We start from the raw sequence: 57,671 nt of genomic DNA on the forward strand, positions 1-57,671 counted from the left end.
GGGCCGGGGCAGCCACCGCGCGGTGTCAGCAGGCGCAGCTGAACACCTCCGTGCAGTGGTTGGTGGGCGGCGGGTACGCCGCCTTCGGCAGCATCCGCTCGTCACCGAACTGGGCCTCCAGCTGGCCGATCAGCTCGTCCACCTCGGACAGCGTCACGGAGCTCTCGGTCGTGATCTCGACCTTCTCCATTTCGTTCACCTCCTCTCGGCAACTGGTTGCGGCACGCGCCGGACGGCCGGTGAAGGCTCGCCGGTACGCCATCCCGCGACGACGTCGGTGCGCGGGTGATCAGGGTGGCCGGGCGGTGCGCCGGCCAGGGCGGCCGCCGTCGCGGCGGCGAGCACGGCCGGATCGGCCCGGTACGGCAGCCGCAGCAGCAGTTCCGCCGCGACCGGTTCGGTACCGTCGCACACCGGCAGTTCATCGGGTGCCGGCGTGAACTCCTCGAGGATCAGGTCCTGCGGCGTGGACCGGCCCGCCCGGCTCACCACGGACTGCCACACCGCGGGGGCACGGACACTGTCCAGGTCGCACGGCACCGGCCGGCCCCCGGGTCCGGGACACACCATCACCCACCGGGGCAGGTTCAGCCGGTCCCGGAGGCGGGCCAGGTGCAGCAGCCGGGTCAGCAGCGGGTCGGCCGGATCCCACGGCAGCGTGACCCGCCACTGCGCCGGTGAGACCACGACCCGGCGGTGCACGGTGATCCGTGGCAGATGGTCACGGCCGGGCAGCGCGGCGAGCGAGTGCCGCAGCCGCCGGAACCGGGCCGCGATCGGGGTGCGGCCACCCTGGAGAACGCCGAGCAGCAGGTCCCACGGCGGCAACGGCTGCCGGGTGGCGTGGTAGACGATCCGCACCGGTTCGCCGTGCGCCGCGACGTGGAAACGGTCGCCGTCACGGCGTACGGTCAGCGCCGCCAGCGGCAGATACCGGGCGTGCCGGGGACGCGTCCCGCAGTACGCCTCGATCGCCGGGTCCCCGGTGAACGTGCCGGTGTACAGCGGGCGGTGCACGGCGTTGGCGGCGCGTGCCGACAGGGGCGGCGCCAGGAACTCCACCGACGTGACTCCGGTACGGGCGTCGAGCTCCCGGAGGAAGGCGCGGTGCGCGGTCACCTGCGGCGGTTCGCCGTGCAGTTCGCTCAGTTCTCCGGCGAACCGGGCGTCGAGCATCCCGGCCGACGCCACCAGGTCGAGTGCCACCGCGCCGGCGGCATCCGGCCGGACCAGGCAGTCGAGGGGCCACACGTAGTCGGCCGGTGGTGCGCCGAGCTCGTCGAGCAGGGCGTCGTCGAGGTCGAACGGCAGGTCGCCGGGGTGGCTGTCGAGCATGCGCAGGAGCCGCGCGTACCCGGTCGCCGGTCCGGCGGCGACCGGCCAGCCGTCGTTACCGGCGGCCGCCCGTCCCGGTGTGGTGGTCAGGCCGGTGGTGATGTGTGCGGTCAGCAGGTCCAGCACCGGCACCGGGTCGGCACCGATGCCGTCCAGCCAGGGGGCGTGGAACACGTGGTCGGCGCTGATCAGCGCGTTGAGCCGCTGCACCGGGCCGAGCGCGGACTGCACCAGCCGTGCGGTCCGTTCGGGCCAGGTGTCGCCGGTGGCCCGGTAGACGTCCACGAAACCGTCGGCCCGCACCGGGCGTGGTGCGGCCTCGACGGTCCGCCATCCGGTGCGGTGCACCGCGGCCGGTACGGTGAGCCGGCAGATCCCCAGCCCGGCCAGCCGCAGCACGAAGGCGCGGGCCTGCGCGACCGGCAGCCCGGGCAGACGGGCGGCCAGTTCGGTGAGTGGCCGGGCTCCGGCGGACAACGCCTCGCACGCCGCCGCCAGCGCGGGTGTCAGGCGTACGGTCACCGGCCGTAGCGGGGCCTCCACGTCGTCCTGCAGCCACGCGTGCAGGTGGCCGTCGGCGATCCGGTGCAGCGGCGCCAGGGACACCAGCGGATCCGGGTCGTCCGGGGCCGACGCCTGAGCGCCGTGCAGGTTGGCGGTCCAGCGGGTGGCCGCCTCCGCCCGCAGCCGCACCGCGTACCGCGTACCGTCGCCGACTGGAAGCAGGGTGGTGTGCCCGAGCCAGCCGCGTGGGGTGGTCTTCGCGGCGCCGCGGGTGATCATCCGCCACAGGTGGTCGCTGTGCCGGCGCAGCCGTTTCGACTCCCACGTCTCGCCCGCCCGCAGCCGGGCGGCGATGTCGTCCGCCGTGCCGATGGTGCCGTCGGCCAGCGCCTGGCGCCCGGCCGGCAGTTCGTGCAGCAGGTCCCACGGCGCGGCGAGCAGTCGCCGGCTCTCGTCCCGTACCGCCCGGGCGACCGTGTCGCGGTCGGCGCTGAGCAGGCCGCCCAATGCGGCGATGATCCGCAGCCGGGTGGCGAGGCCGGGATGCCCGCAGTGACCGGCGGCGTCCGCAAGTGCACGCAGCGCCTTCTCCGGTACGGGCCGGCCGTGGTGCAGGTGCCGCCGGCACGCCAGCGCATCGCGGCGCTGCGCGGCGCCCAGCCGGTCGTCGGGGATCAGCACATCGCCGATCTCCGGGGCCAGGACGGCCGCGAGTTCGGCGTACCGCTGCTGCGCCTCGGCCAGGCCCCGCACCCGGGCTGCCAGATTCTCGTCGGCGGCGGCCAGCCAGGCCCGGATCGGCAGGCCGGCGGTGCGCAACAGCGCCCGGTCCGTGGTCACGATGCCACTCCCGGCGTACGGGCCGCGAGCGCATGGGTGATCAGCGCCTGCTGGCCGAGCGGCAGGCGGGCCCGGTTCCAGTGGAAGATGACGGTGAACGCGGCCGCGGCGCGCGGGCCGACAGTGGCGGCACCGGTGGCGAAGTACTCGCTGATCCAGTCCGCGGCGATCGCCGGCACCGCGGCCCGCCAGGTGTCCAGAGCGGCGCGAGCCGGAGCCGGGAGCCGCCCGCCGAGCGAGTCAGGGTCGGCCCAGCCGCGGCGCAGCGCGGAGATGAGCCGTACCGCCCGCGGGTCGGTGGCGGCCGCCGGGGCCAGGACACGTCCGCCGTGGCGTTCAATCCGGTCCCAGACGTCGAGGTCCTCCCAGCCCGTCACGCCGAGGGCGTCGAGCAGCGCGCGGATCATCAGCAGCGACATCGCCCACACGGTGGCCGGCGAGTGGGGGCCGGCGGCGTGCACGTCCAGCCAGGCCGCAGTGTCGGCGGTGAACAGCCGGTGCACGTGGCGCATCGACACCGGGCCGCCGAACAGCCGCTGCTCCGGCTCGTACCGCCAGGGGTGGTGATCGCCGATCAGGCCGTCGTCGCGCAGCCAGGCCAGGCTGTCGCCGATCCGGCGGCACAGGGCGGCGGTGTCGCCGGTGGCACGGCAGCGCAGCCGCAGACCGGGCGACTTGTGCATGAGGAAGAAGTCACCGAGCAGACCGCTGTCGCGCAGGCCGGTCACCGCGGCGGCGAGGCCGGCGTACAGCCGGGGGCCCGCGCCGGTCACGGCGACGTCGAACTGCACCCACCGGTCCGTCTCCACCGGGGCGGGCAGGGGGACACCGGTCAGCGCCTCACGCAGCCGGTGCAGGTCACCGGCCTCGGTGGCGCACAGGCCCAGGGCGCTCCCGCACAGGTCGAGGAAGCCGGGCAGGTCCCAGCGGCGGTCACCGACCACCACCTCGACGGGCCGGGCCGTCACGACCGCACCCCGATCTCGGCCGCGGCTTTGGCGATCAGCACGGCGGCGTCCATCGGTGACGGCAGGCACGGCGCCTGCACGGTACGACGCTGCCAGTTCTCGTACACCAGGCCGTCCACCGGTTCGACGACCTGGTGGCCGTCGTCTCGCAACGTCCGCACATGCCGCTGGACGACCGGCCGTTCCCACATGGTCTGGTTCATCGACGGAAAGAACAGCACCGGGCCGGTGGCCGCCAGCAACGCCGTCTGCGCCGGTGACCCGGCCAGCCCGAGAGCGACGGCGGCCATCGTGTGGGCCGTCGCCGGCAGCACCACCAGCAGCCGGGAACGGCGGGCCAGCTCGGTCGGGATCAGGTCGCCGTCATCGCTGGCGTAGGCCTCGTCGGCGAACCACGACGCGGTACGGCGGTGCAGGAACCGGGCGGCGCTGTGCGTCAGCAGCACCCGGATCGGCGATTCGGTCGTGGCGCGCAGCTGCATGGCGTACGACGGCAGGAGCACCGCCGCACTGGCGCCGCACACGACAAGGGTGATCGCGTCGTCGCGCATCGCCGCCTCCTCTCCCCCACCGGCCGTATCCGGTGAACCGGTTGAACGCCTTCGACGCTAGGGATCCGGGGCGGCCGTGCCATCCGTGCCAGCTACGCAAGACCGGCTCCCGGGTACGTAGGCGCCGGGCCCGTGCCGCACTGCCGTACCGCGGCGGTGAACCTGCGTACCGGCCACGGACGCCCCGTCCCGGCCGCCGCACCTAGCGTCGGTTCTCGCAGCGCCGGGCAGCCCGCGCGCCGCGTGGAGGGAGCACCGATGCAGGACACGATCGCGGGACCGACCGGCGTCATCTGGGACATCACCTACGCCTGCCCGCTGCGGTGCACGCACTGCTACTCCGAGTCGGGGCGGCGCCCGTCACGCCAGCTCGGCCTGGCCGACATGCTGCGCGTCGCCGACGCGCTCGCGTCCCTGCGGCCCGAGCTGGTGACTCTCGCCGGCGGCGAACCGACGCTGGTGCCCGGCCTCGACCGGGTGGCGCAGCGATTCACGGCGGCCGGGATCCCGGTCGGGGTCTACACCAGCGGCTGGCGGCTCACCCCGGAGACGGCCGGGTCACTCGCGCGCGCCTTCGACGTGGTCACGGTCAGCGTCGACGGTGCCACCGCGGCCGTCCACGACCGGATCCGCGGCCGTGCCGGCTCGTTCGACCGGGCCCTGGCCGCTGCCGAACTGCTGGACACGATCGCCGGCCGGGAGCGGGCGGCCGGCCCGGCCCGCTTCCGTCTGGGACTCGACTTCGTCGTCACGCGCGGCAACTTCGACCAGCTCGACGACTTCTGCACCGCCGTGGTGCCGCGCCTGCGACACGTGGACACGGTGTCGTTCGCGGCCGTGGTACCGACCGGTCTGGCCAGCCGTCCCGGATTCGCCGCCGCCGAGCTGCTGACCGAGGAACAGATGGCGGCCCTGTCCGACGGCCGGCTGGCGCAGCGGCTGGCATCACTGGTCCCCGCCGGGGTGACGGTCACGGTCGGTGACAATCTGGAACTACGGATGGACCCGGCCGGCCGGGCCGCACACCCGGGCTTCCGCCCGCTCCAGGTGGAGCCCGACGGCGCGGTCCGCGCCATGCCGATCTACGAGGGTACGGTCGGTGATCTGCGCACCGAACCCGCGCAGGAACTGTGGCGCCGCGCCGTCCGGCGCTGGGACGACGACTTCGTGGTCCGTACCCTCGCCCCGGTCCGTACGATGGCCGAGTGGGCCGAGGCCACCCGGCGGCTCGATCGGCACTTCGCCTCCCCGGAGGTCGCGGCGCGTCTCATCCGCCGTCCCGACTTCGTCATCCCAGTGGCCGGCTGACCGCCCGGCACATAGTCGGCGGGCCTGGCCGCGATCGCTGCACGGACCCGTTTACTGCCTGCCCAGCAGGGGTAGCCGGGCGGTCTGTGGTGCGGTGCCGGCGTAGGCATCGCCGAGGATCGGCGTCAAGAAGCGGCGCGGATCCCGGACTCCGGTTCGGAGTGCCGCAGCGATCCGCGCACCACCGTAGTCGTTACCGCACCGGTGGTGCGCCCTTCGAGGGGCGCTAGTCATGGCATACGTCGAGCCGATGACCCGGACGGAGGCGTTCGCCGAGCTCAGCCGCATCCGTCTCGCCGACGTCGACGGCGACACGCTGCTGGAGCAGATCGCGCAGTTGACGAAGCGCTCCATAGCCGGCGTGAGCGAGGTCAGCGTCACCCTGATGCAGGGTGAGCATGCGCGCACGGCCGCGTCCACCGGTGAGCTCGCCCGCGCGCTCGACGAGCGGCAGTATGAATGCGGCCGCGGCCCGTGCCTGGACGCCTGCGCCGATGCCGTGATCCTGTCGATTCCCGACACCACCACCGAGGACCGCTGGCCCGACTGGGTCACCGCGGCCCGGCAGTACGGCGTGCGCAGTTCTCTGTCGGTATGCCTGCCGGGGCTGGACAAGGTGGCCGGCGGGCTGAACATCTACGCCGGCCAAGCACATGCCTTCAACGCCGACGCGATCACTCTGGCGCAAACGTTCGCCGGATTCGCCGCCGTCGGGCTGGCCAACGCCCACCCGCACCGGACACCGGCCGGACGCCCCCGGCCGGCGACGGCGACGCTCGACGCCGCCGCGGTGGTGGAAGCCATGAAGGAGGCGTTCGTCGCGGTGGATCGGCGCGGCGTCGTGGTGGCATTCAATCAGGCAGCGCAGGACCTGCTGGGCTGGCCCGCCGATGAGGTGTGCGGCCGGCACCTTGACGACACGGTGCTGCCCGGTTACGACGGTGAGCCGATCGGCGAGGCGCTCAGCAGGCTGTTCGACGCCGGTGACCGCGCCCGCGCGGTGTCGCGGCGGGTCAGCCTGCGCCACCGTGACGGTCACTGGCTGCCCGCCCAGATGGTGCTGTCCGTGCTCCGCGGCGCCGGAGAGGCGTTGGCCTGCGCGTTCGTCACCGACCTGTCGCAGCAGGCAGCGGCCGAGAACGAGGCCGAGCGGCAACGCCGGTTCCTGGCCGCGTTGCTGGACAATCTCGACGTCGGCGTCGTCGCCCTGGACCTGGACGGTAAGCCGCTGCTGGCCAATCGGGCGCTGCGCCGGATACACGGCATCACCGACGACCGCAGCAACGCGGAGGTGACTCCGGCCGTCGCCGCCACCATCTACGGCCTCGACGGCACACCCCTGCAACTGCCGGAGACACCGTTGGCGCGCGCTCTCCGCGGCGAACATGTGCGCGACGCCGACGTGCTGGTCAGCATGCCTGAAGTCCCGGACCGAATCCTGCTCGTCCACGCACAACCGATCACTACCAGCGACGGGACGCGGCTGGGAGCGGTGGCGGCGTTGCACGACGTGACCTCGGTCCGCCGCGCCGAAGGGTTCCGGGCCTGCGAGCAGCAGGTCGTCAGGATCCTTGCCGCTGCGGCCACCGTCGGTGACGCCGCAGCGGCGGCGCTACGGGCGGTCACTGAGGCGCTGCGCTGGGCGCACGCGGAACTGTGGATCATCGACGCGCTCACCGGCAAGCTGGAGCCGACCGGGCACTGGAGCGTCACCGCCGGACAGTGCGGCGAACTGCACCGCGATCCGGTGACCAAGGGCGCCGGCATCGCCGGCACCGTGTGGGCCACCGGCCAGCCGCTGTGGCTGCCGGACATGACCGACGCCACCGACCCGGCCGCCCAGCGATACCTTGCCGAGGCGCAGGCCTGCACCAGGATCGGGCTCCACACCGCCCTGGCGGTACCCATCCGTGACGGCGACGCCGTCCTGGGCGTGCTGGCCTGCTACAGCGGCACCCGCGAGCATGACCAGGACATGCTCACCGTGCTGCTCAGCGGGGTGGCCGCCCAGTTCGGCATGTTCGTGGCACTGCGCCACACCGCCGATCTGGCCGAACAGCTGGTACGCACCCGCAACGACTTCCTCACCCTGGTCGGCCATGAACTACGCACCCCGCTGACTTCGATTACCAGCTACACCACCGTGCTCGCCGACGACACCGCCATCGATCCCGCCGAGGGCCGGTACATGCTGCAGGTCATCGCCCGCAACGCCGGACGCCTGCGCATCATCGTCGACGACCTGCTGGACCTCTCCGCCCTCGAAGCCGGGCTCCAGCCACTCGCCGTCACCGAGCACGACCTCGCCGCCACCGTCGCCGCCGCGGTGACCGCCGCCGAGCCGGACGCCGCCGCCAACGGCGTGCGCCTGCACACCAGGCTGCCCAAACGGCTTCCCCTGCACGGCGACCCGGCCCGGATCCGGCAGGTTGTGGACAGCCTGCTGTCCAACGCCATCACCTACAGCCCGCACGGCGGCGACGTCCGGATCCGCCTGACCGCACACCCCGACATCGCGGAACTACGGATCACCGATTCCGGCATCGGCATCCCCGCCGGCGAACACCACCACCTCACCGACCGGTTCTACCGGGCCAGCAACGTCGCCCACCACGGCTTTCCCGGCGCCGGTCTCGGGCTCGCCCTCGTACACGCCATCACCGCGCTGCACCACGGCGACATCAGCTTCGACACCAATCCCCACCAGCCCGGCACCACGGTGCTGCTGCGGCTTCCCCGCCACGGCGCGGCCCAACAGCACTGAGCTTGTCGTTCAACCAGTTCGGCGGGGCTTGGTGCCCTTCTTGTGATGGGCCGGTCGCTGGTGTGCCTGGCCGGTGACCAGGACGAGCCCTACGTCGTAGCGGGTAGCGGCGTGCCGGTTGCGGGAGCCGGACGGGCGTCCGGGACCGGGTCGGCTTGGTTTAGCTGCACGCGCTGGCGAGGCGCTGGTCGCGCGCAGGTTCCAAAACCCCCGCCGCACCCGGGCCGGAGTGAGCCGCTCCGGCGCCACCGGGCGTTCCCACGGTCGGCGCAAATCTTGGGCGAAGGGCCGGGCCAGGCGCAGCTGAGTATGCGCGGCCAGTATCAGCCACGTCCAGCGGTCGGCGGCGGCCGGGTCGCGCAGCTGCGGAGCGGTCCAGCCGAGTGTCTGTTTGAGCAGGCGAAAGGTGTGCTCGATGTCGAAGCGGCGCAGGAACGCCTACCAACTCCGGTCGATATCGGTTTTGGTGGCGTCGACCTTGGACCACCACAGCCAGACTGGTTTCGGCCCGCCGCGGCTGGGCAGGTGGTCGACGGCGAGCCGGATCACGGTCCCGGCGATGATCGGCAATGCCTCGTTGTGGTCGACCCAGGCCGCCCGCCGGGTCAGTCGCGGGTGCAGACGGTCCCAGGCCTGCGCCCGGACCTGGCCGTAAAGCCTGGTGTCGGTGTGCGTGACCGCGTGCTCGGGCCCCCAGGTGGCGGGGTTGCCGAAGACGAACTCGCTGCCGTGCTTGGCGGGCCGACCGCCCTCGGGGTGGTAGCCGCGTGGCGGGGATCATGCGGTGTTCGTCCTTGCCGCGGCCGTAGGTGTGGCAGAACGAGCGTTGCGGGCTGCAGTTACCGTCCGGGCGCAGCCACGGTGAGACGTCCACCGCGAGGACCAGACGGCCGTCCGCCGCCCGCAACGGCAAGCCGACCAACTGCCGGCGCAGCAAGTCGACGTCGATACGGCCGTGGTTCAGCGCGTCGTACACGGCGCCATGGCCACGCCGGTACTCCGGGCGCCGGCGACAACCCGACCAGCGTCTTGACCGGCCCGTCGGTGCACAACAGGGCCTCCGTCAGCTCGAACAAGGCGTCCGCCCGCCTGGTCATGCACTGGTAGAGCCGCTCGCGGAAACCCGCCAACACCTCGATCGCTTCCGCCCTGTCCGTCACGACCGCCACAACGAGCATCGATAGGTGCTAGATGCGCCCCATCTTCACCGGATGACGCTCCGTCACCGCCGGCCAGACCGAAGACGGATCCGACGAATGCGCGGATCTGCCGAATTGAAGGACGTTGCCACGCCCCGAAGACCCGTCAGACCTGCTGCCGACGCGTGAACCTCAGTCGGCCCTGCTGCCCATCAGGCAACCGCTTGCCCTCATAGGTGCGGACGAGATCTTCACCCAGGCGATCACACCTGGCGATCACCTGCTCTCCAACGTTCGCCAAAACCACGCCGAAGCCGGTCCCGGGTGTTGTCCCGACACCGAGATCGCCGTTCGTGCCCTCGCCTGTCTGGTCCATGACAACCACATCCAAGCAGGTCAGCGGCTCGGAGGTGCGCTGAGCGATCTCCGCGAGTGCCCACGCCTGCTCCACGGGGCTGTCGAACCCGTACCAATACACGAGCACCGACCCGGATTCGGCCACCTGCCCTGCCAGTTGAACTGCGGACAGGCCGCCTGGTTGAGCAGCGAACGGGTCGAACGGGTCGATGTGGACGACACAACGACTACCGGCGCAAGTGTCGAGCCACTCGGCTACCACGGTCATGCCGTCGCGCTCGACGACCTGACACCGCGACAGCTCGAGGTTCCGCCCCCAGAGTCGTAAGTCGTCCGCGCTTACCGGGTCCACGTCACAGAACAGATACTCGGAGGTATCGCCGAGCAACGTCATCGCCTGGAGCGCTGACCCGGGGTAACGGGCTCGTCCGGTCGAGGTAAACCTGCGCAACGCCTGGGCGTATGCGGATGCGCCAAGTGTTTCGACTACCGAGGACACCTCGAGAAAGTGACCCACACCGTAGTTCCGCTCATCGTCGTGCACGAGGTCGTAGGCGCCGCTGCCCGCATGGCTCTCGGCATAGTGCGTCGGTTCGAGAGCTGCAAGCACCTCACACAACATGAGGTGCTTCCACACGTCTCCTGCCTTGCCGAAGTGTCGGTTAGCCATCCCGCGACAATGCCAGGCACATCCCGCGCTCACCACCTCGTTCTCGGTGAGGCCGAGGTGAAGCGACTGTCAAGCCGAACGGCCGCTCATGCCGTAGAGGACCCGCGCTGGTCCCGCCGATGCCCGCACCCAGCGCGCACCGTAGTCACCCTTGATGACGCAGGAGCGATCTCGTCCGCAGTGACGTCGGGGTGAAGTGGGAGGTTGAACGGCAAGCTGAGCCGGCCCGCCCTGCGGCACCTCGCCGACAGGCGTCGCTCGGGCGGGGCCCGCCGGCGGTGGCTGGCAGAATCCCGGACGTGAATCGGACCGAGGATGTGCTGCATCGTCTCGGGTCGGCTTTCGTGGCCGGTCTCCGGCAGCCCGGCTACCAGTTGATCACCGCCCACGGGCACGGCTATCAGGCGCAGGCCTACACGCGGGAAGGCGAGCCGGCGCTGATCGGCCACTGGCCCGGCCGGGACCTCGACGAGGCCCTGTCGGCGCTGAAGGAGATCGCCGACGGCGTGCTCGTCATCGAGGTGGTCGGTGAACCGGAGGGCCGCTACGTCATCCACTGGACGCACGACCCTGCGCCCGCACGCATCGTCCTCGACGAGGACTACCGCTTTCCCGGTCACGAACGGCCGCCGGTACGGCAGCCCGGCGCCCCGGACCAGCGGCCGACGGACCCGGAGGTGCTGGCCGGCATGCGGGAGCTGGTGGCGGAGTTCGTCCGGAGGCATCACCAGGACGGCTACGCACCGGGATACCGCGAGGACGAGATCCGCGCCGCCGAGCACCGGCTGGGCACCCGGCTGCCGGAGGATCTGCGCGCTCTGTACCGGATCGTGCATGACGACCGCGAGGAGTCCGGGCTTCCGGACCCAGCGGTGGTTCAGGCGGTCGACGTGCTCGAGGCTCCCGGGGTCAGCTTCGCGGACCTGTCCGGGCTGCCCCATCTGAGATCGATCGTGGTGCACGCCGCCACCGGCCCGGTCGACATGACCATCCCTCCGGGCCTGCCGGTGGAGAAGGTGCACGTGGTCGCGGCCGGCTTCGATCCGGCCCTCCTCGCCGGCGCCCGACCCCCGAACGGTTCACCGGGCCTGCGCTTCCTGACGCTGGCCGGCAACACCGCGCCGGTGTCGATCGCCGCTCTGGCCGCGCTGCCCGGCCTGCTGCGCCTCGACCTCTCCGGAGCCGCCGTGACCGACATCGAGGCGATCGCCGGGTTCCCCGCCCTGCGGGTGCTCGTCCTGAACGAGCGGCAATGGACGACGCTGCTGGCCGCGGGCCGCCTGCCGGGGACGCTGGCAGCGGTGTCGCTCGCCGGCGACGCGGGCGTCGCGGAGAGCACCCGCTGGCAGAAGGCGTTCGGCCGGGCCGCGACCCACCACACGCTCGAGGGCAGAAGAGGCGAGCAATGACGCGACTGACCGGCTACGCGGTCTCGCACTGGGGCGACGACCCGTGGGCGCGTGGTTCGTGGAGCCTGATCGGCCGGGGTGGCACACCGCGGGACAGGTCCGCTCTGGGCGCCGCCGTCGGGACGCGGCTGCGCATCGCCGGCGAGGCCACCCACCCGTCCAGGGCGGGCATGACCCATGGGGCGTACGAGCAGGGCGCCGACGCCGCGGCCTGGGCCGCCGGGCTCGGACATACCCGGGTGGCCGTGGTGGGTGCCGGCATGGCCGGGCTCGCCGCCGCCCGCGCCCTCGCCGACCGCGGCCTGGACGTGCGGGTGTGGGAGGCCCGTGACCGGATCGGCGGCCGCACCACCGGGGCCGACGTGGACGGCACCGGCTTCGACCTGGGCGCCAACTGGCTGCAGCAGTACGACGAGAACGTCCTGGCCCGGCTCGCCGAGAAGCTGTCGCTGCGCACCGTTCCCACCGACTTCAACGACCCGCTGATCCTTGCCGACGCCGGCATGCCGGGGCCGGCCGGCCCGCCGGTGCTCGAGGCCGGCAGGGCCGGGACGGTTGCTGCCCGCGGCGGCGCCTCCGGTGCCGGACCGTCGCACGGGGCGTTTCTCGCCCCCGAGGCCATCGAGGTCGAGCTGCGGGCACGTCTGGAGGCCGCCGCGGACAGCGCTTCGATCGCCGACGTGCTCGACGACTGGCTGCGGGACCCCGGCCGGTGGGACCCGGGGTCGATCCGCCGGTTCGTGGACGCCGAGATCGTGATGGACTCCGGCGCTCCGCTGTCCTGGCTGAGTGCCCGGTACGGTTTCGAGCCCGGTGTCGGCGAGGGCGACCGCTGGATCGTCGGCGGCTACCGGCTGCTGGTGGACCATCTGGCGGCGGGCCTCGACATCCGGCTGCGGCACCCGGTGGCCCGGATCGTCGTCGACACGCACGGGGTGACGCTGCTCGGCGACGCCGGTTCGCTGCACGCGGACGCGGTGATCGTGACGGTTCCGGTCGGTGTGCTGGCCGCCGGCGGTATCGCGTTCGACCCGCCGCTGCCCGCCACGCACCGCACCGCGCTGTCCCGTCTGGGCATGGGCCGGGTGGAGAAGGTGATCCTCCGCTTCGGCGCCCGGTTCTGGCCGGCACACCCGGCCGGTTACTTCCGGGTCCACGGTCCCGGCGACACGTGCATCAGCGAATGGCTCGACGCCACTCCCGCCGACGGCCGCCCCACCCTGGTGGGCCTGTTCGCCGGCGACTGGCTCGACGAGCTCTGGTCCGGCCCGGACGCCGCCGTCGCGGCCCGGGCCGCGGCCGTGATCACCGGAGCCGCCGCCGCGACGCTCCCACCGGCGGCGACTTCTCTGATCTGAGCCCGGTGGCCGGTTCCGGCGAGAGGCAGGCGTCGAGGTCGGCGAACAATGCGCCGGGTACGGCCCGGCCGGTGCGCCCGGCCAGCAGCAGCCACCAGGCGCGGCCGTGCGTCCAGGCGGCGGCGACGGCCCGCGCGATCGAGTCCGGGTCAGCGATGGCCGTCGCCTCGTGGACGGCCGGCACCAGATCGGACGGAAGGTCCGCCGTGGCCGGCACCGGGGCATGGGCGGGCAGCGAGTCGAGGGCCCGCCGCGGGGCACCGGTTCCATCGAGCGTGGCCAGGGCGACGTCGTCGACGAACAGCCAGAACTCGACGTCGCTGTACGCATCGGCCTCGTCCTGGGCGAACGAGCCGTAGGTGAGCGCGGCGACGAGCCGCTGATCGGTGTGGCACAGGTGCTTCACCCGGTCGATGAGACGCTGCTGCGGCAGCACCCGGGCGGACAGCACGCGGCCGAGCTTACGGCAGCAGGGTGGCGAGGTCCGGCGCGGCGGGGAGCAGACCGTCGGTGACGGCCAGGCCGGCGAGCTTGTCGACGGAGGCCCGGTTCACCTCGGCCGGCCATTTCGGGAGCACCAGGGCGGCGCGGGCCTCCGGTGCGATCTTGGTGTAGTCGGCGAGCACCGCGCGTACCTCGTCGGGGTGCTGGTCGGCGTACGCCAGGGATTTCTTCATCGCCTCGGTGAAGCGCCGGACCAGGTCGGGGTTGGTCTGGAGCAGCTCGTTGGAGGTGAAGTACATGGCGACGGTGAGGTCGGGCGCCGCGTCCACGTAGCTGGAGGCGATCTTGCGAGCCCCGGCGGCGACCGCGGCCTGCTGGAACGGCTCGACCACGAAGATGGCGTCGACACTGCCGTTCTGCAGGGCGGGCACCTGGTCGGGGAAGGCCAGTTCGGTGAACTTGACGGCGGCCGCGTCGCCACCGTCCTTGCGGACCGACTCGCGGACCGTGGTCTCGACGATGTTCTTGAGCGTGTTCGCGGCGACGGTACGGCCGACGAGGTCCTTCGGCGACTTGATCGGGCTGCCGGCCTTGACGAAGAGCCCGGCGTAGTCCTTGCCGTCGGCGCCGGTCGAGTTGACGCCGTTGGCGACGGCTTTCACCGGCACGTTCCTGGAGGCGCCGACGAGCAGCGAGATCGTGTTGCTGAACCCGAACTGGAATTCCTTGCTCAGCACGGCCGGGACGATCGCGGCGCCGCCCTGCGCGGTGGTCAGGGTGAGGTCGATGTTCTGCTCGGTGAAGAAGCCCTGTTTCTTTCCCAGGTAGATGGGTGCGACGTCGACGATGGCGATGACACCGGTGTTGACCTTGTCGGGTTGCCCGGCCGGCGGCGGTTCCCCGGCGGACGTTCCGCACCCGGCGGCGAGCAGCAGGGCGGTCGTCGCTGCGGCGATCAGCCGCGATCCACGCATGGGTGAAAAATAGACCTGACATCCACTTGCGTCAATTCCCTTCAGGTCGGGTGAAACGCTGCCGAAGAACCCGGAAGGCCCGAGGGGAGGTGGCGCGGCATGTCGCAGACAAGGCGTGGCGACGCCGTCTCCCGGTGGATCCGTGGCGTGGTGGCGCTGGTGTACCTCTTGCTCGCGGTGACCAACCTGCTGGCGCTCAGCGGGTCGGCCCGGACGGTGATGACGCTGCTGGACAGCGCCACCGCGGTGCTGATGGGCGTGGCCGCGCTGAGCCGGCGGCCCGGCCCGCGCGGTGAGTGGCTGGCGCTGCTGCCGATCATGGACAGTGTGGTGCTGCTCGCGGTGACGGGTGGCCTGCACTACAGCACGACCCTCATGCTGACGCTGCTCGCGGTCGGCGCTGCGGTCACCTCGCGACGCGTGATGGCGACCGCCACCGTGCTCGGCGTCGGCGGCTTCGCGGTCACGATGCTCACGCAGACCCATCCCCCCGGCGCGGGACTGGGCTACTACAGCGTGCAGGTGGCGTTCGCGGCGCTGATCGGCGGGCTGCTGCAGGAGGCGCTGCGCCGGCGGCAGGGGCAGCTGCGGCGCGCCGACGAGCAGGTCCGGATGGTGGCGGACCGGTTCGAGCGGCTGTTCGACGCGTCACCGTCGGGTGTGGCGATCGCCGACGGGGACGGCCGGGTGGTCGCGGCGAACCCGGCGTTCTGCGACCTCGTGGGCCGGCCCGAGACCGAGGTGGTCGGCTCGGACGTCGCCCCCTGTCTCGCCGAGGACGGAGAACATCCGGTGGTACGGCCGGACGGTTCCGTCCGCTGGGCATACCAGACGGTCGGGCACAGTGTGGCCGGCGGCCGGCCGTGGACCCTGGTGCAGTTGCAGGACATCACCGACCGCCACCTGGCCGAGGAGGCGGTCCGTGACTCGGACCGCCTGCTGGCTGCGGTGGCGGCCGCGGCGCGCCGGATCCGTACCGGTGAGGACGCCCGTGCCACCATCGTCGCGGCGGTCCGTGATCTGGCCGCCGCCGACAACGTGTCACTTCTGGAACCGGTGACCGATTCCGGTCGCCCCGCCGCGGGTCCGGTACGCGAACTCGTGGTGACCGACGCGGCCGGCGCCGACGTGATCGGGACGCTGGTGCCGCTGGACGGTACCTCGATGACCGCCCGGGTGTTCCGCAGTGGCGAACCGATCTTTCTGACCGATCCGGCGTCGGACCCGCGGGTGTCGCCCGCGCTGCTGAAGATGATCGACGGCAGTTCGGTGCTGTGGCAGCCGGTGGTCGCCGAGGGCCGCGTGATCGGCGTGCTGGCGGTCGGCTGGCGGCGCCGGGTGGAGTCGGTGAGCGACTACCGCACCCGGGCGGTGGGCCTGCTCGCCGACGAGACCGCGCTGGCGCTGGAGCACGAGAGGCTGCTGCGCCGCCTGGAGCGGATGGCGTTCACCGACACACTGACCGCGTTGCCGAACCGGCGGGCCTGGCAGGACGCGATGGACCGCAGGCTCGCGGGCGCCGTCACGTCCGGGCAGCCGCTTACGGTGGCGATCGCCGACCTGGACCACTTCAAGCGCTACAACGACACGTACGGCCACACCGCCGGCGACGAACTGCTGCAACGGGCCGCCGCCGCGTTCTCGGCCGGTCTGCGCGACGACGACTTCCTGGCCCGCTGGGGCGGCGAGGAGTTCGTGTTCGTGCTGCCGTCGACGGACGCCGCGCAGGCGGTGTCGGTGCTGGAGCGGATGCGGGCGGCGCTGCCGGACGCGCAGACGTGCAGCATCGGCGTGGCGACCTGGGACCACCGGGAGACACCGTCGGACCTGCTGCAGCGCGCCGACGCGGCTCTGTACGCGGCGAAGGCCGCCGGCCGCGACCGCGTGCACGTCGCCGGCGGCGGGCGCCCGGCGGTCCGCAATCCGGCCGCGTAGAGCCCGGCCATCACCATCCGTCAGAGGCGGATGACTTTACGTCGATCGCTGTCTATGCTCTAGGCACCACTCGTCCCGACCGGGCGAGCTTGTCGTGCCCATCACCGGTCATCGGGGAGACGAAGCGCCGTGGAAGAACCCACATCACGCCAGACGCCCGTGCACGTCCCGCTGGATCGCGGGGCTGCGGGGAGCGTCTCGGCGATCGTCCATCGGATCATGCGCTCGGCCGCTCCGGCGGACCGGGTGGCGGCACGGGAGCGGCCTTCTGACGTCTCAGCTTTCCAGTCGGCCATCTGAGCGCCGGGCCGCGCCACCGGCCACGGCGCGGCCGCTGCGCCAGTTCGTCCTCAAGGTTCACGAGCTCTGCAATCTGGCGTGCGACCACTGTTACGTCTACGAGCACGCCGATCAGACGTGGCGCGACCGGCCGGCCACGATGTCGGTCCCGGTCGTGCAGCGGGTCGCCGCCCGCATCGCCGAACACGCCGTCCGGCACCGGCTGCCGCAGGTCGGGGTGGTACTGCACGGCGGCGAACCACTGCTGCTGGGCCCGGCCCGCCTCCGGGAGATCCTGACCGTCCTGCGGAGCACGGTCGGCGCCGCGACCGCCCTCGACCTGCGGATGCAGACCAACGGCATCCGCCTCGACGAGACGACGGCCGAGCTGCTGCTGGAGTTCGGGGTCCGGGCCGGGGTGTCGCTCGACGGTGACCGGGCCGCCAACGACCGGCACCGGCGTTACCGCAACGGGGCGAGCAGCCATGAGCGCACCCTGCGCGGGCTGGCGTTGCTGCGGTCGCCGCGCTACCGGCCCGCGTACGCCGGGATTCTCTGCACGATCGACGTACGCAACGATCCGATCGCCGTCTACGAGGCCCTGCTCGAGCAGGAGCCACCCCGGATCGACCTGCTTCTGCCCCACGCCACCTGGGACGATCCGCCGCCGCACGCCGCCGCCGGCACCACCCCGTATGCCGACTGGCTGGTGCGCCTGCACCGCCGGTGGCTGGCCGACGGCCGTCCGGTGCCGATCCGGTTGTTCGACGCGCTGCACGCCACCGCAGCCGGGCGGGACAGCGGCGTCGAATCGGTCGGCATCGACCGCGGTGAACTCGCTGTCGTGGAGACCGACGGATCCTGGGAACAGCCCGACTCGATGAAGACGACGTTCCACGGCGCCGCCGCGACCGGGCTGACCGTCTTCTCCGCCTCTGCCGACGATCTGCTGGCCACCCCGGCGATGCGCCGCCGCCAGGCCGGCCTCGACGGGCTCGGCGCCACCTGCCGCGCCTGCCCGGTGGTCACCCGTTGCGGCGGTGGCCTGTTCGCGCACCGGTTCCGGTCCGGCGCGGGGTTCGCCAACCCGTCCGTCTACTGCGCCGACCTGAAGGGACTCATCTCCGCGATGCACAGCGATCCGCCGTCCACCGTGTCCGCCGCGGCCGGCCGGTCCGCACTGCCCGGCCCGGTCCTCGACGAACTGGCCTCCGGCGGCGGTGACGGCGCCTGCATCGCCCACCTCACCGCCGCCCAGGAGTCGATCAACCGGGCATTGCTGGTCGCGGCCTCCGAATCCCTCACCGGGGCTGCCGCGGCGGCCTGGTCGCTGCTGGCCGAGCTCGACAAGGACCGGCCCGATGCGGTACGCCGGGTGCTGACCCAGCCGTTCACCCGGGCGTGGGCGGTCCGTCTCCTCAGCGGACGCGACGACCCGGCCCGGCTCGCCGACCTGGCCGCGGCCGCCGCGGTGATCGCCGGCGCCGGCACCGAGGTGGCGGTGACACCCCGGGACGGCCGGGTGCACCTGCCGACCCTGGGCACCCTGACCCTGCCGGACGCCGGCGTACCCGAGGTGCTGGTGTCCGGGACGGGCACGGTCCGCTGGCCGGACGGTGGGACCCGACTGGCACCGGACAGCCCCGGGTGGGCGCCGACCGCCTCCATCGCCCTGGACGACCTGACCGTCCGCCTCGAGGATGCCGACCCCTACCGGGACTGTCACGACTGGCCACCCGCCGGGCCGCTCACGCCCGGCGACCGGCGGGCCTGGGCGGCGTCGCTGCGGGCCGCTTGGCCGTCGGTGCTCAGCGACGCCCCCGAACAGGCGGCCGGGCTGGCCGGCGGCCTCACCACGATCACACCGCTGGTCCCGGACGGGGTGACACTGCGCAGCGCCACCTCCCGACAGGCGTACGGCGCGCTCGGCATCGCGCTGACCCCGGATCCGGCGGCGATGGCGGTGATGCTGGTGCACGAGTTCCAGCACACCAAGCTCGGCGCCGTGCTGGACCTGATCGACCTGGTCGACCCGGACGCCACCGTCCTGACGAAGGTCGGCTGGCGACCGGATCCGCGACCGGCCGAGGGCGTGCTGCAGGGCATCTACGCACATCTGGCGGTCGCCGACATGTGGCGGCACCGGGCCGCCCGCGGCGAACCCGGCGCCGGCGGCCACTACGCGACGTATCGGGAGTGGACCGCCGCCGCGATCGGCGAACTGTCCACGAGCGGTGCCCTGACCGCACCGGGCCGCCGGTTCATGGACCGCCTGGCCGCGACGATCGAGGCGTGGCCGGGGTGAGACCGGACCGGGCCGGGCTGGTGGCCGATCTGCGGGCGCTCGGCGTACCGGCCGGCGATCTGGTGGTGCACGTGTCGCTGCGCCGGGTGGGCCCGCCCGCCGGAGGCCCGCGCACGCTGCTAGAGGCGCTGCGCGAGGTGACCGGCCCGGACGCCACGATCGTGGCGCCCACGCACACCGCGCACAACTCGACGACCAGCCCGGCGTTCCGGGCCGCGACCCGTGGGATGGACGGGTCGCGGCTCGCTCGGTACCTGGACACGATGCCCGGATTCACCGCCGCCATGCCGTCCAGCGGGATGGGCGCGTTCGCCGAGCATGTACGCCTGTCACCCGGCGCGGTCCGCAGCGCCCATCCGCAGACGTCGTTCGCGGCGATCGGGCCACGGGCGGCCGAGCTGACCGGCGTTCACGATCTGAACTGCCACCTGGGCGAACGGTCGCCGGTCGGCGCCCTCTACCGGCGTGGAGCGCACGAGCTGATGATCGGCTGCGACTGGGAACGGTGCACCGGGCTGCACCTGGCCGAGGAACGGGTGCCCCGGCCACGGCGCAAGACGTACACCTGCTTCGTCGAACGCGACGGCAAGCGGGTCACCGAGCACTTCCTCGGCATCGACCACGACGACACCGACTTCGCGGCACTCGGGGCGGACCTGGACCGGACCGGTATCGCTCGCCGGGGCCGGGTGGGCCGGGCCGCCGCACTGCTGACACCGCTGCGCGGGGCGGTCGATTTTGCGGTGCGGTGGTTGACTGACAACCGTCACTGGAAGGAGGACCACACGTGACCGATCCGACGGCGGACGATCCCGGTGCACCGGTGTTCTTCCTCAGTTACTCGCGTCCCGACCGGTCCCGTTCGGTCGGTCCGCCCCGCGAGGCGAACCGCAACGTCAACCGGCTGTTCGACGACCTGAGCGAACTGGTCAACGAGCTGATCGGCTCGCCGGTCGGCGCCGAACCGGGGTTCCTGGACGTCGGCCGCGGCGGCGGCGAGCACTGGCAGCGGACGATCCTGCAGGCGATCGGCACCTGCCAGGTGATGGTGGTCCTGCTGTCCTACCCGTACCTGTTCCACAGCCGCTGGTGCGCGATGGAGTGGGACCTGTTCACGCGCCGCCGGATCGTGTCGCGTCACGGCCTGGCGCCCGGCGCGGAGAGCGCGATCGTCCCGGTGCTGTGGACGCCTTTCGAGCAGCCGCTGCCGAAACCGGTCGCCGAGGTCAACATGTTCATCCCCACCGGACTGCCCGACGAGGACTGGACCGCCCGCTACCTGTCCGACGGGCTGCTCGGCGTGGCCCGGACCGGGCAGGCGTCGATCTATGACGCGATCGTCTGGAAGCTGGCGATGCACATTCAACGCATCCACGGCAGGTACCGGGTCGAACCGGGCGTCGCGGACGGGATCGAGGGCCTGCGCACGAGCTTCACGGAGGGGACGTGATGGATCCGGCGACCACGGCACGCTGCCGCTTCTTCCTCAGTTACGCACACTCCGACCCACTGAACACCTCCGGCAACCGGGACACCGACGTCTGGGTACGCAGCTGCTTCGACGACCTGTCGGCGGCGGTCGGCGCGCTGCTCGGGGAGGACCCGGCGACCGTGGGCTTCGCCGATTACCTGCTCGCGCCGGGCACCGACTCGAAGGCGCGGCTGACCGAGCAGCTGGGCCGGGCCGAGGTGTTCGTGCCGCTCTACTCCCCCGGCTACTTCATCAAGTCGTGGCCGATGCGGGAGCGGGCGGTCTTCCTGGACCGGCTGGCGCGGGTGCTTCCCGGTGAGCCGGACGCAGCCCGCGCCCACGTGATGCCGGTGCTGTGGCTGCCGTTCCCGGACAGCGGGCGCGAGTCGGAGGTGCGTTCGGCGCTGCCGCTGGGCGCCGGGATCCCGGAGTACGCGGAGAACGGCCTGCGTGCGCTGGGGCGGCTCACGCCGTACCGCGATCTCTATGCCAAGGTCGTCGACCGCCTCGCCCACCGCATCGCCGAGGTGACGTCGCGCCGCCGGCTGCCGGCCGGCCGGGCCGTGCCGATCGACGAGGTGGCGGTGCCCGAGTTGCAGTCCACCGAGGTGCCGTTCGTGATCGCGGTGAGCGCCGCCCGTGGCGAGGCCCTCACCTGGAAGCCGCACGGGTGGGCGCTCGACAACCCGATCGCCGAGTACGCGGCCAATGTGGCCGAGCGGCTCGGCCTGCCGACCCGGGTGATCGAGCGGCCCGGCGACCTGAAGGCGCTCGACGGTTCCCCCGGCGTGGTGTTCGTGGACCCGTGGCAGCCCGGCGGGGTGGAGTCGCTGGACGTCCTGGGCGGGCACCTGCACCGGTGGACCACCCCGATCGTGGTGGCCGACAGCGGGGATCCGCGGTACCCGCGACAGGGTGCGGATCTGGTGGCCCGCACCGAGGCGCGGCTGACCGGGCTCGGCGCGGCCCGTGTGTACCGTGCGCTCGATGTGAAACAGTTGGACAACCAGATGCCGTCGGTGGTGAGTGAGGCCCGCCGTCACTTCCTCCGGCGGGCGGCCGCCCAGGCGCCGGAGGGCTTTCCCCGCCCCCGGCTCGGCGGTCTCGACACCTCGGCCCGACGTGTATTCGAGAAGAGCGACGATGACTGAGCAGCGGCCCGGCAAAGTGGTGACGTTCTACTCGTTCAAGGGTGGCACCGGCCGGACCATGGCGCTGGCCAATGTCGCCTGGATCCTGGCCGCGAGCGGCAAGCGGGTCCTGGTCGCCGACTGGGATCTGGAGTCGCCCGGCCTGCACCGGTTCTTCGCCCCGTTCGTGAAGGCGGACGCGGTGGAGACCACCGGCGGTGTGATCGACATGGTTCGCGCGTACGAGTGGCAGACGACCAAGAGCGTGGAGCGGCGGCCCGGCTGGCACGAGCACTTCGCCCGGGTCCGCAAGTACGCGTTCTCCGTCGACTGGGACCACTTCCCGCCGGGCGGCCAGCTGGACTTCCTGTCCGCCGGCCGGCAGAACCAGGACTACGCCGCGAATCTGACCGGCATGAACTGGGACGACTTCTACGAGCAGCTCGGCGGCGGCACCTTCCTGGACGCACTGCGCAAGGACATGCAGACCAACTACGACTACACGCTGATCGACAGCCGGACCGGGCTCAGCGACGTGGCCGACATCTGCACCATCCATCTGCCGGATGTGCTGGTCAACTGTTTCACCTTCAGCGAGCAGGGCATCGCGGGCGCCGCCCGGGTCGCGGCCGCCGTCGCGCAGAACAGCTTCCGGCGTGACATCCGGGTCCTGCCGGTGCCGATGCGGGTGGACCCGGCGGAGAAGGAGAAGGCGGACGCCGGGCGCCTGCTGTCGATGCAGCGTTTCCCCGCACTGCCGGCCGGGATGACCCAGTCCGAGCGGCACCGCTACTGGAACGCCGTCGAGGTGCCGTACCGGCCGTTCTACGCCTACGAGGAGATCCTCGCTACCTTCGGCGACATCCCCGGGCAGACCACGTCGATGCTCGCGGCGTACGAACGGCTCACCGCGCACATCACCGATGGTGAGGTGACCGCGATGCCGGCGATGGACGACGGTCTGCGCCTGCGGACAGCCGGCCGGTTCGCGCGGCAGGTGACCTTCGCCGAGGAGGAGGTGACCCTGCAGTACGCGCCGGAGGATCTGGCCTGGGCGGAGTGGATCGGCGGTGTGCTGGCCGCCGCGGGCCTGCGCGTGCACGACCCGAACACCACGCCGGACGTCGAACCGTCCGGGCGCCGGCTCACCCTGGTCTCGCACGCCTCGACCGGCGATCCGGCCGACGTCGTCCCCCGCAGCCGGGCCGGTTCGCAACCGCCGCTGGCCGTCTACGTCGACGACCTGTCGCCGCTGCCCGCATATCCGCTGGCGACGTCCGCCTTCATCAGCGGCAAGCCGGCCGAGCTGGCGATGGAGCGGCTGCTGCGACTGGTCGGCCGGTCGCTCGAGGACGTCGACCCCCAGGCGGTCGGCGTGCGCTATCCGGGCCGCCCGCCGGTCGTGTTCAACCCGCTGGCCCGCAACGTCCGGTTCACCGGCCGCGAGACCGACCTGCGTGACCTGCGGGCCCGGTTGCGCGGCGGCCGGCCGGTCGTCGTGTCCGGCACCACCCCGGTCGCGTTGCAGGGCATGGGCGGCATCGGCAAGACCCAGGTCGCTCTCGAGTACGCCCACCGGTTCAAGAACGCGTACGACGTGGTGTGGTGGATCGACGCCGAGCAGACCACGTTCATCGACATCAAACTGGCCGACCTCGGCAACCGGCTCGGCCTGCCGCTGCCGCAGTCGAGCGTCCTGGACTCGGCCAAGGCGGTGATCAACGCACTGGAGCAGGGCACCCCGCACCCGCGCTGGCTGGTGGTGTTCGACAACGCCGAGGACGTCGACGAGGTGCTGCCGTTCATCCCGCGCGGCGCCGGGCACGTCCTGGTCACCTCCCGCAACAGCCAGTGGGGCGAACGGGCCCAGTCGATGACGATCGACGTGTTCCAGCGCCGGGAGAGCATCACCCACCTGCGGCAGCGGGTCGGCACCATCAAGACCGAGCAGGCCGACCGGATCGCCGAGGCGCTCGGTGACCTGCCGATCGCGGTCGCCGCCACCGGCGCGTGGCTCGCCGAGACCGGTGAGCAGGTCGGCGAGTACCTGCGCCGGATCGAGCAGGAGGGCCCGGACCGCACCGTCGACCAGGTGTGGGACCTGTCGCTGGAACTGCTGCAGAAGCGGTCGTCGGCCGCGTACCGGCTGCTGCAGCTGTGTTCGCTGCTGGCCCCGGAGATCTCCCTCGACCTGATCAACAGCGACGAGATGGCCGCCGTGCTGAGCCGGTACGACCCGCTGGTCACCGAACGCCTCTACCGGCACTCGCTGGTGCAGCACATCAACCGGCTGGCGCTGCTCAAACTCGACCGGGCGCGCAGCGAGATCCAGGTGCACCGGCTGCTGCAGCACGTCGTCCGCAACCGGATGAGCACCCAGGAACTGCGCGAGGCCCGGCACGAGATCCACCTGGTGCTGGCCGGTCTGCGGCCGCGTACCGAGATCGACGACTCGCGGTCGTGGCCGCGGTTCCGCATGCTGTGGCCGCATCTGGAGGTGTCCGACGCGGCGAACTGCGACGACGAGCTGGTCCGCCAGCTGATGATCGACCGGGTGCGGTACCTCTGGTACAACGGCGGCCTGGTCGAGGGCCGTCAGCTCGGCGAGCAGATCGACCGGCGCTGGACCGAGATCCTCGCGCACACCTCCGACGAGGTGGCGGCGGCGTCGATGCGCCGCCAGATCCTGCACCTGCGCTTCAACGTCGCCAACATCCTCCGGGAGATGGCCCAGTACGAGGACGCGCGCACCCTCGACGAGCAGGTGCTCGCCGAGCAGACGGCGCTGCTCGGCCCCACCCACCCGCACACGCTGATGACCGCGGGCGGGCTCGGTGGTGACCTGCGGGCGCTGGGCCGTTATGCCGAGGCGAGGGAACGTGACGAGCGCACCTACGCCGCCTGGGTGGACCATTTCGGGGAGGACTCGTCGCGCACCCTGTCGGCGCTGAACAACCTCGCCACCACGCAGCGGCTGGCCGGCGACTTCCGGCGGGCGCGGACGCGTGACCAGGAGCTGTTCGAGCGGAACAAGAGCATCAACGGCGTCGACCATCCGCGTACCCTCGGTACCGGCACGAACCTGGGCCGTGACATGCGCGAGGCCGGTGAATACCAGGCGTCCGCCGAACTGCTGGAGGAGATCTACCGGCAGCACGACCGGGTGTTCGGGCCCACCTCGTACCGGACGCTCAGCGCCAAGGCGAACTGGGCGGTGTCGCTGGGTAGCGCGGGCCGCCCGAAACAGGCCGCGACCCTGCTCGAGGAGGCGTACGAGCAGCTCAACGAATGGGTCGGGCCGAGTCACCCGGACACCCTGGCGTGCCGGTTGAGCCGTGCCGTCAGCCTGCAGGCCATCGGTGAGGTGGACAGCGCCATCGGCGAGCTGGAGGAGGTGCGGCTCGCGTACGGCGCGAGTCTCGGCCTGCGGCACCCGCACACGCTGGTCTGCTTGAACAACCTGGCGGCCGCGCACCGGGCCAAGGGCGATCTGAGCAAGGGCCTGACGTTCGCCCGTAAGGTGGCGCGGGAGCTCGGTGAGGTGCTGGGCGCCACTCATCCGTACACGCTGGCGGCGGAGCTGAACCTGGCGGTGCTGCACGCCGAGACCGGGGAACTGCGGACCGCCCTGCAGATGATCGAGCCGACGCTGCGCACCCACCGTGAGGTGCTCGGTCCGGACCACCCGGACACTCTGCGCTGCGCGGCGAACCGGGCACTGATGCGCCTCGCCGCCGGCCAGTCCGCCACCGACGACGGCGATGTGGGCGACCGCCTGACCCATGCCCTGGGCAGATCCCACCCGGCGGTGATCGCCCTCGAGGAGGGCCGTTACCTGCACCGGATGCTCGACCCGCACCCCTACTGATCCGGCCGAAAAGAAATCGGCCGGGGAACAAACGTGGGCCTCGCGCAATTCGCACGAGGCCCACAATTCTTTGACTACCGGCGCGACCCGAGTTCCAACAGTAATTCCGCTACGAAAACGGCGGGAATCGTTTCGCCGCCCCGGGCGGATTTCGTCGGCACTCTCGCCGGCTCGGCGATGAAGTCGGCGCCCTGAACCGCCTGGCTGGACGCGGCGGGCGGAGATCACCAGCGCTGCGCGGCCGGCATGGCACGCCACCAGCCTGCTTGACTGGCAATTGGCCGGCCTCTGGCGATATCCTACCCCGACGCTCGCCCAGCCGCGGGTTCACCTGCGGGCTTTGCTGGATCGAGTGACAGGACCGGGTCCGGTGACAGTGGAATGAATACCGGGCCCGGTTCGCCTTTTCCCTTTCATTGACGTGGTCGGAATATGGGGACGGGTAGCGCGGTCACTCATTCGAATATCCGGTTGTCGAGCTTATTGATTTCACCAAAACCTCCATCTGCCGTCCCGGGGACAACACCCGGGGCGCGGTACCGGAATCGGTACGGCGGCAGCATCGTCTTCTTCTTCGAGGGATCGTGTCAAGTCAACTCACGGGGGCAACACCGAACATTTCTTCTCGAGTCACCTCACCGATCTTGCAGACCGTCCAGTATGCTCAGGGGTTTTCTTCGCAATTGATCAGCACCATGACCGCATTGCTGATCCTGTAGATACAAAACCCACGAATTTAGCATCGCAAGCGAACCCGTAGAGCGACTCATCCGGAATTCTTCCCGGTTTCGCGGGGACGAGACGCCGTCCCGCGACCGGCCGGCCGGACCAGCGACCTGGACGCTGTCAGCGCCGGGCTGACTCCGCTCCACAGGTCAACGTGTCGCCGCACTACGCGACGCGTCCAACCCCCGGGTGCTGCTCCGTGCCACCCTCGAGGAACTGCTCCCGCTCGACGAGCAGCGCCGCATGAGCCTTCGGGTGATGACCGCCTACTACGCGTGGAGCCTCACCGATCCCGCGCTCGCCGCAGTCTTCCTGCACCCGGAACACCCACTGGAAGACCTGGTCGGCGCCCTGATCACGGCGGCGGGCGCGCGACCCACGATCGACTCCGCCGAGGAGGCGAACCTGCTCGTCGGCGGCATCAGCGGGCTCGGGCTGGACCCGCTGCACCGGCGCCGTACCCGAGCGGACGTACGACGCACCCTGGACTACCACCTGCATCGCATCCTGGCGGAGCGGCCATGACCGACAGCTCTCCACACCTGCTGCGGGAAAACCGTCGTCGCCCGGTCAGCGCCGGACAGTGGCCAGACGGTGGTCGGCGACCAGCCAGTTCAGCACTTCGGGAAGGACCTCGACGGCGCCGAAGTGGGCGGTCGACTCCTGGACCCGGATCTCGGCTTGCGGGATGCGCTCGGCCAGCCATCGGGCGTGGCTCACCGGCGAGAAGTTGTCGTCGGCACCGTGCCACAGCAGAACCGGGCCGCGGATGTCGGTGAGCTGGAAGCCCCAGCCGGACCGGAAGGCGGCCACGTCGTCGATCCAGCCGAAGGGCCCCTGGGTGAACGCCTCGACATAGGTCTCGGTGAGGAGTCTGCGGATCGCGATGTCGTCGACGACCTGACGGTCCGGAGCGGTCATCTGACGGCGCAGGTTGTCGACCATGAACTCGGGGTCGCGGCGGGCCCGGTCAGCCAGCAGGCGCAGGCGTTCGACGTGTTTGGGCCAGTCGTTCTCGGCCGTCTCGTACTCGCGGACGTTGCCGTCGGTCATGCCGCTGAGCCAGTCGAGGCCCTCGGCGTCGGACGGGGCGAGACCGACCAGGACCGCGGTCCGGCTGACCCGCTCGGGCAGCAGCGCGGCGGCGGCCAGCGCGTGCGGGCCCCCACCGGACCGGCCGACCACCGAGAACCGCTCGGTGACCCCGAGGGCGTCGGCGATGTCGGCGATGTCGTAGGCGGCGTCGGCGACGGATCGTTTGGGTTTCGGGCTGGAACCGCCGTAGCCCGGCCGGTCGTAACAGATCAGCTGGATCCCGAGCCGGTACAGCACACTGCCGCGGGGTTTCGGGCCGATCCGGCTGCCGGGCGAACCGTGCAACAGGAACACCGGAGAGCCGTCCGGGTGACCGGTGACGTCGAACGTGAGGACGCGGTCGTCGCGGGTCTCGATCTGATGTCGGCTCACCCGGTCCTGGGACACGCGACCCCCTGCCATCGATCGACGTCGCGCTACCGCGACAATGCCAGCGTATTTCATTCACGGTCGTCACCGGAACGGTACGAAAGACCTCCGATTACGGCCCGATTCTGGCACGACCGGGATTTCCCGCGCGTGAAATCCCGGCTGCGCCGCACGGTAGTACGTGGCAGGTCCCCCGGAGGTTCGACATACGGTAACGATCCTGACCGACAGAACGGATCATCCAGTGCCGGGAAGTGCGAAGCAGCTTCAGGACATTCTGTGGCGGGCGGCCGACAAGCTGCGCGGGACGATGGACGCCGCCCGGTTCAAGGAGTTCGTCCTGGGACTGGTCTTCCTCAAGTACGTGTCGGACGCGTTCGCCGAACGCCACGCCGAGCTCGGCGAGGACCCGGCGGCCTATCGCGCGGAGAACGTCTTCTGGGTACCGCCGGACGCCCGCTGGGATCGGCTGACCGGCGACGGCGCCGGACTGGACGCGGCGATGGACGCGATCATGCGGGCCAACCCGGCACTGTCCGGGGTGCTGCCGAAGATCTTCGGCCGGGACCACGTCGACCAGGACCGGCTGCGGGAGCTGACCGCACTGATCGGCGGCGCGCGGTTCACCGGCCACGGCGGGCGGCCGGCACGTGACGTCCTCGGTGAGGTGTACGAGTTCTTCCTGGAACGGTTCGCCCGTGCCGAGGGCAAGCGGGCCGGCGAGTTCTACACGCCCGCCGGGGTGGTGAAACTGCTGGTGGCGGTGCTGCAGCCGTACCACGGCCGGGTCTATGACCCCTGCTGCGGCTCGGGTGGCATGTTCGTGCAGGCGGGACGCGAGCACACCGGCGACATCACGGTGCACGGCCAGGAGGCCAACGAACGGACCTGGCGGCTGGCGAAGATGAACCTGGCGATCCACGGCATCGACCCGTACGGCCTCGGCGACCGCTGGGCCGACACGTTCGCCGACGACCGGCATCCGGATCTGCGCGCCGACTTCGTGCTGGCGAACCCGCCGTTCAACATGAGCGACTGGTCGCGGCGCGAGGACGATCCGCGCTGGGTGTACGGCACTCCCCCGCGCGGCAACGCGAACTTCGCCTGGTTGCAGCACATCATCGCGCGGCTCGGCGAGCACGGGAGCGCCGGTGTGGTGCTGGCGAACGGCTCGATGTCGGCGCGGACCGCCGGTGAGGGCGCCATCCGCCGGGCGATCGTCGAGGACGACCTGGTCACGTGCATGGTGGCGCTGCCGGCGAACCTGTTCCGGACCACCGCGATCCCGGCGTGCGTGTGGTTCCTGTCCCGGGACAAGCCGCCGCACACGCGCGGCCGGGTCCTGTTCGTCGACGCGCGCGGACTCGGCACCATGCTGGACCGCACCGAGCGTGTCCTGACCGACGCCGACATCGCCCGGGTCGCCGGCACCTTCCACGCCTGGAAGACGACGACCGGGTACGAGGACACGCCCGGTTTCTGCCGGTCGGTGCCGCTCGAGGAGATCGCCGCACAGGATCACTCGCTGAGTCCGGGCCGCTATGTCGGCGCCGCCACGGCCGGGCCGGGCGCCGAGCCGCACGCCGATCGGGTCGCCCGGCTCACGAAGGTCCTGCAGGAGCGCCTGGACGAGTCGCGCCGGCTCGAGGCGGTGCTGCGCGAGCAGCTCGGACTGCTCGGATGAGTCTTCGTCCGTACCGCGAGCTGGTCTCGTTCGCCCGTGGCGGTGGCTGGGGCGCCGACCGGCCGCTCGACGGCCACGACCGGGTGGCGGTGATCCGCGGCACCGACTTCGCGGCGGTGCGGGCCGGCCGGATCGACGCCGTGCCGCACCGCTGGGAGAAACGGTCGGTTCTGCCGCAACGGCTGTTGCGGCCGGGTGACGTACTGCTCGAGATCTCCGGCGGCAGCGCGGCCCGCGGCCAGTCGACCGGCCGCAGCCTGTTCGTCGACGCTGAGCTGCTGTCCTGGTTCGATCATCCGGTGATTCCGGCGAGCTTCTGCCGGGTGCTGCGCTTCGACAGCGCGCTCGTCGAGCCGCGGTACGCCTACTACGGCCTGCTCGACATGTACCTGTCCGGGCGGGTCCGGGCGTACGAGATCCAGTCGACCGGGATCAGCAACTTCCAGTTCGACGGTTTCCTCGACGCCGAACGGCTTCGTGTGCCGCCGCTGCCCGAACAGCGCCGTGTCGTGGCGCTGCTCGGTGCCCTGGACGACCGGATCGCCGGCGGCGACCGGGTGGTGAACGCCTGCGAGGACCTGCTCCGGGCCGAGTTCGACGCGCTGGGCGTCACCGCGCCGGGCGGGACCGTGCCGGTCACCGAGCTGGTCGAGTTCAACCCGCGAACCCCGCTGCCGGACCGGGACGGCGCCGCCTACGTCGACATGGCCGCCCTGCCCACCCGGGTCGCGGCGATCCGCCACTGGACCCGGCGGCCGCCGAGGACCGGTAGCCGGTTCCGCAACGGTGACACCCTGCTCGCCCGGATCACCCCGTGCCTGGAGAACGGCAAGACCGGCTACGTCGACTTCCTCGCCGACGACGAGACCGGGGCCGGGTCGGGCGAGTTCGTCGTGCTGCGGGCCCGGCCCGGGGTCCCGCCGCACCTGCCGTACTTCCTGGCCCGCGACGAGCGGTTCCGTGCTCACGCGATCCAGCGGATGGCCGGGTCCACGGGCCGGCAGCGGGTGCACGCCGCCGACCTCGCGGACTTCCGGATCACCGTGCCCGGTCCCCGGGAGCTGGCTGCTTTCGGGAACCGGGCCGGTGCGGCCTTCGCGCACGCCGCGGCGCTGCTGGCCGAGTCCCGGTCCTTGACGGAACTAAGGGACGTACTGCTGCCGGAACTGATGTCGGGTCGTCAGAGCCTGCCGGCGCCCGCGCCCGCCTGCACCAGCGACGGCACCGACGACGCCGGATCCAGCGTGTACGCGTAGTAGCCGCGCGGCTCGGCCACCGTGCCGCCGGCCTGGCACGTGCCGGAGGAAATGAACTGGTTGGCGCGCTGCACCAGCCGGCCGGGTCCGCTGTCGGCGTACCCGCTCGTGGAGAAACACGGGTACGGGACCGCGGTGAACGCGTTGCCCTCCACGACGACACCGGCGTTCATGGTCGACGCGACGCCGTACAACGCGTTGCCGTCGAAGAAGTTGTTGTAGACGTGCACCGGCTCACCGAACCGGACCCGGGGATGCCGCTGCCGCGAGCCGTCGAACCAGTTGTGGTGGATGCTGACCTTGAGGTGGCCGATGTCGGTGGACGAGGCGCCGTCGGAGTGCCCGATCAGCATGCTCTTGTCGGTGCCGTCGAAGTGGTTCCACGACACCGTCACGTAGTCGGAGCCGCGCACGATGTCGATCGACCCGTCCACCGGTGTGCGGAAGGTGTTGTGGTGGATCCAGATGTGGTGCGACTGCTGGCCGACGTTGATCGCGTCGTCCTCGGCGTCGACGAACGTCAGATTCCGCACGATCACGTTGTACGACTTGTAGAAGTCGAAGCCGCCACCACGGATCGTCGGGTTGGAGCCGATGCCGACGATCGTCTTGTTCGGGCGTACGCCCTGTTTGCTCGTGATGTCGATGGTCCCGGACACCTGGATGGTCATGTGCCCGACCGTGTCGATGGCGTCGAGGAGCTCGTCGGTGGTGTCGACCGTGACGGTCGGCCCGGCGATCCCGCCCGTGGTGGTGGTCAGGCCGAGCGCGGCGACCGACGCGAAGCCGTCGACCGCCGGCGCCGCCTGCGCCGGAGTCGCCGCCACCAGGATGGATGCGGCCGCCAGCACGGAAGCGAGGACGATTCTCATCGGCCGACCCCCGCTCCCGCGGTGACCAGCGCCGGCACGTTCGCGGCCGGGTCGAGCGTGTAGGAGTAGAAGGTGCGCGGCTCGGTCACGGTGCCGCCGGCCTCGCACACGCCGGAGTTGACGAACACGTTGGCCCGCTGGACCAGGCGGCCCGGGTTGCTCTCGGCGTAACCGCCGGTCGAGTGGCACGGGAACGCCACGTTCTCGAAGTAGTTGCCCTCGGCCACGACTCCGGCGTTCTCGGTGGACGCGATGCCGTACGCGCCGACGTTGTCGTAGTAGTTGTTGTAGACGTGCACCGGCTCGCCGAAGCGGACCCGCGGGTGCCGCTGGTTGGAGCCGTTGAACCAGTTGTGGTGGTAACTGACCCGCAGGTAGCCGATGTCGTCGCGGTAGTTGTCGGAGTGGCCGAGCAGCATGGTCTTGTCGGTGCCGCGGAAGACGTTCCACGAGACCGTGACGAACGTGGACTTGCGCTTGATGTCCAGCGAGCCGTCATAGCCGGGGCCGAACTCGTTGTGGTCGATCCACACGTGGTGGGCGCCGTTGGTGACACTGATCGAGTCGTCGTCCGCGTCGGTGAACCTGATGTTGCGGATGATCACGTTGTTGCCGGGCCGGGTGGTGGTGCCCAGTTGCAGGCCTCCGCCGATGATCTCGGCATTCGAACCGACACCGAGAATGCTCTTGTTGGCGACGACGGTGATCATGCTGCTCGCCGCGATCCGGCCGGACACCATGATCGTGTACGGGGTGTTGGCGCCGGCATACTGCGCGAGCTGGGCGGCGGTCGTCACGGTGACGGTGGGGCCGGCCGCGCCGCCGGTGGTGCCGGACAGCCCGAGCCCGGCGACCGAGGCGAAGCCGTCCGGGGCACCGGGTGGGGCGGCCGCGGCGGCGGTGGCCGGCAGTGGCAGCGTCGCCACCAGGGCGAGGCCGAGAACGGTGGGGATGAACCGTTTCATGGCGGGGTCACACCTTTCCGACGCCGGCACCGGCCGGCACGATCGTGGGCACCGACGAGGCCGGGTCCGCGGTGTAGGCATAGAACGTGCGCGGGTCGGTGACCGTCCCGCGTACCTCGATGGCGTGGTTGCAGTCGACCAGGATGTTGTCGCGCTGGACCATGCGGCCGAGCGGGCCGCTGAAGGCGACCCGGCCCGGGTTGTTGACGCTGTAGAAGTAGTTGCCCTCCACGAACAGTCCGGCGTCGTTGGTCGAGGCGATGCCGTAGCTGTTGTCGCGGAAGTAGTTGTTGTAGACGTGCACGAGCGGCGCGAACCGTACCCGGGGGTGTCGCTGGTCGGAGCCGTCGAAATAGTTGTGGTGATAGGTGGTGCGCAGCCGCCCGTTGTCCTGGGCGCCGTTGTCGTCGTCGTGGCCGAGCAGCAGCGTCTTGTCGTGGTCGTGGAACCTGTTCCAGGAGACGGTGACCAGGTCGGAACCGCGTTTGATGTCGACCGCCCCGTCGTCGCCGTCGGAGAAGTCGTTGTGGTCGATCCAGATGTGATGGCTGAACATCTGCACGTTGATCAGGTCGTCGGAGGCGCCGGACATCCGCAGGTTGCGGATGATCACGTTCTGCACGGCGTTCGCCGGCGGTGTGGTCAGGTCGTCGTCGACGGGCAGGCCGATGTTCAGGCCGCCGCCGACGAGAGCCGCGGTCGAGCCCAGCCCGATGATCGTCTTGTTCGAGGAGACCGGGTGCATGCCGTCGTTCGAGCCCCGGGGCAGGGTGATCGTGCCGGAGACCTGGACGATGTACGGGCCCGGCCGGGAGATGTGGTCGAGGAAGGCGGCGGCGGTCGACACCGTGACGACCGGTCCGCCGGCGCCACCGGTGGTGGTGGAGCGGCCGTACCCGGCGACGGTGGCGAAGCCGTCCGGGCCGGACGGTGCGGCCGTCGCCGCGCGGCCCGCGACGGCGGGTGCGACGACGGCTCCCGCCGCGGCGGCGAGGAGGGTCCTGCGATGCATGTCGGGCTCCTTGAGGGGCGGAGTGCGGGCGGGACGGCGTTGCGGCCGTCCCGCCCAGAACCGTCAGACCGTGATGCGCCCGGCGCCGGCGCCGGCGGTCACGCTCGCCTTGACGCCTGAGGCGGCGTCGCGGGTGTACTCGTACGGGATGGCGGCCACGTCACCGGCACTCTCCGGTGCCCCGGAGCCGACGAAGACGTTGTCGCGCTGCACCAGGTCACCGGGGCCGCTCTCGGCGTAGCCGACGGCGGTGGGCCGGGTGACGTTCTCGAAGTAGTTGCTCTCCACCAGCACGCCGGCGCCCATGGTGGAGGCGACGCCGTAGTCCGCGCCGTTGTAGTAGTTGTTGAACACGTGCACCGGGTCGCCGAAGCGGACCCGCGGGTGCCGCTCCTTGCTGCCGTCGAACCAGTTGTGGTGGTACGTGACGCGCAGCTTGCCGCGGTCGGCGGTGTGCCCGTCGTCGTGGCCGAGCAGCATGCTCTTGGTGTGGTTCTGCACCCGGTTCCAGGACACCGTGACGAAGTCGGACTCCCGCTTGATGTCGAGCGCGCCGTCGTACCCGCCGTCGAAGGTGTTGTGGTCGAGCCACACGTTGGTGGAGCCCTGCACGTTGATCGCGTCGTCGTCCCAGCCGCGGAAGGTGAGGTTGCGGACGATGACGTTGCGGGCGCCGCTGATGTTGAGGCCGTTGTCCAGGACGGCGCCGCTCTCGCCGAGGACCGTCTTGTTGGACCGGACGTCGTTCATCTTGTCCGGCATGGTGAGCGTCCCGCGGACCCGGATGATCAGCGGCGAGGAGGACTCCAGGGCGTCGGCGAGAGTCTGCCCGTCGCTGACGGTGACGGTCTGCCCGCCGGCGCCGCCGGTGGTGCCGCCGTTCTGAGTGGCCCATCCGACGAGTCCGGGCGCGGGCTGCGGGTCCGGGTCGGTGGGGTCCGGCGTGGGCGTCGTCGGGTCGGGGTCCGGCACGCCGATCCGGCCGGCGCCGGCCTGCGTGGTGACGGCCGCCTTGACCCGGGCGCACGGCAGGAGGGTGTAGGCGTACGGGACGGGGGTGACGCTGCCGCCGGCCTGACCGGCGCCGGAGTTGACGAAGCAGTTGTCGCGGGCCACGATGCGGCCCGGCCCGGAGGAGGCCTCACCGAGGTGGTACGGGTCGTCGACGTTCTCGAACGAGTTGCCCTCGACGATCACGCCGGCGTCCTCGGTGGAGGCGATGCCGTAGTCGCCGGTGTCGTTGTAGTGGTTGTTGTAGACGTGCACCTGGTCACCGAACCGGACGCGGGGGTTGCGCTGCCGCGTGGCGTCGAACCAGTTGTGGTGGTAGCTCACCTTGAGCCGGCCGACGTCCTGGGCGGCGTTGTTGTCGTCGTGTCCGAGCAGCATGTTCTTGTCGGTGCCGTCGGCGTGGTTGTAGGAGACCGTGACGTACGACGAGCCGCGCTTGATGTCCACGCCGCCGTCCGAGCCGGTGGTCCAGGTGTTGTGGTCGATCCAGATGTGGTGGCTGAACATCTGCACGTTGATCGCGTCGTCCGGCCAGCCGCTGAACCGCAGGTTACGGATGATCACGTTGTTCACCGCGTTGGCGGGCGGCGCGGTGACCGCGTTGTCGATCGGCAGGCCGATGTTCAGGCCGCCACCGGTGATGGTGGCGCCGGAGCCGAGCCCGATGATCGTCTTGTCGGAGCTGACGTCGTGCATCGGACCGGGCAGGGTGATGGTGCCCTGCACCTGTACGACCAGCGGGCCGGGCCGGGCGATCGCCTCGGTGAAGGCGGCCGCGGTGCTGACCGTGACGGTCGGTCCGCCGGCGCCGCCCGAGGTACCGTTCTGGCCCCACGCGTTCACCGAGGCCCAGCCGTCGGCGACGTTGGGCCCGGGCGGCGGCTCCTCGGTCGGAGTGGTGCTGACCGAACCGGAGGGGTCCGGGGAACCACCCGTGGTCACCTGCACGTCGTCGAAGTTCGCGCTGGTGTAGAAGGTCGCGACCCCGATCCGGCCGCTGCTCCAGCGGGTGTCGGTCGCCTCGGTGAGCAGGGCGCCGTTGACGTACCCGCGCAGTGTCGACCCGCTGACCTCCAGCTTGAGGGTGTACCAGGTGCCTGCCGCGACCGCGACGGACGCGGTGTCCAGCGTGGCCGAGGACCCGCCGTCGAGGCGTTTGAGCTCCACGGTGTTGTTGGACCGCAGCGCCAGGTAGTAGTAGCTGGTGCTGCTCTGCACCCGGGCCAGCACCGCGGCGAAGCGGTTGCTGCCGTTGAACGCGGTCGGTTTGACCCGAGCCTGGACGGCGTAGTCGGTCCAGCTCGCCGTGCCGGTCACCGCCCGCGCGTCACTGCTGGTGCCGCCCTGGCGGTAGACCCGGGAGCCGTCGGTGGCCACCGACCAGCTACCCCCGTTGGTGCTCCAGCCGGACGCGTTGCCGTCCTCGAAGTCGTCGCTGAGCAGGGTGGCCGCGTGCGCGCCGGTCATCATCCCGAGCAGCAGCGTCGCGGCGGCCACTCCAGCGCCCATAGCCGCAATGAGTCCTTTTCGTGCCGACATGTCAGAGCCTCCCTACGCCTGCGCCGGCGGTGACGATCGACTTCACCTGGTTGGGGTCGTCGAGGGTGTAGCTGTAGAAGTTGGACGGCTCCTGCACGGTCCCGGAGCAGTCGGGTGTCCCGGACTCGCCCACGAAGACGTTGTTGCGGGCCACGCAGCGGCCGGCCGGTCCGGCGTACGTGTTGGTGACCGGCTCCTCGACGTCCTCGAAGTAGTTGCCCTCGACCACGCAGCCGGCGTTGTTCTGGCAGGCCACCCCGGTGTCGGTGTTGTAGACGTAGTAGTTGTTGTAGATGTGGACCGGGTCGCCGAACCGCACCCGCGGGTTGCGCTGCGGGGTCCGGTCGAACCAGTTGTGGTGGTACGTCACCCGGAGCCGCCCGGTGTCCTGGGCCCCGTTGTTGTCGTCGTGGCCGAGCAGCATGTTCTTGGTGTGGTGGTGGGTGCGGTTCCACGACACCGTGATCAGCGACGAGCCCCGCTTGATGTCGATCAGTCCGTCGTAGCCCTGGGCCAGGTCGTTGTGGTCGATCCAGATGTGGTGGCTGAACATCTGCACGTTGATCGAGTCGTCGCTGGCGCCGCGGAACGACAGGTTCTGGATGATCACGTTGTTGACGGCGTTCGCGGGCGGCGTGGTCACACTGGAGGCGGGCAGCCCGATGTTGAATCCGCCGCCGGTGATCCCGGCCGTCGCGCCGACGCCGACGATGGACTTGTTGCTGGTCACGTCGTACATCCCGGCCGGCAGGGTGATGGTGCCGACGACGCAGATGGTCAGCGGGCCGGTCGTGGCGATCGACGACAGCAACTCGGCCGCGGTGTCGACCTGGACGGTCGGTCCGCCGGCGCCGCCGGTCGTTCCGGCCGCGAACCCGGTCGCCGTGCCGGTGACCGCGCACCCGCCGGGCGGCGGCGGGGTCGGCGAGGTCGCCGACACCGACGGTCCGGGGCCGGGCGTGGTGGTGTCCACCGCGACGTCGTCGAAGGTGGCGCTCGCCGAGGCCGTCACCAGCCCGATCCGGCCGGAGGCGAACGCGTTGTCGGTGGCCTGGACGACCTGCACGCCGTCGACCCGGCCGGTCAGCGTGTTGCCGTTCACGGTGAGTGCGAGGGTCCGCCAGGAGGCGGTGCCGGTGACCGTGCCGGTGGCCAGAGCCGTGGCCGTGCCGCCGGAGACCCGCTGGAGCTGGGCCCCGGCCGCGGTCAGGACGAGGGTGTAGTACTGGCTGGTGGACTGGGCCCGGGCCGCCACCCCGGCGGTGCCGGTGGTCTTCACCCGTGCCTGGACGGTGTAGTCGGTCCACGAGGTGCTGCCGGCCAGGGCGCGGGCGTTGCCGCTCGTCGTGGACTGCCGGTACGCGGGGCTGCCGTCGGTGACGATCGACCAGGCGCCGCCGTTACGGCTCCAGCCGTCGGCGTTGCCGTCGTCGAAGGTGTGGCCGAACAGTGGCTGGGCCCGTGCCGGAGTGCCGACGACCGAGCTGACCAGCACGGCCGAGACGGCCACCGCGACACCGGTGGTGAGCCAACGAACTCTTCTCATGGGAGATCCTTGCGCCGTTGGGGGAGAACGGGACGGGCGCGCGGAGTCGCCACGCACCGCGGCGTGGAATACAGCGGGAATGGCTTGCGTGTAACCTCCGCGAAACCTTGGGCCGACCATAAAATTGCCATCCGAGCACGTCAATGCCTTTGCGTTTGCAGGAATGTTGCAGTGCACCCACTGCGAAGCCTGACGCATTGACTTGCTTCGACCGGTGCCGTAAGTTCCCGCCAGGAAAGCGCATTCCCCCATGTCGTGGCCGCCCCGGGCCGCTTGCGCTAAAGGAGATCCCCATGCGAATCAGGAATGTGCTGGCCGCGGCGGCCGCCGTGGCCATAACGGCGGCAACGATCGCCGGAATCCACACTCCCGCATCCGCGGCCACGACCACGCTCTATGTCGCAACGAACGGCAACGACGGTAACGCCGGCACCCAGGCGGCACCGCTCGCCACCATTCAGAAGGCCATCAGCCTGATCACCGCGGGCGGCACCGTCTCGGTGCGCGGCGGCACCTACGCGCTGACGAGCAACATCCAGATCACCAGGAGCGGCACCGCGTCGGCACCGATCACCCTCACCGCGTACGGCTCCGAGCGCGTCGTCATCGACGGCGAGGCACTCGGCTACACCCCGGGCGCCGTCGGCTCCACGATCCCGGCCGCCCAGCGCGGCGCGATCCACATGGAGGCGTCCTGGTGGCGGCTGGCCGGACTCGAGATCATCCACGGCCCGTACGGCATCTACTGCGCCGGATGCAACAACAACACCTTCGACCGGATCGTCACCCGCGACAACTACGAGACCGGCTTCCAGTTGCAGGGCGCCTCGGCGAACAACCGGATCCTCAGCCTGGACAGCTACGGCAACCGCGACCCGCGCAAGAACGGCGAGAGCGCCGACGGCCTCGGCATCAAGGAGGGCAGCGGCAGCGGCAACGTGGTCCGCGGCGCCCGCCTGTGGAACAACGTCGACGACGGCTTCGACGCGTGGATGTTCACCTCGCCGATCACGATCCAGGACACGGTCGCCTACGGCAACGGCTACAACCGCTGGTCCATCCCGAGCTTTTCCGGCGACGGCAACGGCCTGAAGCTCGGCGGAAGCGGCGGTACCGGCCCGGCCGCCGCCCACGCCGTCTCGAACACCTTCGCCTTCAGCAACGCCGCGCACGGCTTCACCGACAACGGCAACACCGGCGCCATCACCATCAACCGCAGCACCGCCTGGAAGAACGCCAAGACCGGCTTCGACGTCGACGGCGGCTCCACCACCCGGCTGACCGCCAACCTCGCCGCCGGCAACAAGACGTCGGTCGCGCTCGGCTCCTCCACCGCCTCCGGCAACTCCTGGAACATCGGCGGCACCTGGACCTTCGTCTCCATCGACCAGTCCACCATCACCGGAGCCCGCAACACCGACGGCTCGATCCGCTCCTCGAGCTTCCTGGTCCCGGCCAACGGCACCGCCGTCGGAGCCCGGATCTGACGCCCGCCTTGGCGAGCCCTCGCCAGCCGCCTGACTGACCTTCTTCCAGATCGCCTCGCCCGTCGACAGCCCTGTCAGCCGCTACGCCACTGTACCGTCCGGACGGTACAGTGGCGGGTATGGGAACTGCACGGGAACGGATTCTGGACGCGGCCGAGGAGCTGATCACCTCAGGCCAGGTGCCGCCCGCGTTGGACGCGGTGGCGGCGGCGGCCGGCGTCAGCAAGGGTGGGCTGCTCTATCACTTCGACAAGCAGTCCCTGCTGCGGGCTTTGGTGACCCGCGCGGTGCAACGGTTCGACGAGCGGCTGACAGCGGCCGCAGCGGACGGGATGATGGCGGCGGCCTGGCTGCGGTTGTCGGTACCGGCGCCCGACGAGCGCGCGATGTATCGGGCGATCATGTCGATGATGAGACTGACCACCACCGGCGAGCTCGACCTGCCGGAGGAGGTGGGCGACGCCGAACAACGCTGGCAGCGGATGCTGGCCACCGAGCTGGGCGATCCGGTCCGGGCCCGGCTGGTACGGCTCGTCGGCGACGGGCTGTTCATGGCCGCGCTGACCGGTCCGCCCCCGACCTCCGACGAGGTCGAAGAGCTGCTCGATCACCTCGGTGTGCGCACCGCACCCGGCAAGGCAAGGCCGTGACAGCCGCGCTGCTGGCCGGTGTCGCCGGCCTGGCCCTGCTCGACGCGCTGAACCCCGCGACGATCGCGGGAGTGGCATTGCTGCTGCTCGCCCCGATGACACACCCCGTCCGAGCCGCGGCCGGTTTCGTCACCGGCGCCTATCTGACGGTCTTCATGCTGGGGGCCGTGGTGTACGTCGGCGCCGATGTAGCCGCTGACGCCGCCGGCGACGGCCTGGTCTGGGTGCGCCGGTTCGCGTTCACGATGGCAGCGGTGGCCCTGGCCGTCACCGGGGTGCGCCGGCTACGCGCACGGATCCGACCGGCGGTCACCGTGCCCCGCTGGGTCAATCCGCTGAGCGCTGCCGCTCTCGGACTGGTCATGACCGGGGCCGACCTGCCCAACGCCTTCCCGTACTTCATCGCCATCGAACGGATCGTCAACGCTGACATCGGCACCACTCGATCATTGGTGATCATCGCCGGGTACGCGCTGGTCTATTGTCTGCCGTGCCTGCTCCTGCTCATCGCCGGCGCCACTCGCGGCGACCGGGTCCGCCGCCGCCTCGGCGGCCTCTACGAACGACTCGGCGCGGAGAAGAAACAGCCACGCAGCGTTCCCATCGCGGCCGGCTACCTCATCGCGGCCGCCGGCGTACTCACCATCGCCGTCCTGGCATGAACAACGTTGGTGGCACACCGGAACCGTCCACGCCGCATGGGCAGCGGGCCGGGCGGGTAGGGACGCCGGTGTGACGGCTGAGCGTTCCTCGAAGCGGGCCGCGGTGCGCTGGCAGCGGTTGAGGCAGCGCGTCGGCTGGCTCGATCATCTGGTCCGCGCCGGGGCGCGCTACGACGAGGCCGACGGTGGCCGGCTGGCCGCCGCGGTGACGTACTACGCCTTCTTCGGCACCTTCGCGGCCTGGCTGATGGGCTTCGCCGTCTTCGGGTTCGTCCTGGACGATCCGCGGGTCCTGCAGGCGGTGGAGAACTATCTCGCGCAGGATCTGCCCGGTCTGGATGTGCGGGCGTTACGGGACGCCCGGACCACCGTCGGGGTCGTCGCGCTCATCGGCCTGCCGATCACCGGATGGTTCTGGACCGACGCGTTCCGCTCGTCGATCCGCCGGATCTGGCAGCTGCCGGAGTACCCCGGCCGGCTCGTGAGCCGGGTGCTCGTCGACCTTGCCGTGATGCTCGGCCTCGGCCTGCTGCTGGCCGCCTCTCTCGCGGTGGCATACGCGACAACCGTCGCCGCCGGCCGGATCGCCGAGGTGGCCGACGCCGGTGACGAACTGAACCGGACGATGCTCACGGTCGTCGGGTTCCTGGTGGGCACCGGCGTGAACACGGCCCTGGCCTGCGGCGCGCTGACCGGCCTGCCCCGCATCCGGATGTCGTGGCGCCGCCTGCTCGGGCCGGCGGTGCTGACCGGGGTGGCCATCGAGTTACTCAAAACGCTCGGCAGGTTCTACGTCCGGGCCATCGAGACCAATCCGGTGTACGGGCTGGTCGCCGGTTCGGTCGGACTGCTCGTCCTGCTGAACGCCGTGAACCAGCTGCTGCTGTTCGCCGCCGCTCTCACCGCCACCGGTACCGCGGGCAGCCCGTCCGATCTCGCCACCCGCCAGCCGCGTCCGCGCCAACCGGAAGCGCGCAAGCCGAGCCCGGGCGATCCGGACGCGAGCCGGCCGGGCCCATCCAAACCGGATGCGGACCAGTCGGGCCCGAGCAGGCCGGATGCACGCGAGCCGAGCCCGAGCAAACCGAATGCGGGCCAGCCGGACCCGAGCGAAGCGGCGGCCTCGGCCACGGATTGATCGCAGCTTCCGATCCCGGGACGGCGGCGGCACCCGCCCGGCCGGGAACTCATGCCGGGTGGCGCGCCAGCCGATCTACGCTGGCCCCATGACGACCCTTGCCGGCCGTACCATCGCGGCCCTGCGCAGCGAGCACGACGGCCTCGAAAGCCTCGTCCCGTCACTCTCCGCCGACCAGCTGACCGGCCCGTCCGGAGCCTCCGCCTGGACGATCGCCGACGTTCTGTCCCACATCGGCAGCGGCGCCGAGATCACTCTGGCCGGCTTCCGGGCGGCGGAGGGCCAGGCCGAGGAGCCCGGCCCCGACTTCAATCAGAGCGTGTGGGACCGCTGGAACGCCCTCAACCCGCAGGAGCAGGCCACCGGCTCGATCACCTCGAACCGGGCACTCGTCACGGACCTGGAATCGGTGCCCGACGATCGCCACGATGCCCTCCGCGTCAAGACCTTCCTGCCCGAACCGGTGTCCTTCGCGTTGTTCGCCGCCCTACGGCTGAGCGAGGTCGCCCAGCACACCTGGGATGTCCGGGTGGGCCTCGACCCGGCGGCAACCCTCAACGAAGGCTCGGCCGAGGTACTCGCCGAGCATCTCAGCGGCGACATGGGCTTCCTGCTCGGCTTCGTCGGCAAGGCGAAGGAGGCACCGGAACACGCCGTCGTCGAGATCAGCGGTACGGCGTACCGCATCGTCATCGACGACTCGGTCTGGCTCACCACCGAGGCCCTGCCCGCGACAGCGACGTTCACCGGTCCGCTGGAGTCCGCACTCCGCCTGCTCTACGGCCGTCTGGGTCCGGAACACACTGCCGCGGGCACCGACGTGACGGGCAACATCACTCTCGGTGACCTGCGCGCCGTCTTCCCCGGCTTCTGACCACTCCGGCTTCCGCCATTCCGGCCGCCGACCGCCTGCGGCGGCAGTTTCGAAGATTCGCGTAATCCGCCTCCTCTCATCCATGTGGTGACCTGCGGCGCAATGCGGCCGTCCGGTCACCACACCGCAAGCCGGAGCACCCGGCGTGGTGAACTCCGGCTCGCGGGTGGTCACAGGTCACCACGCTGTCGGGTGGACTTCGTCGCGTGACGATGCGTGGATCGGACCGCGAACCACCGCGTGGAGCGGGGTGACACCGGATCGGGGGGGTCGCCGGGTTAAGGGCGGTGAGCCTCGAGAGCGGTGAGCCGTCCGGCCGCGGGCGGTGGTGCCCGAGCAAAGTGACCGGTCAGGACTCCGTGCTCGTGCCGGCCGGGTGTTGCTCGCGGACATCCTGACTCTTGAGTTGAGCCGGACGGGCAATGTGGCGGCCCGGAACGCGGTCTGCCATGTGACTCGCCGTCCCGCCCGGTCAGCCGACCGGGTACTGCCTGAGCATGTCACCCCAGCCGGCCTGGATCATGCTGGTGAACCGCCACTCGCCGCCGACCTTGGCCATCACGTCGGCGTAACGCATGTGCACGGTCTGCCCGTCGGCGGTCACCGTCGAGTCCGTGACGACCACGGCGAGGTCACCGTTGAGGAAGACCGGGTGACGCTCGTTGTCGATCTTCGCGGACGTGGCCGCCATGCTCATGTTCCGGACGAACGTGTCCCGGTCCCATTGCTGGGTGACGCACTCGCCGCTGGAGTCGTTCGTCGTCACCGTGAGCGGGAACCGGGCGACATCGGCCATCGCCTCGACGTCGTTGTCGCGCGCGAAGGCGTCGTAGCGGTCGAACCAGGCCAGCAATGCGCTCACCTGCTCGGGCGCCGGGGAGAACGGTGCGGTGGTGAGTGGGCTCTGATCGGTCAAGACGACCTCCGGGTGACGAGGAGCAGAAACTCCGTGCAGTATACAGAGTTTTCGTCGGGCCGCGACCGGCCAGGGAGAACGGTCGGGCGAGCGGGCGCGCAAGACCAGCGAGGCCAATGGATCGCGGTACGGGTACGGGCTGGAGAGCCGCTGGCTCGAAGTGCAGGTGCCACTGCAGCGGACCGGCGGATGAAGGTGCGGATGCCGGACCGGCGGACCCGCTCGAGACGCTGATCCGGGATCAGCAGACCGAGCCAAACGCTGATCGGGATCAGCAGACCGGCTCCAGACGCAGACCCCCGATGGAGGGCCGGGTCCAGACGTGAACGCGGGATCAGCGGGGCGGATCGGGGTGCAGGCGCGGGTTCAGCCAGCGAAGCTGGTCACGCACGTGATGGGCGTCGCCGTGTTCGTGGCCGTTGTACGGGTAGGTCCGCATCGTCTTGTCGGCGGCGGCGTAGTGGTGATAGGCGGCGAACCCGGTGCTCGGCGGGCAGACCCTGTCACGCAGGCCGACTCCGAAGTGGGCCGGGGCGGTGGCGCGGCGGGCGAAGTTGACGGCGTCGACGTACGACAGGGTGTGCCAGACGGCCTTCCCGGCGTCGCGGTGGACCGACAGATAGGTGGCTATCTCGCCGTAGGGAGCTTCGCCGGTCAGGTCGACGGCTCGCCGGATGTGGCAGAGGAACGGGGCCGAGACCAGTACGGCGGCCAGGTCGGGGATCAGCCCGGCGGCGGCCAGGGCCAGCCCGCCGCCCTGGCTGTTGCCCACCACGGCGACCCGGGCCGGGTCGACGCCGGGGAGGTTGCGCAGTGCGCCGACGGCACGGACCGCGTCGGTGATCAGGCGGCGGTAGTAGTGGTCGTACGGCGACAGAATGCCCCTGGTGATCGGGCCGGGGCCCCCGGGCGCGGTGCCGGACAGGTCGGGGGTGTCGCCGCCGGAGCCGTACTGGTCGCCCTGGCCGCGGTTGTCCATCAGCAGGTGGGCGTAGCCGGCTGCCGGCCAGCTGAGGCGCTCGTGCGGCAGGCCGCGCCCCCGGCCGTAGCCGGCGAACTCGACCACCGCGGGCAACTGCTCGCTGATCCCGGCCGGGCGGGTGTACCAGGCCCGGATCCGCTCCCCGGCGAAGCCGCCGAACGTGACGTCCCAGCAGTCGAGCAGCGCCAGATCGTTCGGGGCCGGACGCACGTCGAGAAGAATCGGACCGTCGGCCTCGCGAAGGGTGGAGGTCCAGAACGTGTCGAAGTCGTCCGGCTCCGGCACCTCGGGAACACAGCGTTCCAGCTGGTCGAGCGGCATGTCGAAAGCGGCCATGATTTCCTCGGGGAGTGCCGGCGGTCAGGAGGAGGGCGCAGGACGGAGCGGGCGGGGCGGCGGCAGGGGCCGTGGTCAAGGGAAGGGACTGAGGGTGGGACGGGGCGGCGGCGGGGCCGTGGTCTCGCGGATGACCAACTCGGTGACCAGGTCGATGCGGGTCATCGGGACGTCGACTCCGCGGGCCAGGTCGAGCAGCATGCGGGCGGCCGTTCCGCCCATGTCGGGCAGGTTCTGGTCGACGGTGGTGAGCGGGGTGGCGGCCCACGCGGACATCGGCACGTTGTCGTAGCCGACGATCGACACGTCGGACGGAACCTGCAGGCCCAGCTGCCGGGCGGCCCGGATGACGCCCATGGCCTGCATGTCGGAGCCGGCGAAGACGGCGGTCGGCCGGTCGGGGCCGGCCAGCAGTTCCAGTCCGATCTCGTATCCGCTGTGGCCGGTGAAGGCGCCGTAACGGACCAGCGCCGGGTCGATCGGCGTTCCGGTGTCGTCGTGGGCGGAGCGGTAGCCGGCGACGCGGGCGCGGGCGCACAGCACCTCGGCCGGGCCGGAGATCACCGCGATCCGGCGGTGACCGAGTTCGAGCAGGTGGCGGGTGGCGAGGAGGCCGCCGTTGAAGTTGTTGGAGCCGACGGTCGGTACCGAGGCGGCGGTGGCGCTGTCGGTGTCGAGGACGACGAACGGGATCCGCTGCCGCAGCAGGAGGCGCCGCTGGCTCTCGGTCGGATGACACAGGACCAGCAGTACGCCCAGCGGGCTGCGGATGAGCACGTCGTCGGCCCAGTGCTGAGGCGGCCGGTGCTTGCCGCCGAGCTGGGAGATGACGAGTTCGACGCGGGCCGGGGCGGTGACCGCCTCGACACCGCGGATGACCTCCATGGCCCAGGCCGTGTCGAACTCGTGGAACACCAGGTCGAGGTGGCCGGTGATGGCCGGGAGCCGGCGGCTGCGCCTGCGGTAGCCGTGCCGTTGCAGGCTGGCCTCGATGCGGGCGCGGGTCTGGGGCGCCACGTCGGAGCGCCCGTTGAGGACTTTGGACACGGTCGTCACGGACACGCCGACGTCCTCAGCGATGACCGCGATCGTTGCCGGACTCTCAGCGGGTTTCATCATCGGAAATCACGCACCACCGCCGGTAGTTGCGGGCTGAGTTTCGGTTCGCATTCCCGGCACCATACCGATGGTGCATTGATGAAGTCCACTGTTGATCACCATCCGGCAAGCGCGTTCATCAGCCTTGACATGTATTCGTAACCGACTTAGGTTCGCCGCCAGACATCCGGTTTAGCCACGAAAGTTTCGGACGGCTGATCAATGATCATCACTGGCTCCACTGTGCCTACCGACGCCACCGAGAGCCCACCGACCGCGCCGATGCGGCGGCGGCGCTCGTGGGGGCGGGCGCTGCGCCGCGACTGGCAGCTGTACTCGCTGGCCGTACTCCCCCTCGTGTTCTTTTTGATCTTTCGTTACCTGCCGATGATCGGGAACGTCATCGCTTTCCGGCGCTACCAGCCGGGTGGCGACCTGTTCGGCGAGTACTGGGTCGGCCTGCGCTATTTCCGGATGTTCCTGGCCGACCCCACGTTCTGGCAGGTCTTCACCAACACCGTGGTGATCGGCGCGCTGACCCTGCTGTTCTGTTTTCCCCTGCCGGTCATGCTGGCCCTGCTGCTCAACGAGGTCCGGACCCGGTGGCTCAAGGGGTTCGTGCAGACCGTGTCCTACCTGCCGCATTTCCTGTCCGTCGTGGTGGTGGCCGGCCTGATCCTGCAGACGGTCTCGATCGACGGCGTGATCAACCAGGGGTTGCGGGCACTCGGGCAGAACCCGATCGCGTTCATCCAGGACCCGGACTGGTTCCGCACCATCTACGTGTCGTCGGAGGTCTGGCAGACCGTCGGCTGGGGCACGATCCTCTACCTGGCGGCACTCACCACGATCGACGAGGACCTGTACGACCAGGCGCGCGTCGACGGTGCGAACCGCTGGCGGCAGACCTGGCACGTGACCCTGCCCGGCATCCGGCCCACGATGATCACGCTGCTGATCCTCAACATCGGCACGTTCCTGGCGGTGGGGTTCGAGAAGGTCCTGCTGCTCTACAACCCTCTGACGTACGCGACCGCGGATGTCGTCTCCACGTACCTGTACCGGGTCGGCATCGTCTCGGGCAGTTTCAGCTACGCCGCGGCGATCGGACTGTTCGAGTCGCTGATCGGCCTGGCCCTGGTCCTCGGGGCGAACTCCCTGTCGCGACGCGTGGCGGGAACGAGCCTGTGGTAGGCGTGACCCGGGGTTACCGGGTGTTCCGGGCGTTCAACGGGTTCGTGCTGGCCACCGTGGTCGCGGTGACACTGTTCCCGTTCGTCAACATCGTGGCGCGGTCGTTCAGTGGCGAGCAGGAGATCCGCTCCGGCCAGGTGTCGCTCTGGCCGAAGGGGTTCAACCTCACCACGTACGAGCGGGTCATGTCCGATCCGATCTTCTGGGTCAACTACCGCAACACCGTCCTCTACACGGTGGTGGCCACCGTGATCGCGCTGGTCCTGACCACCTGCTACGCGTACGTGCTGTCGAAGCGGCATCTGAAGGGGCGTGGCCTGCTCGTCGGGATCGCGGTGTTCACGATGTTCTTCAACGGCGGTCTCATCCCCAACTACGTGCTGGTCAGCGCGCTCGGCCTGCGGAACACCCTGTGGGCGATCGTGCTGCCGAACGCGATCAGCGTCTTCAACCTGCTCGTCATGAAGGCGTTCTTCGAGAGCCTGCCGGTCGAACTGGAGGAGGCGGCCGCGGTCGACGGCAGCGGCACCTACGGCACCCTGCTGCGGATCGTTCTCCCGCTGTCGAAAGCCGTGCTCGCCACCATGCTGCTGTTCTACGCGGTCAGCTTCTGGAACTCCTGGTTCGCCGGGTTCCTCTACATGGACCGGCAGGAACTGTTCCCCGTCACCGTCTATCTGCGCAACCTGATCGCCGGCGCTACCTCGGGCACCGACAACACCGCCTCCAGCGAGGCCGCGCTGCAGATCGCCGCGAGCATCCAGGCCGTCACGATCGTGCTGATCATGCTGCCGATCATGCTCGTCTACCCCTTCATCCAGCGGTATTTCGTCTCCGGCGTCATGCTCGGCGCCGTCAAAGGCTAGGAGCACTCCCCCATGATCCAGCTGACCAGACGTCATCTCCTGACCGCCGCGGGTGCCGCGGCCGTGGCCGCGGGGCTGTCGGCGTGCAGTGAGGACGGTGAAGGCCCGGCCGAGGGCCTCGACGACAAGCGCGCCGGCGCGATGGACGGGTTCAAGGCCGGGGACCAGTTCAAGGCCACCGAGCCACTCTCGTTCTCGATCATGATGCTCAGCAACCAGGCGTACCCGTACAAGGCGGATTGGCCGTTCTTCAAGGAACTGACCGCGCGGACGAACGTGACGCTGGAGTCGACGGCAGTGCCGGGCAGCGACTACAACCAGAAGCGCAGTGTCGTGGTGAGCGCCGGCGACGCGCCGCTGATCATCCCGAAGACCTATCACCCGGACGAGGAGGCGTTCATCGCCGGCGGGGCGATCCTGCCGGTCAGCGACTACGTCGACCTGATGCCGCACTTCAAGGACAAGGTCGCCCGCTGGAACCTGCAGGCCAACCTGGACGGATTCAAGGCCGAGGACGGCAAGTACTACCTGCTTCCCGGGCTGCACGAGAACGTCTGGCAGGACTACTCGCTCGCGGTGCGCACCGACATCATGGAGAAGCTGAACCTGACGGCGCCGACGACCTGGGACGACCTGACCGGCGTGCTGCGCGAGATGAAGAAGGCGTACCCGGACCAGTACCCGCTGTCGGACCGCTGGAGCACTCCCCCGCAGCCCGGTGCGAACAACCTGTTCAACCTGATCGGCACCGCGTACGGCACCCGCGCCGGCTGGGGCTGGAACCCGATGGAGTGGGACGCCACCGCCGGGAAGTTCGTCTACTCCGGCAGCATGGACCAGTACCGGCAGACCCTGGAGTACGTGCACACGCTGGTCAAGGAGGGCCTGCTCGACCCGGAGAGCTTCACCCAGACCGACGACGTGGCCCGGCAGAAGTTCGCCACCGGCAAGTCGTTCATGATCAGCGCCAACGCGCAGACCGTGGTGAACGAGGCCCGCAAGGACATCGCCAAGCTGCCCGGCGCGAAGGTCGCCAAGATCATCCTGCCGATCGGCCCGGCCGGCGCCACCCTGCCCGGTCACACCCGCCTGGAGAACGGCATCATGATCTCCAAGAAGGCGCTGGACTCGAAGAACTTCGTGGCCATGATGCAGTTCATCGACTGGCTGTGGTACTCCGACGCGGGCCTGATGTTCAGCAAGTGGGGCATCGAGGGCAAGACCTACACCGGCAAGGTGGAGGACGGCAGCTTCAAGCTCGACCCGGGCATCAAGTGGGCCGGCCTCAACCCGGACGCCACCAAGGATCTGCAGGTGGACTACGGATTCTTCAACGGCGTCTTCGCGTACGGCGGCAGCACCGCGATGCTCAACTCGCAGTTCTCCGACGAGGAGAAGGCGTTCCAGGCCGAGATGAACAAGCGGGAGATCCGGCCGGTCGCGCCGCCCGCCCCGCTGACCATCGAGGAACGCGAGCAGGTCACCCTCTGGGACTCGGCGCTCAAGGACCACGTCTTCCAGAACACGCTGAAGTTCGCTCTCGGACAGCGGCCGCTCAGTGAATGGGACGCCTACGTCAAGGAACTCGAGGGCAAGAACTCCACCAAGTACGCGGAGATGGTCAACAAGGCGTACGAGCGGTACAAGAAGGAGCACGGCTGATGGAGCCGCTCTCCGGCGCGTGGCGGGCCTGCGTCGGCACCGGCCGCATGGAGCTGGCGCTGCGCCACGACTATCAGGAATCGCTCGCCCTGATCCAGCGCGAGATCGGTTTCCGGCACATCCGCGGGCACGGGCTGTTCAGTGACGGCATGGGAATCTACCGGCCCTACTCCTTTCTCGACGACGAGCACGTCCGGCACTCGTTCACCTATCTCGACCAGGTCGTCGACGCCTACCTCGAGCTGGACGTGCGGCCCTTTCTGGAGCTGGGCTTCATGCCGGAACGGCTCGCGGCGGGCGCCGACACGGTCTTCTGGTGGAAGGGCAACATCACCCCGCCCCGGTCCTGGTCCGCCTGGGCGGATCTGGTCCGCGAAACGGTCGCGCACCTGGTCTCCCGGTACGGCCTGGCCGAGGTCCGGCAATGGCCGATCGAGGTGTGGAACGAGCCGAACCTGCCGCAGTTCTGGCTCGATGCGGACGCCGGCGCCTATCACCGCCTCTACGAGACCACCGCGAAGACGATCAAGGAGGTCGACGCGGAACTGCAGGTCGGCGGCCCGGCCATCTCCCCCGGTTCGGACGAGTGGCTGGAGACGTTCGCCGATTTCGTGATCGCGCACGACGTGCCGATCGATTTCGTGAGCCGGCACGCGTACACCTCGGGCCCGGCCTTTCACGTGCCGTTCGGAACCCATCAGACGCTGGGGCCGGCGTCCCGGCTGCTGGAACAGTTCGCGCTGCCCCGTAAACAGCTCGCCGGGACACCGCTGGCGGATCTGCCGGTGCACATCACCGAGTTCAACTCGTCCTACCGGCCGGACAACCCGATTCACGACACGGCGTTCCACGCCGCCTATCTGGCGCCGGTCGTGGCGGAGGGCGGGGATCTCGCCGACTCCTTCTCCTACTGGACGTTCAGCGACATGTTCGAGGAGGAGGGGGTACCGACCGCGCTGTTCCACGGCGGTTTCGGACTGCTCACCCACCGGCAGATCAAGAAACCGACCTTCCATCTGTACGCGTTCATGGCGCGCATGGGCGATCGGATCCTGTCCCGCGGCGCCGACCATCTCGTCACCGGCGATTCCACCGGCCGGGTCACCGTTCTGGCGTGGGCGCCCGTCGACCACACCGATCTGCGGAACTCCCCCGGGACGCACCGCCTGACCTTGTCGTTTCCGATGAGTACCGGTCCGGCGTTCGTGCTCCGGTCACGGGTCGGTGAGGAACACGGCAACGTGTGGGCGGCCTGGCGGGAGATGGGCTCGCCACGGTCGCCGCTGCCGCGTCAGCTGGACTGGCTGCGGGAAGCCAGCGAACCGGCCCGTGAGCACAGCCGCCTGCCGGTGACCGGCGGACGTGCCGAACTGGAGCTGACCCTCGGCCGGCACGAGGTGACCCTGCTGGAGATCACCCCGGTGGCCGACGAGACGCCGCCGTGGTGGAACGACGCGCATCTGCTCGGAGTGTCCTCATGACCATGTCGGTGGAGCAGCGGTTCGGCACCGGGACGCTCTCCCAGGGCGCCGCGATGATCTACACCCTGCTGGCGGTCGAGCTGGCGCTGCTGCTCACCGCCGGGCCCGGCCTGACCCTGATCGTGCTCCTCGAACCGGACGCGTCCAACCTGCCGCTGGCCGCCCTGTGCGCTCTCCCGGCCGGACCGGCGCTGTCCGCGGCGCTCTACGCGATCCATCACCGGCGACTCGACCTGACCGACCTGCGGCCGGGTTTCGCGTTCCGGCGGGGCTACCGGCTCAACGTCCGCGGGGCACTCGTCGTCTGGGCCGCCTGGCTCGCCTGGGTGACGATCCTCGGGATGAACCTGACCGGGCTCGGGGCGACCGGCCTGCCCGGCTGGTGGGCGGGGCCGCTCGTGCTCGTCGGAACCGGGGCGACGCTGTGGATGCTGAACGCGCTGGTGATCACGTCGCTGTTCGTGTTCCGTACCCGCGATGTGGTGCGCCTTTCCGCGTACCTGATGATCCGCTGTCCCGGTGTGACCGTCAGTAATATCTGCCTTCTGGTCGCCGCCGCCGGCGGCGTCTGGCTGTGGTCCGAGGCCGCCCTCGCGCTAGCCGGATCGCTGCTGGTCCTGGTGCTGCTCGGCAACAGCCGCCAGCTGATCACCGTGGTGCGGCAGGAATACACCCGGTGAAGATCCGGTACGGCGGTGACTACAACCCGGAGCAGTGGCCGCCCGGCGTCGCGGACGAGGACCATCGCCTGTTCGACGAGGCCCGCATCGACACGCTCACCGTCGGTGTGTTCACCTGGGCACTGACCCAGCCCGCGCCGGACGTCTACGACTTCACCACCCTGGACCGCATCATCGAACGGGCCGCCGTGGCCGGACGCCGGGTCTGCCTGGCGACCGGCACCGGCGCCCACCCGGCATGGCTGGCCCGGGCCCATCCGTCGGTGACCCGCACCGATTTCGAGGGACGCAAGCACCGGTTCGGCCAGCGGCACAACTCCTGCCCCAGCTCCCCCGAGTTCCGCCGGTTCTCCGCCGAGGTCGCGCGGCGGATCGCACGACGCTACGCCGGCCATCCGGCGATCATCGCGTGGCACGTCGGCAACGAGTACGGCGGCGCCTGCTACTGCGAACTGTGCGCCGCCGCGTTCCGCCAGTGGCTGCGTGACCGTCACGGATCGCTGGAGGCGCTGAACCACGCCTGGTACACCACGTTCTGGTCGCACACGTTCACGAACTGGGACCAGATCGAACCGCCGAACGCGCTGACCGAACACTGGCGCGGCCCCGATCACACCGCCTTCCAGGGCATCACCCTCGACTACCTGCGATTCATGTCCGACGCGATGCTCACCAACTTCCGCGACGAGAAGGCCGCGATCCGCGAATCCGACCCGGACACGCCGATCACCACCAACTTCATGGGCCTCTACCGGCCGATCGACTACCACCGCTGGGCACCGCACCTCGACTTCGCGTCGTGGGACAACTATCCGCCCGACGACCGCTCCCCCGCCCGGATGGCACTCGCCCACGACCTGATGCGCGGCCTCAAGGACGGGCAGCCGTTCTGGCTGATGGAGCAGACCCCGAGCGTCACCGCCTGCCGCGACGTGAACCCGCTGAAACGCCCCGGCGTGATGCGGCTGTGGAGCTGGCAGGCGGTCGCGCACGGCGCCGACGCGGTCTTGTTCTTCCAGATGCGCGCCGGCCGCGGTGCCAGCGAGAAATACCACGGCGCGGTCATCGGCCATGCCGGCCGGTCCGACACCCGGGTCTTCCGGGAGATCACCGCCTTGGGTACGGAACTCGAGCACCTCGGTCCCGCGACGCTCGGCGCGCGTACCCCGGCACGGGTGGCGTTGCTGTTCGACTGGGACAGCTGGTGGGCGCTGGAGATCTCCGACGGGCCGTCGCGCCTGGTCAAGTACCTGGACGTGGTCACCACCCACCATCAGGCACTGTGGCAGCTCGGCGCCGACGTCGACGTCATCGCGGTGACCGCCCCGCTGGACGCCTACGACGTGGTGGTCGCGCCGGCCCTGCACATGATCAAGGGCGATCTCGCCGACCGGCTGTCCGCGGTGGCCGCCCGTGGCGGGACGGTCGTGACCACGTTCCTGTCCGGCCGGGTCGACCAGGACGACAACGCGTTCCGTACCGACGTGCCCGGCCCGCTCGCCCCGCTCTTCGGCGTACGGGTCGACGAGTGGGACGCCCGCGAGGCATCGTTCGTCAACCCGGTCACCCTGCTCGGCTCCCGCTTCGAGTCGCGCCTGCTTTTCGAGCTGGTCATCCCGCAGGGTGCCGAGGTCGTCGGCACCTACGAAGCCGACTTCTACGCCGGGACGGCCGCGGTCACCCGCAACGACTTCGGCGCCGGCCACGCGTGGTACGTCGGAGCCTGCCTCGATCCCGCCGGCGTCGAACGCGTCATCCGCGAGATCCTCACCCGGCACGGCCTGCTCGGGCCGTGCGCCGGCCTGCATGGCGTGGAGACCGCGACGCGGGTCGCCCCGGACGGCACGTCGTTCCTGTTCGTCCTCAACCACAACACCGCCCCGGTCGATCTGCCCCCGCTCGACGGCATCGACCTCCTGACCGGCGAACCGGCCGGAACGCTCGACCCGTACGGCGTCGTGGTGCTGCAAACCAGGCCCGCCAGCCGTACCTGACGCCGCTTGTCGGGCCTGATCCCGCCCGGACGTCGCCGGCCTTTCGATGTCGATATTGCACGTTCCGGCGGCGCGGTGACCCTATACCGACGTCGGGTGGTATCGATGAACCAGTCGTTGGAGGTCGAGCATGGTGCAACCGACTCGAAGAAGACAGTCGCGAAACGCCGGCGAGAGTGCGGCCCTGTGCACGGCGGCGACCAGCAGCATCGCCGGGGCCTACGTGCTTACGCAGTCCGTGCCGGTGACCGTCATCGCGGCGGTGGTGACCCTCGGTCTTGCCGCGGCCCATCTGTTCAGCCGTGACTGACCGATCAGGAGAACGCAGATGGGCCGCTGGCACCCGTTCAGATCGCGCCGGTCGCTGCCCGCGCAGCACGAAGAGCTCGAGTTCGAGGTCTTCTTCAGGGCCCGTTTCAAGGCGATGGTCCGTTTCCTGATCGTCAAGGAGGCTGCGAGTCTCGCGGACGCTGAGGACGCGGTGGAGGAAGCCATGAGCGCCGCCTATACCGCCTGGTCGACGATCGAGAACCCGGAAGCATGGGTCCGGCAGGTTGCGTTGCGGACGTTGATCAACGTCCGGCAACGGGACCGTCGCCGCCTGGCGGTGTTGAGCGCGCTCGCCGAGCTGCTGCCCGGCGGAGTGTGGGAGGACATGGGACTTCGTGCTGAAGCCGCGAGTGTGATGGAGCTACTGAAGAAGCGTCCTCCGGCCCAGCGCGAAATCATGGCGTTCCGGGTCGATGACTTCACCCCGGGCGAGATCGCGGCGATTCTGGGAAAGGATCCCCAGACAGTACGGAGCAACCTGAGGGCGGCCAGACGCGCGATGGCCGCGATGATCGAGCCGTCGCAAGATGACCCGCGACCCGGAGGCGGATGATGGGTTCCTTCTGGGAGGACGACGCCACCGGGCGAGCAGCGGACCATGAACAACAGCTGGTGGACGGCTGGATCGCGGACCTCGACCGGCTGATCGACCGGCGACTCGACCGGCACGATCTGGACAGACGGCTGGCTCGGATCACTCGACGCCGCTGGTGGGTCCCACGGCGCTGGGCGGTGGCCCTGCTGGCCCTGCTGGCCGATCTCAACCGGCACTGGGCGCGACGCCTGGTACCTACCCTTCAGCCCGCCATCGCCGACGAGCTGCGCCGCCTGGATCGGACCTTGAGCGACTGGGACCGGCCGGCGGCGCGTCGTCAAGCGACGAACTGGAGGACACGCGCAGAGACGATTTCATCGAGACTCGACCGTCTCGAGCCCCCGCCGATCGAACAACTCGCGTACGACCTCCGGCGGCTCGACCGGATGCGGCGCAACGACCTGACGATGCAGTCGCAAGTATGGCTCACCGCGATCCTGACGGCCTACGACACCCGCCTGCGACTGGCTTGCCGGTCGCTGGGTATCACGGAGCACCTGCAGCGACTCGACGGGGTCGACCGGGAAATCGAGCGGATCCGGATCGAGGGGGCACTGGAGGCGGTGGGTATGCGGTTGAGGAGCGGGCACCGGACTTGAGACAAGCCGTCACGCTGCCGGGTCCGGACGGGCCGGATCGAGGCGGAGATTCAGTATCTCCAGGCCGGTGACGCGCTGGAAGCCGGCTTTCGCGTACAGGGTCAGTGCCGGGACGTTGCCGGTGTCGGTCTGCAGGGACACCCGCTGGGCGCGGGCGGCGCGTGCGTCGCTGATGACGTACCGCAGGAGGGCGTTCGCGACGCCGCCGCGGCGGTGGGGCGGTGCCACGTACAGGTCCCGGATCGACCACACGGTGCCCAGCATGAGCGACGCGGGCAGGATCGCGACCGTGACGAAGCCGTGGACGTGTTCACCCTGGACGGCGGCGGCAGCGGTGAGCCGCCGCTGTGCGAGCTGGTCGTGCAGCCAGGAACGGGTGTCCTCCGGTGCGGGGAGCCGGCCGTGGTGCACCCGGTACTCGTCGAAGAGCGCGGCCACCTGATCGAACGCCGGGTGGGCGGATGTCAGCGGCACGATCGTCGTCACGCCGCCAGTGTGGCCGACGGCCGAGCCTGTTCCGAACCGGGTGGTGTCCCTCGGGTCCGGCTCACCCCCGGCGGTCCGCCTGCTCGGCAGCGTCCCGCGGGCAGCAGTGCATACCGGCCCGGTATCGGCGCAGGTCGTCGGCGGCATGCAGCACCCGGGCGAGCTGCTCGCCGTCGAGCCGCCGGGCGTCCCACGCCAGTTCGGCCAGCCGCCCGCTGTGTGGATGCAGACGGGCGTTCCGGGCCGGCGGGCCGACACCGGTCAGAGCGGCGAGATCATCGGCGTCGATACCGCACAGGGCCGCGAACGCGGTGACGTAGCGGGCGGTCATCTCCAGCCTGCCCTGGACCACCTGGTGGACCGTCACGGGCGAGACGTACGGTCCGTCGCCGATCTCGCACAACAGCCTTGCGACGTACGGCCGGATGTTGCGATTGGCGAACAGGCCACCCACCAGAGGCCCGGGGCCGTCCGTCACCGGAGCGGGCAGCGGACCGGCGGGCGCGCGCGGCGGGAGCGAGCGGATCAGGTCGTGCATCCGGTCGAGGTCCTCGTCGCGGAGGTGTAGCGCTGCCCGTAACAACTGGTCGACGCGGATTCGGGTGTCGCTCGCCGCGGCCACGTCGGCGGGCACGGCGGAACCCACGACCACGAAGGCGTCCGCGGTACGCAGACCGAGGACCGGCGCGACGCGGCGAACCAGTTCCGCGTCGGCGGGTCCACCGTCGAGCACAGCGTCGAGTTCCGGCAGGGGGACGTCGGCCGCCTGCGCCAACGTCGCGGCATCGGTCCCCCGATGGGTGAGGAGTCGCCGCAGCGGGCTCAATGGATGGTCCTGCCCTTCGCGTCGGGGATACCGGACTTGCGGAAGAAGTACGTGTTGATCTGGTCGCGCCACTCCTCGGCGCTGCGCAGCTGCTCGTCGAGGCGGTCGGCCACCCGGGCGTGGACGGCCGGGTCCACCAGCGCGACGGCGTCACGCCAGCGGTCGCGCATACCGGCCACCCGCTCGGCCCCGGCGAAGTGGGTGTCGTAGATGTGCTGGATGACCGTGGTGCCGCTGTGCAGCACGTGGTCGTACGGCACATGGTGGAAGAAGAGCAGCAGCTCGTCGGGGCAGGTGGCGCGGGATTCGTACACCTCGGACCAGGGTCGGGGGTATTGGGCGGCGAAGCCGGTGCCGGTGGCGGCGGTCCGGTCGACGCCCACGCCGTCGCGGTCGGCGAAGTGGTAGGTGCCCCACGGGGTGTACTCGTAGCCGTCGACGTCGGGTCCGTAGTGCCGGCCGGGCCGGACCATGAATCCGACGCCGAGCGGGGCGGTGTACTGCTCGTAGGTCTGCCACGAGTCGTCCATCAGCTCGTGCAGGATTTCCCGGAGCGGTTCCCCGGCGCCGGGGAAGGTGAGGGCGATGCACTCGTCGAGGACGGCGGCGGGATCGAGGGTGGGGGTCCAGGCCAGGCGGCCGACGGCGTAGAGGTTGGCCTGAGCGAGCGGATGGCCGGTCCAGAACGGGTCGTCGCCCACGTTGGAGACCGCGACCAGAGCACCCCCGGAGGCGGCGACGTCGGCGACGGCCGGGCCGGGTTCGCCGTACGGGTGGAAGCCCAGCACTCCACTCCACATCGGGGGCAGATAGCAGACGTGTCTCTGCTGACCGGTGTACTCCTGCGTGGCCTGCAGTTCGACGGCCAGCCGGGTGGACGGCATGGCGAACAGCACCGGGGAGACGGGCTCGCGGGTCTGGAAGTCCATCGGACCGTATTTGACCTGCAGGATCACGTTGTCGTGGAACTCGCCGTCGAGTGGCGCGAAGTGGTCGCAGGCGGCTCGGGCCCGGTCGGTGGAGCGGTCACGCCAGTCCTGGCGGTGGTTGTAGACGAAGGCCCGCCAGCGGACGATCGCGCCGTGCGGCGCCAGCGCGGCGGCGAGCATGTTCGCGCCGTCGGCGTGGGTC

At 70.5% G+C, this 57,671-nt stretch carries 46 protein-coding genes and 1 pseudogene (1 of these 47 running past the window's edge); 27 read left to right on the forward strand and 20 right to left on the reverse strand.

Annotated elements, in window-relative coordinates:
- Window positions 1-25: 25 nt before the first annotated feature.
- From AB0G04_RS26245 to AB0G04_RS26260, 4 genes are read right to left on the reverse strand one after another with little or no spacing between them, the layout of a single operon-like run.
- A complete protein-coding gene (locus AB0G04_RS26245) occupies window positions 26-190 on the reverse strand; it encodes a hypothetical protein (protein WP_360987693.1) in 165 nt (54 codons plus the stop codon).
- Between the two features lie 5 nt (window positions 191-195).
- Window positions 196-2,679 (reverse strand): hypothetical protein, encoded by a 2,484-nt coding sequence (locus AB0G04_RS26250; RefSeq protein WP_360987695.1) that lies wholly within the window; start codon window positions 2,677-2,679, stop codon window positions 196-198.
- The gene (locus AB0G04_RS26255) at window positions 2,676-3,647 is read right to left on the reverse strand and encodes a thiopeptide-type bacteriocin biosynthesis protein (RefSeq protein WP_360987697.1); all 972 of its coding nucleotides are present in this window, start codon (window positions 3,645-3,647) and stop codon (window positions 2,676-2,678) included. Before AB0G04_RS26255 ends, AB0G04_RS26250 begins: the two co-directional genes overlap by 4 nt.
- Entirely contained in the window at window positions 3,644-4,198 is a 555-nt protein-coding gene (locus tag AB0G04_RS26260) for a phosphopantothenate--cysteine ligase family flavoprotein (RefSeq protein ID WP_360987699.1), read from the reverse strand. Before AB0G04_RS26260 ends, AB0G04_RS26255 begins: the two co-directional genes overlap by 4 nt.
- A 258-nt stretch (window positions 4,199-4,456) precedes the next feature.
- Here AB0G04_RS26260 and AB0G04_RS26265 point away from each other — a divergent pair, with 258 nt between their 5' ends.
- Complete coding sequence (locus tag AB0G04_RS26265; protein ID WP_360987701.1) at window positions 4,457-5,506, forward strand: radical SAM protein; 1,050 nt, start codon at window positions 4,457-4,459, stop codon at window positions 5,504-5,506.
- A gap of 232 nt (window positions 5,507-5,738) precedes the next feature.
- Window positions 5,739-8,270: an ATP-binding protein gene (locus tag AB0G04_RS26270; protein WP_360987703.1), complete on the forward strand. Its 2,532-nt coding sequence runs from the start codon at window positions 5,739-5,741 to the stop codon at window positions 8,268-8,270.
- Window positions 8,271-8,279: 9 nt separating this feature from the next.
- On the opposite strand, the pseudogene AB0G04_RS26275 reads toward AB0G04_RS26270, so the two are convergent.
- A pseudogene (locus AB0G04_RS26275) lies at window positions 8,280-9,448 on the reverse strand (transposase).
- A gap of 127 nt (window positions 9,449-9,575) precedes the next feature.
- A complete protein-coding gene (gene rlmJ / locus AB0G04_RS26280) occupies window positions 9,576-10,403 on the reverse strand; it encodes a 23S rRNA (adenine(2030)-N(6))-methyltransferase RlmJ (RefSeq protein ID WP_360987705.1) in 828 nt (275 codons plus the stop codon).
- Between the two features lie 332 nt (window positions 10,404-10,735).
- On the opposite strand from rlmJ, the gene AB0G04_RS26285 reads away from it, so the two are divergent.
- Both AB0G04_RS26285 and AB0G04_RS26290 read left to right on the forward strand, forming a co-directional pair.
- Window positions 10,736-11,845 carry an SMI1/KNR4 family protein gene (locus tag AB0G04_RS26285; protein WP_360987707.1) on the forward strand — a complete coding sequence of 370 codons (1,110 nt, stop codon included), beginning with the start codon at window positions 10,736-10,738 and terminating at the stop codon, window positions 11,843-11,845.
- A complete protein-coding gene (locus tag AB0G04_RS26290; protein WP_360987709.1) occupies window positions 11,842-13,203 on the forward strand; it encodes an FAD-dependent oxidoreductase in 1,362 nt (453 codons plus the stop codon). The genes AB0G04_RS26285 and AB0G04_RS26290 overlap by 4 nt, the downstream gene beginning before the upstream one ends.
- Here AB0G04_RS26290 and AB0G04_RS26295 read toward each other — a convergent pair.
- On the reverse strand, window positions 13,151-13,654 hold the full coding sequence (locus AB0G04_RS26295) for a hypothetical protein (protein WP_360987710.1): 504 nt from the start codon (window positions 13,652-13,654) through the stop codon (window positions 13,151-13,153). The two genes, AB0G04_RS26290 and AB0G04_RS26295, sit on opposite strands and share 53 nt — an antisense overlap.
- A gap of 10 nt (window positions 13,655-13,664) precedes the next feature.
- Window positions 13,665-14,621, reverse strand: coding sequence for an ABC transporter substrate-binding protein (locus AB0G04_RS26300; RefSeq protein ID WP_360987712.1), 957 nt, complete (start codon window positions 14,619-14,621; stop codon window positions 13,665-13,667).
- 99 nt (window positions 14,622-14,720) lie between these two features.
- Here AB0G04_RS26300 and AB0G04_RS26305 point away from each other — a divergent pair, with 99 nt between their 5' ends.
- The 7 genes from AB0G04_RS26305 to AB0G04_RS26335 all read left to right on the forward strand — a co-directional run bounded on the left by AB0G04_RS26305 (window position 14,721) and on the right by AB0G04_RS26335 (window position 26,860).
- Window positions 14,721-16,556: a diguanylate cyclase gene (locus AB0G04_RS26305; protein WP_360987714.1), complete on the forward strand. Its 1,836-nt coding sequence runs from the start codon at window positions 14,721-14,723 to the stop codon at window positions 16,554-16,556.
- A gap of 334 nt (window positions 16,557-16,890) precedes the next feature.
- Window positions 16,891-19,140 (forward strand): FxsB family cyclophane-forming radical SAM/SPASM peptide maturase, encoded by a 2,250-nt coding sequence (locus tag AB0G04_RS26310; RefSeq protein WP_360988055.1) that lies wholly within the window; start codon window positions 16,891-16,893, stop codon window positions 19,138-19,140.
- The gene (locus AB0G04_RS26315; RefSeq protein ID WP_360987716.1) at window positions 19,128-19,931 is read left to right on the forward strand and encodes an AAC(3) family N-acetyltransferase; all 804 of its coding nucleotides are present in this window, start codon (window positions 19,128-19,130) and stop codon (window positions 19,929-19,931) included. Before AB0G04_RS26310 ends, AB0G04_RS26315 begins: the two co-directional genes overlap by 13 nt.
- A complete protein-coding gene (locus tag AB0G04_RS26320) occupies window positions 19,928-20,590 on the forward strand; it encodes a TIR-like protein FxsC (protein WP_360987718.1) in 663 nt (220 codons plus the stop codon). The genes AB0G04_RS26315 and AB0G04_RS26320 overlap by 4 nt, the downstream gene beginning before the upstream one ends.
- The gene (locus tag AB0G04_RS26325) at window positions 20,590-21,762 is read left to right on the forward strand and encodes a TIR-like protein FxsC (RefSeq protein WP_360987720.1); all 1,173 of its coding nucleotides are present in this window, start codon (window positions 20,590-20,592) and stop codon (window positions 21,760-21,762) included. The genes AB0G04_RS26320 and AB0G04_RS26325 overlap by 1 nt, the downstream gene beginning before the upstream one ends.
- Window positions 21,755-25,609, forward strand: a complete 3,855-nt coding sequence (fxsT, locus tag AB0G04_RS26330; protein WP_360987722.1) for an FxSxx-COOH system tetratricopeptide repeat protein — start codon at window positions 21,755-21,757, stop codon at window positions 25,607-25,609. The genes AB0G04_RS26325 and fxsT overlap by 8 nt, the downstream gene beginning before the upstream one ends.
- Before the next feature lie 915 nt (window positions 25,610-26,524).
- Window positions 26,525-26,860, forward strand: a complete 336-nt coding sequence (locus tag AB0G04_RS26335; RefSeq protein ID WP_360987724.1) for a TetR family transcriptional regulator C-terminal domain-containing protein — start codon at window positions 26,525-26,527, stop codon at window positions 26,858-26,860.
- Window positions 26,861-26,905: 45 nt separating this feature from the next.
- On the opposite strand, the gene AB0G04_RS26340 is transcribed toward AB0G04_RS26335, so the two are convergent.
- On the reverse strand, window positions 26,906-27,802 hold the full coding sequence (locus AB0G04_RS26340; RefSeq protein ID WP_360987726.1) for an alpha/beta hydrolase: 897 nt from the start codon (window positions 27,800-27,802) through the stop codon (window positions 26,906-26,908).
- 241 nt (window positions 27,803-28,043) lie between these two features.
- Between AB0G04_RS26340 and AB0G04_RS26345 the strand changes: the two genes are divergently transcribed.
- Both AB0G04_RS26345 and AB0G04_RS26350 read left to right on the forward strand, forming a co-directional pair.
- Window positions 28,044-29,483, forward strand: a complete 1,440-nt coding sequence (locus AB0G04_RS26345) for a class I SAM-dependent DNA methyltransferase (RefSeq protein ID WP_360987728.1) — start codon at window positions 28,044-28,046, stop codon at window positions 29,481-29,483.
- Window positions 29,480-30,739 (forward strand): hypothetical protein, encoded by a 1,260-nt coding sequence (locus AB0G04_RS26350; RefSeq protein WP_360987730.1) that lies wholly within the window; start codon window positions 29,480-29,482, stop codon window positions 30,737-30,739. The genes AB0G04_RS26345 and AB0G04_RS26350 overlap by 4 nt, the downstream gene beginning before the upstream one ends.
- On the opposite strand, the gene AB0G04_RS26355 is transcribed toward AB0G04_RS26350, so the two are convergent.
- The 5 genes from AB0G04_RS26355 to AB0G04_RS26375 all read right to left on the reverse strand — a co-directional run bounded on the left by AB0G04_RS26355 (window position 30,664) and on the right by AB0G04_RS26375 (window position 37,684).
- The gene (locus AB0G04_RS26355; protein WP_360987732.1) at window positions 30,664-31,611 is read right to left on the reverse strand and encodes a pectate lyase; all 948 of its coding nucleotides are present in this window, start codon (window positions 31,609-31,611) and stop codon (window positions 30,664-30,666) included. The genes AB0G04_RS26350 and AB0G04_RS26355 overlap by 76 nt on opposite strands.
- Entirely contained in the window at window positions 31,608-32,576 is a 969-nt protein-coding gene (locus AB0G04_RS26360) for a pectate lyase (protein WP_360987734.1), read from the reverse strand. The genes AB0G04_RS26355 and AB0G04_RS26360 overlap by 4 nt, the downstream gene beginning before the upstream one ends.
- A 7-nt stretch (window positions 32,577-32,583) precedes the next feature.
- Window positions 32,584-33,588: a pectate lyase gene (locus AB0G04_RS26365; protein ID WP_360987736.1), complete on the reverse strand. Its 1,005-nt coding sequence runs from the start codon at window positions 33,586-33,588 to the stop codon at window positions 32,584-32,586.
- A 63-nt stretch (window positions 33,589-33,651) separates the two neighbouring features.
- Window positions 33,652-36,108, reverse strand: coding sequence for a right-handed parallel beta-helix repeat-containing protein (locus AB0G04_RS26370; protein WP_360987738.1), 2,457 nt, complete (start codon window positions 36,106-36,108; stop codon window positions 33,652-33,654).
- Window positions 36,109-36,139: 31 nt separating this feature from the next.
- Window positions 36,140-37,684, reverse strand: coding sequence for a family 16 glycoside hydrolase (locus AB0G04_RS26375; protein WP_360987740.1), 1,545 nt, complete (start codon window positions 37,682-37,684; stop codon window positions 36,140-36,142).
- Between the two features lie 293 nt (window positions 37,685-37,977).
- Here AB0G04_RS26375 and AB0G04_RS26380 point away from each other — a divergent pair, with 293 nt between their 5' ends.
- The 5 genes from AB0G04_RS26380 (at window position 37,978) to AB0G04_RS26400 (ending at window position 42,495) form a co-directional block, all read left to right on the forward strand.
- Window positions 37,978-39,171, forward strand: coding sequence for a right-handed parallel beta-helix repeat-containing protein (locus tag AB0G04_RS26380; protein ID WP_360987742.1), 1,194 nt, complete (start codon window positions 37,978-37,980; stop codon window positions 39,169-39,171).
- A 119-nt stretch (window positions 39,172-39,290) separates the two neighbouring features.
- Window positions 39,291-39,821, forward strand: coding sequence for a TetR family transcriptional regulator (locus AB0G04_RS26385; protein WP_360987744.1), 531 nt, complete (start codon window positions 39,291-39,293; stop codon window positions 39,819-39,821).
- Window positions 39,818-40,483: a GAP family protein gene (locus AB0G04_RS26390; RefSeq protein WP_360987746.1), complete on the forward strand. Its 666-nt coding sequence runs from the start codon at window positions 39,818-39,820 to the stop codon at window positions 40,481-40,483. Before AB0G04_RS26385 ends, AB0G04_RS26390 begins: the two co-directional genes overlap by 4 nt.
- Window positions 40,484-40,553: 70 nt before the next feature.
- Entirely contained in the window at window positions 40,554-41,621 is a 1,068-nt protein-coding gene (locus tag AB0G04_RS26395) for a YhjD/YihY/BrkB family envelope integrity protein (protein ID WP_360987748.1), read from the forward strand.
- A gap of 88 nt (window positions 41,622-41,709) precedes the next feature.
- Window positions 41,710-42,495 carry a maleylpyruvate isomerase family mycothiol-dependent enzyme gene (locus tag AB0G04_RS26400; protein ID WP_360987750.1) on the forward strand — a complete coding sequence of 262 codons (786 nt, stop codon included), beginning with the start codon at window positions 41,710-41,712 and terminating at the stop codon, window positions 42,493-42,495.
- Window positions 42,496-42,967: 472 nt separating this feature from the next.
- Here the strand turns inward: AB0G04_RS26400 and AB0G04_RS26405 are convergent, their stop codons facing one another.
- The 3 genes from AB0G04_RS26405 to AB0G04_RS26415 all read right to left on the reverse strand — a co-directional run bounded on the left by AB0G04_RS26405 (window position 42,968) and on the right by AB0G04_RS26415 (window position 45,848).
- Window positions 42,968-43,411: a DUF4440 domain-containing protein gene (locus AB0G04_RS26405; protein ID WP_360987752.1), complete on the reverse strand. Its 444-nt coding sequence runs from the start codon at window positions 43,409-43,411 to the stop codon at window positions 42,968-42,970.
- A 334-nt stretch (window positions 43,412-43,745) separates the two neighbouring features.
- Window positions 43,746-44,729 (reverse strand): acetylxylan esterase, encoded by a 984-nt coding sequence (locus AB0G04_RS26410; RefSeq protein WP_360987754.1) that lies wholly within the window; start codon window positions 44,727-44,729, stop codon window positions 43,746-43,748.
- 75 nt (window positions 44,730-44,804) lie between these two features.
- Window positions 44,805-45,848, reverse strand: coding sequence for a LacI family DNA-binding transcriptional regulator (locus AB0G04_RS26415; RefSeq protein ID WP_360987756.1), 1,044 nt, complete (start codon window positions 45,846-45,848; stop codon window positions 44,805-44,807).
- A gap of 222 nt (window positions 45,849-46,070) precedes the next feature.
- On the opposite strand from AB0G04_RS26415, the gene AB0G04_RS26420 reads away from it, so the two are divergent.
- The 9 genes from AB0G04_RS26420 to AB0G04_RS26460 all read left to right on the forward strand — a co-directional run bounded on the left by AB0G04_RS26420 (window position 46,071) and on the right by AB0G04_RS26460 (window position 55,228).
- Window positions 46,071-47,021: an ABC transporter permease subunit gene (locus tag AB0G04_RS26420; protein ID WP_360987758.1), complete on the forward strand. Its 951-nt coding sequence runs from the start codon at window positions 46,071-46,073 to the stop codon at window positions 47,019-47,021.
- Between the two features lie 2 nt (window positions 47,022-47,023).
- A complete protein-coding gene (locus AB0G04_RS26425; RefSeq protein ID WP_360987760.1) occupies window positions 47,024-47,887 on the forward strand; it encodes a carbohydrate ABC transporter permease in 864 nt (287 codons plus the stop codon).
- Between the two features lie 12 nt (window positions 47,888-47,899).
- Window positions 47,900-49,549 (forward strand): extracellular solute-binding protein, encoded by a 1,650-nt coding sequence (locus AB0G04_RS26430; protein WP_360987762.1) that lies wholly within the window; start codon window positions 47,900-47,902, stop codon window positions 49,547-49,549.
- Window positions 49,549-51,030, forward strand: coding sequence for a xylan 1,4-beta-xylosidase (locus AB0G04_RS26435; protein ID WP_360987764.1), 1,482 nt, complete (start codon window positions 49,549-49,551; stop codon window positions 51,028-51,030). Before AB0G04_RS26430 ends, AB0G04_RS26435 begins: the two co-directional genes overlap by 1 nt.
- The gene (locus tag AB0G04_RS26440) at window positions 51,027-51,710 is read left to right on the forward strand and encodes a hypothetical protein (RefSeq protein ID WP_360987766.1); all 684 of its coding nucleotides are present in this window, start codon (window positions 51,027-51,029) and stop codon (window positions 51,708-51,710) included. The genes AB0G04_RS26435 and AB0G04_RS26440 overlap by 4 nt, the downstream gene beginning before the upstream one ends.
- Window positions 51,707-53,704, forward strand: a complete 1,998-nt coding sequence (locus AB0G04_RS26445) for a beta-galactosidase (protein WP_360987767.1) — start codon at window positions 51,707-51,709, stop codon at window positions 53,702-53,704. The genes AB0G04_RS26440 and AB0G04_RS26445 overlap by 4 nt, the downstream gene beginning before the upstream one ends.
- A 130-nt stretch (window positions 53,705-53,834) precedes the next feature.
- Window positions 53,835-54,014 (forward strand): hypothetical protein, encoded by a 180-nt coding sequence (locus AB0G04_RS26450; protein ID WP_360987769.1) that lies wholly within the window; start codon window positions 53,835-53,837, stop codon window positions 54,012-54,014.
- A gap of 18 nt (window positions 54,015-54,032) precedes the next feature.
- A complete protein-coding gene (locus AB0G04_RS26455; RefSeq protein WP_360987771.1) occupies window positions 54,033-54,587 on the forward strand; it encodes a sigma-70 family RNA polymerase sigma factor in 555 nt (184 codons plus the stop codon).
- A gap of 59 nt (window positions 54,588-54,646) precedes the next feature.
- A complete protein-coding gene (locus AB0G04_RS26460) occupies window positions 54,647-55,228 on the forward strand; it encodes a hypothetical protein (protein WP_360987773.1) in 582 nt (193 codons plus the stop codon).
- Between the two features lie 9 nt (window positions 55,229-55,237).
- Here AB0G04_RS26460 and AB0G04_RS26465 read toward each other — a convergent pair whose 3' ends face one another.
- From AB0G04_RS26465 to AB0G04_RS26475, 3 genes are all read right to left on the reverse strand, one after another.
- Window positions 55,238-55,714 (reverse strand): GNAT family N-acetyltransferase, encoded by a 477-nt coding sequence (locus AB0G04_RS26465; RefSeq protein WP_360987775.1) that lies wholly within the window; start codon window positions 55,712-55,714, stop codon window positions 55,238-55,240.
- A gap of 61 nt (window positions 55,715-55,775) precedes the next feature.
- Window positions 55,776-56,540, reverse strand: a complete 765-nt coding sequence (locus AB0G04_RS26470) for a hypothetical protein (RefSeq protein WP_360987777.1) — start codon at window positions 56,538-56,540, stop codon at window positions 55,776-55,778.
- On the reverse strand, window positions 56,537-57,671 hold the 3' portion of the coding sequence (locus AB0G04_RS26475; protein WP_360987779.1) for an alpha-glucuronidase. It continues 839 nt past the right edge of the window; only the last 1,135 of its 1,974 coding nucleotides appear in the window; the start codon falls outside the window, past its right edge — the gene reads right to left on this strand; the stop codon is at window positions 56,537-56,539. Before AB0G04_RS26475 ends, AB0G04_RS26470 begins: the two co-directional genes overlap by 4 nt.

The sequence above is a fragment of the Actinoplanes sp. NPDC023801 genome, from assembly GCF_040639655.1.
Classification (GTDB): Bacteria; Actinomycetota; Actinomycetes; order Mycobacteriales; family Micromonosporaceae; genus Actinoplanes.

Excerpts from the sequence above, each read along its gene's own strand:
- AB0G04_RS26245 (WP_360987693.1), bottom strand. The coding sequence starts at position 190 with ATGGAGAAGGTCGAGATCACGACCGAGAGCTCCGTGACGCTGTCCGAG.
- AB0G04_RS26260 (WP_360987699.1), bottom strand. The coding sequence starts at position 4,198 with ATGCGCGACGACGCGATCACCCTTGTCGTGTGCGGCGCCAGTGCGGCG.
- AB0G04_RS26265 (WP_360987701.1), top strand. The coding sequence starts at position 4,457 with ATGCAGGACACGATCGCGGGACCGACCGGCGTCATCTGGGACATCACC.
- AB0G04_RS26270 (WP_360987703.1), top strand. The coding sequence starts at position 5,739 with ATGGCATACGTCGAGCCGATGACCCGGACGGAGGCGTTCGCCGAGCTC.
- AB0G04_RS26290 (WP_360987709.1), top strand. The coding sequence starts at position 11,842 with ATGACGCGACTGACCGGCTACGCGGTCTCGCACTGGGGCGACGACCCG.
- AB0G04_RS26300 (WP_360987712.1), bottom strand. The coding sequence starts at position 14,621 with ATGCGTGGATCGCGGCTGATCGCCGCAGCGACGACCGCCCTGCTGCTC.
- AB0G04_RS26305 (WP_360987714.1), top strand. The coding sequence starts at position 14,721 with ATGTCGCAGACAAGGCGTGGCGACGCCGTCTCCCGGTGGATCCGTGGC.
- AB0G04_RS26325 (WP_360987720.1), top strand. The coding sequence starts at position 20,590 with ATGGATCCGGCGACCACGGCACGCTGCCGCTTCTTCCTCAGTTACGCA.
- fxsT (WP_360987722.1), top strand. The coding sequence starts at position 21,755 with ATGACTGAGCAGCGGCCCGGCAAAGTGGTGACGTTCTACTCGTTCAAG.
- AB0G04_RS26350 (WP_360987730.1), top strand. The coding sequence starts at position 29,480 with ATGAGTCTTCGTCCGTACCGCGAGCTGGTCTCGTTCGCCCGTGGCGGT.
- AB0G04_RS26355 (WP_360987732.1), bottom strand. The coding sequence starts at position 31,611 with ATGAGAATCGTCCTCGCTTCCGTGCTGGCGGCCGCATCCATCCTGGTG.
- AB0G04_RS26360 (WP_360987734.1), bottom strand. The coding sequence starts at position 32,576 with ATGAAACGGTTCATCCCCACCGTTCTCGGCCTCGCCCTGGTGGCGACG.
- AB0G04_RS26365 (WP_360987736.1), bottom strand. The coding sequence starts at position 33,588 with ATGCATCGCAGGACCCTCCTCGCCGCCGCGGCGGGAGCCGTCGTCGCA.
- AB0G04_RS26370 (WP_360987738.1), bottom strand. The coding sequence starts at position 36,108 with ATGGGCGCTGGAGTGGCCGCCGCGACGCTGCTGCTCGGGATGATGACC.
- AB0G04_RS26375 (WP_360987740.1), bottom strand. The coding sequence starts at position 37,684 with ATGAGAAGAGTTCGTTGGCTCACCACCGGTGTCGCGGTGGCCGTCTCG.
- AB0G04_RS26380 (WP_360987742.1), top strand. The coding sequence starts at position 37,978 with ATGCGAATCAGGAATGTGCTGGCCGCGGCGGCCGCCGTGGCCATAACG.
- AB0G04_RS26385 (WP_360987744.1), top strand. The coding sequence starts at position 39,291 with ATGGGAACTGCACGGGAACGGATTCTGGACGCGGCCGAGGAGCTGATC.
- AB0G04_RS26400 (WP_360987750.1), top strand. The coding sequence starts at position 41,710 with ATGACGACCCTTGCCGGCCGTACCATCGCGGCCCTGCGCAGCGAGCAC.
- AB0G04_RS26410 (WP_360987754.1), bottom strand. The coding sequence starts at position 44,729 with ATGGCCGCTTTCGACATGCCGCTCGACCAGCTGGAACGCTGTGTTCCC.
- AB0G04_RS26415 (WP_360987756.1), bottom strand. The coding sequence starts at position 45,848 with ATGATGAAACCCGCTGAGAGTCCGGCAACGATCGCGGTCATCGCTGAG.
- AB0G04_RS26430 (WP_360987762.1), top strand. The coding sequence starts at position 47,900 with ATGATCCAGCTGACCAGACGTCATCTCCTGACCGCCGCGGGTGCCGCG.
- AB0G04_RS26435 (WP_360987764.1), top strand. The coding sequence starts at position 49,549 with ATGGAGCCGCTCTCCGGCGCGTGGCGGGCCTGCGTCGGCACCGGCCGC.
- AB0G04_RS26440 (WP_360987766.1), top strand. The coding sequence starts at position 51,027 with ATGACCATGTCGGTGGAGCAGCGGTTCGGCACCGGGACGCTCTCCCAG.
- AB0G04_RS26450 (WP_360987769.1), top strand. The coding sequence starts at position 53,835 with ATGGTGCAACCGACTCGAAGAAGACAGTCGCGAAACGCCGGCGAGAGT.
- AB0G04_RS26455 (WP_360987771.1), top strand. The coding sequence starts at position 54,033 with ATGGGCCGCTGGCACCCGTTCAGATCGCGCCGGTCGCTGCCCGCGCAG.